The following is a 55,515-nucleotide window of genomic DNA, read 5'->3' on the forward strand; positions in this document are numbered from 1 at the left end:
GTCGTCATCGACCCCAGGCGCGGCCACGCCTACCTCACCGAGGACGCCGCCGGCCCCAACGGCCTCTTCTACCGCTGGACCCCGCCGCAGGGCTTCCACCACGGCCGCGGCCGGCTCCGCACCCTCGCCGACGACGCCGGTGTGCTCCAGGCGTTCAAGTGCTTCGACTCCGGCGGCCGGTTCGTCGACGACCTCTCCCGCGCCACCCGGCCCGGCACCGTCTACGGCGTCGACTGGATCGACGTCTCCGACCGCGACGCCCGGACCACCTCCGTCCGCAAGCAGTTCAAGGACACCGAGATCACCCGCGCCCGCAAGCTGGAGGGCCTGTGGTGGGCGGACGGCGGCGCCTACGTGGTGTCCTCCTACGCCCGTGAGGAGAGCCCGGTCCAGCACGACGGGCAGGTCTGGTTCTACGACCCGCGGCGGCGGACCCTGACCCTGAAGGTGCTGCTCGGCGTCAACCCCGACCCCGGCAAGGACGGCGCGTTCGACGGCCCGGACAACATCACCGTCTCGCCCTACGGCGGCCTGATCATCGCCGAGGACGGCGAGGGCGTCCAGCACCTCTTCGGCGCCACCGAGGACGGCCGCACCTACCCCCTGGCCCGCAACGAACTCAACATCGGCACCGCCGAGGAGCCCGAGTACAGCGAGTTCACCGGCCCGGTCTTCTCCCCGGACGGCCGCACCCTCTTCGCCAACATCCAGGAGCCCGGCATCATGCTGGCCATCACCGGCCCCTGGAAGCGGCAGCCCCGCCGGGGCTAGCCCCGGCTCGCTGGCCCCCGGCCCGGCGGGGAGCGACCGCCGTGAGCAGGTAGTAGTCCAGCAGCCCGGTCTCGTACGCCGTCAGATAGCGGCGCGGCCACCCGTCGGAGAGCTCGGGCTGCTGGGCCATGTACCGGTCGTACCCCTCCCACACCGCGTCGCCGATCGGCCGTACCACGACGTCCCTCAGCCCGGCCGCAGCCAGCGTCCCGGCGAACTCGTCGATCACATGCGGCACGTCCAGCCCGTCGGCGTACGGCGGCAGCAGCCCGGGCAGCTCCCGGGCGGCCTTAGGGGTACGGGCGAAGAACGTGGTCAGCGCCAGCCGGCCGCCGGGCCGCAGCACCCGCGCGGCCTCCAGGGCGAAGGCGGCCGGGAAACGGAAGTGCTGGACGGCCTCGACGGAGTACAGGCAGTCGACGGTGCCCGCGGCCAGCGGCATCCGCTGGGCGGCCCCCAGCACGAATGTCAGCCGCCCGGCGCTGCCCGCGCCCCCGGCGAGCAGTTCGGCGTGCGCCGCCCGGGCCCGGGCGATCTGGTCGGGGTGCGCGTCCAGACCGATGACCGGGTCCAGCCCGAACTCCCGCAGCGCCAGCGCACAGCCCAGCCCGCGCCCGCAGCCGGCCTCCAGGGCGCCGCGGCCGCGCGCCTCACCGAACGTGCCGAGCACCAGGCGGTAGAGGTCCTGCTCGCTGCGCACCCGGTCCGCCTCGGTCAGCACCCGGCCGGTCAGGTCGCCAAGTTCCGCCCAGTAGCCGAAGTTGATGAACCCCCCGGCGAAGGCGGGCACGGTGGCCAGGTCCGACTCGCCGTAGACCGTCGCGACCCGCGGCGGCAGGTCCGGCGCGGCCGCTGGGCCGTCCGGGTGGCCGGCGGCCCCGGCCGGGCCGGTCTGCGGCTGCTGCTGCGCCATCGGAATGGCTCCTTCCGCGGCCGGCGGGCGGGACGGGAATCCTGGGGGCGGCGGGACGTTGAAGCAGGGGTGGGGAACTCGACGACACGGACGACACAATTTTCGGTCCTGGACCGCTCCCGCACCAGGGAAGGGCACCCGGAGGCGGCCGCCCTGCGGGACACGGTGGCGCTGGCCCGCCGCGTCGAGGAACTCGGCTACCACCGCTTCTGGGTCTCCGAGCACCACAGCGTGCCCGGCGTGGCAGGCTCCGCGCCGACCGTGCTCGCCGCCGCGGTGGCCGCCGCGACGTCCCGGATCCGGGTCGGCACCGGCGGGGTGATGCTGCCCAACCACCGGCCGCTGGTGGTCGCCGAGCAGTTCGGGGTGCTGGAGTCGCTCTTCCCCGGCCGGATCGACATGGGGCTCGGCCGGTCGGTCGGCTTCACCGGTGGGATCCGCCGCGCCCTGGGCACGGACAAGGACGCCACCGAGGACTTCGGCGACCGACTCGCCGAGCTGCTCGGCTACTTCACGGGCGAGCAGACCGCCCATCCGCAGGTCCACGCGCGGCCCGCGGAGGGGCTGCAGATCCCGGCGTTCGTCCTGGCGACCGGGGCCGGCGCGCGGATCGCCGCGGCGGCCGGGCTGGCGCTGGTCATCGGCGACGTCCGCGGTCGGCAGAAGATGCTGGACGCCATCGACGGCTACCGCCAGGACTTCCGGCCCTCGCCGCTGTGGGAGCGCCCGTACGTGGTCGTCTCCGGGACGGTGGCGGTCGCGGACACCGAGGCGGCGGCGCGCCGGCTGCTGCTGCCGGAGGCCCGCGCGCTGGCGTACTCGCGCACCCACGGCGTCTTCCCGCCGCTGCGGCCCGCCGAGGACGGCCCGGCGGCCACGGCCGGCATGTCCGACCGTGAGCGCGGCTTCTACGACGACGCCCTGCGCGGGCACGTCCACGGCACGGAGGAGCAGGTCGCCGACGCCCTCGGCACGCTGATCGACCGCAGCGGCGCGGACGAGGTGCTGGTCACCACCAGCACCTACGACCGCGCGGCGCTGACCGAGTCGTACGAGCGGCTGGCGCGGGTCGCCGGTCTCACAGCGCCTGACCGGCGGGTTTGACCATCCCGCGGACCGTGCGGGCGTCGACGAACTCGCCCATGGCGGTCATCTCCCACTCGCCGGAGAACTGGCGGATCAGCTTGGCCATCATCACGCCGGTGCGCGGCTCGCCGTGGGTGAGGTCGAAGCGGACCAGTTCTTCACCGCTTTGGGCGTCCAGCAGGCGGCAGTACGCCTTGGCGACGTCGGAGAACTTCTGGCCGGAGAAGGAGTTCACGACGAAGACCAGGCCGGTCACCTCCGGGGGCACCCCGCCGAGGTGGACGGTGATCGCCTCGTCGTCGCCGGCGCCCTCGCCGGTGAGGTTGTCGCCGGAGTGCTGGACCGCGCCGCCGAGGATCATCAGCTTGCCGAAGAAGCAGTTGTCGATCTTCTTGCGGTCCGGGCCGTAGGCGATGACGGAGGCGTCCAGGTCGATGTTCTTGCCGCGGAAGGCGGGCTCCCAGCCGAGGCCCATCCGGACCGAGCCGAGGAGCGGGCGGCCGCCCTTGACCAGCGAGACGGTCTGGTTCTTCTGCAGGCTGACCCGGCCCTTGTCGAGGTTGACCTTCCCGGAGCCGGCCGCCGGGGCGGACGCGGGTGCGGCGGCGGGCGGTGCGGGGGGTCCCCCCTGGACCGGGGCGCCGGCGGGCGGGCCCCACTGGCCGGCCGGGGCCGGGGGAGCGACCGGTGCCGGCGGCGCGGGCGGCGCGGGCGGGGCCGCCGGGGTGGCCGATGCGGCGGGCTCCTCGACGCTCACGCCGAAGTCGGTGGCGATCCCCGCCAGGCCGTCGGCGTAACCCTGGCCGACCGCACGGACCTTCCAGGCCCCGGCCCGGCGGTAGATCTCGACGACCACCAGCGCGGTCTCCGCGCCCAGCCGCGGCGGGGTGAAGGTGGCGATCACGCTGCCGTCGTCGGCGTTGCGGACGGTGCCGGTCGGCTCGGTGCCCGCGAAGGTCGCGCCGGGGGCGTCCGGGCTCGCGGTGACCACGATCTTCTCGATGGCGTCGGGCACCGCGGCGGTGTCCACCGTGATGGTGTCGCCGCCGGCCGCCGCGGAGTACGTCACACCGGGGCCCGTGGGCTGGTTGTAGAACACGAAGTCGTCGTCGGAGCGCACCTTGCCGTCGGCGCCGAGCAGCAGGCCCGAGACGTCCAGCCGCACGGGGGCGGTGACGTCCACCGCGACCCGTACGGCGGTGAGCGGGAGGTTCGAGCCAGGAGTCATAGCGGTCATGCCGGGACCAACGATCGGTGCGCCTTTGCGGTTCCATTACCTGCGGCCGGTCGGCCGCCGGGCCGCCTCACCGTCGATCGCGGGAGTTGCCGAACAGCAGCCGGTAGGCGATCAGCAGCACCAGCGCACCGGCGACCGAGGCGATCCACATGGACGGTTCGCCGAAGTCCTTCGGTATCGGGCGGTGCAGGAACTTGGTGGACAGCCAGCCGCCGATGAAGGACCCCACGATGCCGATCAGGGTCGTGCCGACGATCCCGCCCGGGTCGCGCCCCGGCAGCAGGACCTTGGCGATGATGCCCGCGATCAGCCCCAGTACGAGCCAGCTGACGATGCCCATGATGCGTTCCTCGTTCCTGCGCGTGTGTGCGTGCCCGGCGGGGTGCCGGTGCACAGACGAGGACGCCGGCCGGGCGGCGCGGGTTCCGTGCCGTGGTCCGTACCACGCGCGCACCGCCCGGGCCGGCGGCCGGCGCTCAGTGGGGCCACTGGGGCGGATCGGTGCAGAAGGCGCCGCCGAGATGGGCGTGTTCCGGATTGCCGGGGTCCAGTTCGCCCTGGGCGGCGAGGAGTTCCGCGGCGTACGGCTCGGAGTCGTCCTGAGGCTCGTACCCGAGGGCGCGGGCGGACGACAGGTCCCACCACAGGCGGGTGTTGGCGGAGGAACCGTAGACGACGGTGTGGCCGACGTCCGGGGCGGTGAGCGCGGCGTGCAGCAGACGGGCCGCGTCGGCCGGGCTCAGCCAGGTCGACAGCATCCGCACCGTGGTCGGTTCCGGGCAGCAGGAGCCGATCCGGACGGACACGGTCTCGATGCCGTGCAGGTCCCAGTAGAGCGAGGCGAGGTCCTCGCCGAACCCCTTGGAGAGGCCGTAGTAGGTGTCCGGGCGGCGGGGGGTGTCCACCCCGATCGCGCCGGAGCCGTCCGCCGGGCGCGGGGTGAAGCCGACCGCGTGGTTGGAGGAGGCGAAGACGATCCGGCGGACGCCCGCCTCGCGCGCCGCCTCGTAGAGGTGGTACGTGCCCTCGATGTTGGCGCGCAGGATCTTCTCGAACGGGGCCTCCAGCGAGATCCCGGCGAAGTGGACGATCGCGTCGACCCCGCGCACCGCCTCGCGCAGCGCCTCCTTGTCGGCCAACTCGGCGGTGATGGCCTCCGGTTCGCCCGCCGTGTTCTCGATATGCTCGATGTTCTTGAGGTTCTCGATCTTCTCGATCTTCTCGATCTCCTCGATGGTTCGCTGGTCGAACAGGCGCAGCCGGTACCCGTAGGGCGGCAGCAGCTCGCGCATCAGGGTGCCGAGCCCGCCGGCGGCGCCGGTGAGCAGGACGGTGCGGGGTGCGGTCATGGGCGGTGGGCTCCTCGGGCGGTGCGGTGGGCGGACGGCTCCCGTGCGGCACGAAGGCGCATTCGACGGCGCATTCATGTCCGTGGACGCCACACGCTAGGAAGGGCGCCATGGTCGGTCAAGACATGTGACGGATCGGGTAAATCCGCTTGTAATCCCGCTGATGTCAGGGAAGTTGGGCTCCCTTGACCGTGGAGGTCGGCTGCTCTAGCGTGAACGCGGTTCAGGGACATGGACACCGATCAGAATCATGCACCCACCGCAGCGTGCAGGCATGTCAGGGAGAGCCCAGTGACCGCACCCCCTCCTCCCGCCGCAGCCGGCCGCCGGCTCGCCGACCGCCTCGACGGACCGCTGTTCTTCCCGGTGACCGCGTACGGCCCCGACGGCACCCTGGACCTGACGGCCTTCCGCGCCCACGTACGGAGCGGCATCGACGCGGGCGCGGCCGCGGTCTTCGCCTGCTGTGGCACCGGTGAGTTCCCTGCGCTCGGCCCCGAGGAGTTCGCCGACTGCGTCGCGGCCGCGGTCGAGGAGGCCGCCGGCCGGGTCCCGGTGATCGCCGGGACCGGCTACGGCACCGCGCTCGCCGTCCACTTCGCCCGCCTCGCCCACCTGGCGGGCGCCGACGGACTGCTCGCCATGCCGCCCTACCTCGTCGTGGCCGGGCAGGACGGCCTGCTGCGGCACTACACCGCCCTCGCCGCCGCCACCGAGCTGCCGGTCATCGTCTACCAGCGCGACAACGCCGTCTTCGCCCCGTCCACCGTCGCCGCCCTGGCCCGCACCCCCGGCATCATCGGCCTCAAGGACGGGCTGGGCGACCTCGATCTGCTGCAGCGCATCATCAGCGCGGTCCGCACCGAAGCCCCCGACGAGGACTTCCTCTACGTCAACGGCCTGCCCACCGCCGAACTCACCGGCCCCGCCTACCGGGGCCTGGGCGTGCACCTCTACTCCTCCGCCGTCTTCGCCTTCGCCCCCGAGATCGCCCTCGCCTTCCACCGGGCGCTCGCCACCGGCGACCACGACACCGTGCAGCGGCTGCTGGACGGCTTCTACCGGCCGCTGGTCGAACTCCGCAACCAGGGCCGCGGCTACGCCGTCTCGCTGGTCAAGGCGGGTGTCCGGCTGCGCGGCCTGGACGTCGGCGAGGTCCGGCCCCCGCTTTCCGAACCGGCCCCCGCGCACCTGAAGCAGCTGGCCGAACTGCTCCACCACGGCCTGGAGCTGGCCGCGGCGGCACCCGGGACCGGCGCCTGATGCGCACCGCCGCCTTCCTCTACCCCTGGGACGTCATCGGCGACCCGGACGCCCCCGCACGCCTCGCCGGCCTCGGCATCGACCAGGTGTCCCTGGCCGCCGCCTACCACTCCGCCCGCGCCCTCACCCCGCGCCACCCGCGCCACCGCATCGTCACCGCCCGGCACTCCGCCGTCCTCTACCCGCCGGACCCCGCCCGCTGGTCCGGCCGGGAGCTCCACCCCTACGCCCAGGACTGGGTGGCCGGCCCCGACCCCTTCGGCACGGCCGCCCGGGCGCTGGCCGACGCGGGCCTGGAGGTGCACACCTGGGTCGTCCTGGCGCACAACTCCCGCCTGGGCAGCGAGCACCCGTCCATCGTGGTCCGCAACGCCTACGGGGACGCCTACCCGTGGGCGCCGTGCATCGCGCGGCCCGAGGTGCGCGGCTACCTCGTCGACCTCGCCGCCGAGGCCGCGGTCCGGCCGGGCGCCCGTGGCACGCAACTGGAGTCCTGCGGCTGGTACGGGCTGGCCCATCTGCACGCCCACGACAAGACCGCCGGAGTACCGCTGTCCGGCGCCGCACAGTACCTGATGTCGGTCTGCTTCTGCACCGTGTGCGCCGAGGGGTACCGCGGACTCGGGGTACCCGCCCGGGAGTTGAGGGCGGCGGTGGTGTCCGCCCTGGAGCCGCTCTGGTCGGCGCAGGCGCCGTCCGGCCCGTCCGCCGCTCCGGTGGACCGGGAGGGCGAGTGGGCCGCCGTCGAGGCGCTGCTCGGCGCGGAGCCGGCGGGTGTGCTGCGCACCTGGCGGGACCGCGCCGCCCGCAGGCTGCGGCACGCGGTGGTGGGCGCCGTACGGGCGGCCGCGCCGGGCGGCTTCCGGGTGCTGCTGCACGCCGATCCCGCCACCCACCGCTGCGGCGCGAACCCCGGCGTGGACCCGGCCCGGGCGCTGGCCGACGCGGACGGTGTGGTCCTGCCCTGCACCGGCGGCGCCGCGGCCCGCGCCGCGGCACTCGGCCCGTTCGCCGGGCCGCGCCCCGCCGCCGCGACGGTCGCCGCCAACCTCACCATCGTCTCCGGCCTGGGCGGCAGCCCCCGGACCCTCGCCGCCGACGCCGCCCACGCGGCCCGCCTGGGCGCCGACGAGCTGCACCTGTACCACGCGGGCCTGGCCGGCGACGACGACCTGGCCGCCGTACGGGAGGCGCTGGCCGAGCTCAGGGACGGGGCGGGGGAGCGGCCGTAGGGCGGACGAACCCGCACTCGTACGCCGTGATGACGGCCTGGGTACGGTCCCGCACGCCGAGTTTGGCCAGCACGCCCGCCACATGGGTCTTCACCGTGGCCGGGCCCACGCCCAGCCGGTCGGCGATCTCGGCGTTGGTGAGGCCCGCGGTCATCAGCCGCAGCACCGCCCGCTCCCGGTCGGACAGCCGCGCCCGGAGCCGCCGCGCGGTGTCCTCCGCGGCCCGCTGCCCGGCGTGCCGGGCGGCCAGCCGGCGCACCGCGGCCGGGAAGAGCAGCGAGTCGCTGCGCGCCACCAGCCGTACGGCCTGCACCAGTTCGTCCGCGCCGGACCGTTTGAGCAGGAAGCCACTGGCGCCGGCCCGCAGCGCGTCGTAGACGTAGGCGTCGTTCTCGAAGGTCGTCACGACGATGATCCGCGGCGGCTCGGGCATGGTGGCGAGCACCTGCTCGGTCGCCCGGATCCCGTCGATCTCCGGCATCCGCACGTCCATCAGCACCACGTCCGGGCGCAGCGACCGGATCAGCGGCACCGCCTCGGCACCGGTGGACGCCTCGCCGACGACCTCCAGGTCGGGCTCGGCGCCCAGGATGGCGCGCAGCGCGGTGCGCACCATGTGCTCGTCGTCGGCGAGGACGATGCGCAGCGGGAGCGGGGGGTGCGGCGGCCCGCCCCGTTCCGCCGACGGCTCCGTGGCCGGTTCCTGTGTCATGGTGCGTCCCCCTCCGGCCCGGCCCGCCGTCGGCCCGGCGTCCCGTTCCCCGTGTCATCCGTGGTGTCGTGCGTCTGCTCCGCCAGCGGCAGCCGGGCGGTCAGCCGCCAGGTGCCGTCCCGCGGCCCGGCGGCCGCCTCCCCGCCGAGCAGCCGGGCGCGCTCCGCGATGCCCCGCAGGCCGCGGCCGCCGCCGGTCCGGGGCGCTCCCTCCGGTGCCGCCCCGGGAAACGGGTTCTCCATCCGAAGTGTCAACTCGCCGTCGTCTGCGGAGAGTTGGAGCCGGACCGGGACCGGTCCGGCGTGCCTCAGGACGTTGCCGAGGCCCTCCTGCACGATGCGGTACGCCTCCCGGGAGACCACCGGCGGCAGTCCGGTGCAGCGGCCCCGCACGGACGCCTCGACCGGTACGCCCGCCGCCCGGGTCCGCTCCAGCAGTTCCTCCAGGGCGTCCAGGGTGGGTGCGGGCAGCGCCGGGTCGGAGTCGTCCTCCTCGCGCAACAGGCCCAGGACGGTGTCCAGTTCGGCGACCGCGGCGCGGGTGGTGTCCTCGATGGCGGCCAGTGCCCGGCGGGCGAACTCGGGGTCCGCGTCCAGCACCCGGCGGGCCGCGCTCGCCTGGAGGGTGACCGCGCTCAGCGCGTGGCCCACGGAGTCGTGCAGTTCGCGGGCCAGCCGGTTGCGGGACGCCAGGTCGGCGGCGCGGCGTTCGGCGGCGGCCAGCCGGTCGGCGGGGGTGGGCCCCAGCAGCGGCGGCGCGCAGCGGGCCAGCAGGGCCCCGGCCGCCCAGGTGGTGCCAAGGACCAGGCCCAGCAACCCGAGCCCGGCGAGCGGGCCGAGGACGCCGGGCAGGTGCTGCGTCCAGGCCGGTACGGAGTCCCGCAGCGGCGCGGAGAACGGCAGTACCAGCAGCACCACCGCGGCGGGCGGGGCGGACAGGGTCATGCCGCTGACGATGCCGCCGGCCGTCAGATGCGCCACGAACCACAGCGCGCTGCGCCGGCGGGCCGCCCACGTGAGCGCCGGTCCGTCGGCCAGCCGCTCCCCGGGCACCCCGCACAGGGACCGTACGGCGGCCACCTCCAGCGGGCGCAGCAGCGGGAAGAGCAGCCCGGCCACCGCCGCGAGCGGCAGCGCGCAGCCGAACGCGGTGAACTGCACGGGCACTTGGCGCAGCGGATCGGCGCCGGACCAGAACAGCGGGAGGACGACCGAGGCCAGCAGGTAGAACGGCATCAGGAGCGCGCCGCCCAGGATCAGGTGGACCCAGCGGCCGCCCCACAGCCGCGGCCGGACGTGTCCTTTCATGCCCGCCAGCCTTCCGCCCGGCCGGGCCCCGCACCTCGGCCCCACCGACGATCCGCCTCCGCCGTGCGGGGGAGGGCCACTCGGCCCGGGTGGCGCCTCACAGCCGCCGGGCCGCCAGGGTCAGCCGGTCGCGGGCGTCGAACAGGGTGTCCTTGATCATCTGCTCATGGGCCGGGGTCAGCCGGGCCACCGGCACCGAGCAGCTGATCGCGTCCCGGGCCGGGGTGCGGTAGGGGATCGCCACACCGAAGCAGCGCAGGCCCAGGGTGTTCTCCTCGCGGTCGACCGCGTAGCCCTGCTCGCGCACCGCGTGCAGTTCCTCGATGAGCTGCTCGCGGTCGGTGATCGTGTGCTCGGTCAGCCGCGCGAGGTCCGGCGGCAGCATCGCCCGTACCTGGTCGTCGGTGTAGGTGGCGAGCAGCGCCTTGCCCAGCGAGGTGGAGTGCGCGGGCAGCCGCCGGCCGACCCGGGTGAACGGGCGCAGGTAGTGCTGCGACTGCCGGGTGGCGAGGTAGACCACGTTGGTGCCGTCGAGGCGGGCGAGGTGGATGGTCTCCGTGGTGTCGTCGGAGAGCCGGTCCAGCGTCGGCCGGGCCACCGCGACCACCTCGTCGCCGTCGATGTACGACGTGCCGACCAGCAGTGCGCGGACGCCGATGCCGTACCGGGTGCCCGTCGCGTCGGTCTCCACCCAGCCGAGGTCGACCAGGGTGCGCAGCAGCATGTAGAGGCTGGACTTCGGGTAGCCGACGGCTTCCTGGACGGAGGCGAGGGAGTGCATACCGGGGCTGCCCGCGAAGTGCTCCAGCAGTTCCACCGTCCGCACCGCGGACTTGACCTGCGATCCTCCGGAATCGGCAGCTGACATCGCCCTTGACCCCTCTGTTCGGACAGCCATAGAGTCCCGTTTGTTCAAGATCTGGGACGACGTTCAGCATATCGAACGGTGTCCGGTCCGCTGCAAGGTCCGGACGGCTTTCGGAAACCGGGCATGACGCCCGGGAACGGACGTCCCGGACACCACGGCGCCGGGCCCGCACCACGCAGGACGATGCGGCACGACGCAGTACGACCTCGGCACGGCATCACCCGGGAGGAATGCACGGTGGCAGCGGCAGCACCAGTCTGGAGTGTCGACCCCCGAACCGGGAAGCGGCGGGAGCAGGTTGCGGTGGAGGCCACAGCGGCCGAGGTGGACGGCGCGGTCCGCGCCGCGCACGCCGCCCGGGACGCGCTGGCCGACCGGGGGGTCCGGGCCGCGCTGCTGCGCCGCGCCGCCGGCCTGCTCGACGAGGCGGGCGAGGCGGTCATCGAGGCCGCCGACGCCGAGACCGCGCTCGGCCCCGGCCGGCTCACCGGCGAACTCGCCCGCACCACCTATCAGTTGCGGTCCTTCGCGGACCTCGTCGAGGAGGGCGCGTTCCTCGACGTACGGATCGACCACGCCGACCCGGGCCTCACCCCGCCCCGGCCCGACCTGCGCCGCTACAAGATCCCGCTGGGCGTGGTCGCGGTCTACTCCGCCAGCAACTTCCCGCTGGCCTTCTCCGTCCCCGGCGGCGACACCGCCAGCGCCCTCGCGGCCGGCTGCCCGGTCGTCGTCAAGGCGCACCCGGACCACCCCGCCACCTCCGAACTGTGCGCCGCGCTGCTGCGCCGCGCCGCCGACGAGACCGGACTGCCGCCCGGCGTGCTGCACCTCGTCCACGGTTTCCAGGCCGGGATCGACCTGGTCCGCCACCCGCTGGTGGCCGCGGCCGGCTTCACCGGCTCAGTGCGCGGCGGCCGCGCCCTGTACGACGCGGCCGCGGCCCGCCCGCACCCGATCCCCTTCCACGGCGAGCTGGGCAGCCTCAACCCGGTCGTGGTCACCGAGGCCGCGGCCGCCGAACGCGCCGAGCAGATCGGCGCCGGGCTGGCCGGCTCGATGACCCTGGGCACCGGCCAGTTCTGCGTCAAGCCGGGCCTGGTGCTGGCGCCCGCCGGCCCGGCCGGGGACCGGCTGCTGACCTCGCTGACCGACGCGGTCAGCGACACCGAGGCCGGGGTGATGCTCGACCGGCGGATGCGCGAGGCGTTCCTCGGCGGCGTCCGCGGCCGCGCCGAACTGCCCGACGTCGAGGCCCCGGTGACCGCGGGGGCCGGCGGCGAGCACACCGTCAGCGCCGGCTTCCTCACCGTGCCCGCCGCCCGCCTCACCGCCGAGGGCCCGCACGACCTGCTGCTGGAGGAGTGCTTCGGCCCGGTCACCGTCGTCGCCCGCTACACCGACGAGGCCGAGATCGGCGCCGTCCTCGCCCGGCTGCCCGGCAACCTCTCCGCGACCCTCCACCTGAGCGACGCGGAGGCCGCCGGCACCGACGGGGACGGCACCGACGGCGGCGGCCTCGGTGCCCGGCTGCTCGCCCGGGTCACCCCGCTCGCCGGCCGGGTGGTCGTCAACGGCTGGCCGACCGGCGTCGCGGTCGCCCCCGCCCAGCACCACGGCGGCCCCTACCCGGCCACCACCTCGACCGCCACCTCCGTCGGCGGCACCGCCGTGGAACGCTGGCTGCGGCCGGTCGCCTACCAGGACACCCCGCCCGCCCTGCTGCCGCCCGAGCTCCGCGACGCCGGTCCCCTCGGGCTGCCGCGCCGGATCGACGGCCGCCCCGAGGGCGGGTGAGGCCCGGCGTGCGCCCCGCCCCGGAGACGGCCGTCCTCCGGGTCCGCGGCGCGACCCGCGGGGACCTGACGGCGATCGCCGCCCTGCACGCCGGCGCCCGCGCCGCGTACCACCGCGCCCGGCACCCCGGCACGCCCTTCGACACCCCGGCCGAACAGGCCCGCTGGCACGACGCCTGGGCCCGGGTCCTGGACCGCCCCGACACCCCCGCGCTCTGCGCGGAACGGCACGGCACGGTCGTCGGCGCCGCCTCCTACCTCCCCCGTGCCTCAACGGCGCCGGGGGAACCCGCTCGCACCGGCACCGCCCGCCCCACCGTCGCGCTCGACCAGCTGCACGTCGCCCCCGCCCACTGGGGCACCGGCGTCGGCGGCGCCCTGCACACCGCCTGTCTGCGCGCCTGGCACACGGCCGGATTCTCCCGCGCCGTCCTCGACGTCCTCTGGCACAACCACCGCGCCCGCGCCTTCTACGACCGGCTCGGCTGGCGCCCCGACCCGGACCGCCGCCCCGCCCCCGACGCCACCCACCTCACTCTGGCGCTGGACCTGACCGGCCCGGCTCCACACGCTCCGCCGCCGGAGCCGCCGTCCTCCGGGCGATGAGCTGCAGCCGCTCGGCCCGCCGCCCGTCCAGCGTCCCCACCGACCCGGACCGCTCCGCCACCACCGAGAAGCCCGCCGCCCGCACCAGCCCCCGCAGCCGCTCCGGGGGATGGTGCCGGAACACCCCGCCGTCGGGCGTCTCGAACACCCCGAACGTCCCGTACCGCTCCGCGAACCGCCGGTACCGCTCCTGGTTGAACGCATCGTCCTGCAGCGGCACATCGCTCACGTACAGCACCCCGCCCGGCCGCACCAGCCGCCCCAGCTCCCCGGCGATCGCCTCCTGGTCCGCGTCCCGGGGCACGCAGGTGAGCACCGCGAACAGCAGCGCCGCGTCGAAGGACCCCGCCCCGAACGGCAGCGGCAGCCCCGGGTGGTGCCGCAGGTCCAGCTCCGGGTGCTCCCGCCGCCCCCGCGCGATCAGCGCCGCCGAGACGTCCACCCCGCACACCCCGCGGTACCCCAGCCCCGCCAGCTCGGCGGTCAGCCGCCCGTAGCCGCAGCCGTAGTCCAGCACCCGCGCCTCCCGCGGCACGTGGGCGTCCAGCAGGGCCGGATCGAGCGGGTGGGTGAAGGTCTTCGCGGAGCCGGTCGTCTCCCAGAAACCGAGGAATCCCTGTGGCGAGGTCATGTCGGGACGGTACCCGCGGAATAGCCCGGCGCCCCGCGCGGTTGCACGCAGGAACACGTCCCCACACATCCCCACACGTCCCGACGAGGAAAGTCAGCACATGCGCGTCGAAATCTGGTCCGACATCGCCTGCCCCTGGTGCTACATCGGCAAGGCCCGCTTCGAGGCCGGGCTCGCCGCGTTCGCGCACCGCGACGAGGTCGAGGTGGTGCACCGCTCCTTCGAGCTGGACCCCAAGGCGCCGCCCGCCTCGGACGTCCCGGTGATCGAGATGCTCGCCGCCAAGTACGGCGTCAGCCGCGCCCAGGCCGAGCAGATGGAGGCCCGGGTCGCCGCCGCGGCCGCCGAGGAGGGCCTGGGCTACCGGTCCGACCGCATCCACGGCAACACCTTCGACCTGCACCGCCTGCTGCACCTGGCCGAGGCGCACGGCCGCCAGGAGGCGCTGCTCGACGCCTTCTACCGCGCCAACTTCGCCGAGGCCCGGCCGCTCGGCGACCCCGCCGTCCTCGCCGAGCTCGCCACCGGCGCCGGGCTGCCCGCCGACGAGGTCGCCCGGGTGCTCGCCGACCCCGACGCGTACGCCCAGGAGGTGCGCGCCGACGAGCGCGCGGCGGCCGAGCTGGGCGCCACCGGCGTCCCGTTCTTCGTCATCGACCGCCGCTACGGCATCTCGGGCGGCCAGCCCGCCGAGGTCTTCCGGCAGGCCCTGGAGCGGGCCCACGCCGACGGCGTGGTGCAGGTCGTGCCGGCCGGTGACGCGGAGGTCTGCGGGCCGGACGGCTGCGCGGTGCCCGGAAGCTGACCGCCGGCCGGCGGCCGACCGGGCACGACCACGGACCGGAACCCCGTGGACGGAGCGTGCCCCGCCGAGGACAGTGGGGGACATGCAGCGACATGAGCCACTCGGCGGGGCCGAATTCGCACCCGAGACGACCTATCTGAACTCCGCCTCCAGCGGACTGCTCCCCCGGCGCAGCGCCGACGCCCTGCGCGCGGCCGTGGAGGAAGCCACCTCGTACGGCACGATGGGCCGCGACTACTTCGCCGCGCCCGCCGCCGCCCGGGCCGCCTTCGCGCGGCTGCTGGGCATCCCCGCCGAGCGCGTCGCCATCGGCAGCTCGGTCGCGGTGCAGTCCGCGGTCGTCGCCGCCTCGTTCCCGCCCGGCAGTGAAGTCCTCGCCCCCGAGGACGACTTCAGCTCCCTGGTCAACCCGCTCGGCACCCACCCGAACCTCACCCTGCGCACCGTGCCGCTGGAGGCCCTGGCCGACGAGGTGCGCCCCGGCACGGCCCTGGTCGCCTTCAGCGCCGTGCAGTCGCTCGACGGCCGGATCGCCGACCTCGCGGCGGTGCGCGAGGCCGCGGCGGCCCACGGCGCGCTGACCTACCTCGACGCCACCCAGGCCGCCGGCTGGCTGCCGCTGCGCGCCACCGACTACGACTTCCTGGTCTGCGGCGCGTTCAAATGGCTGCTCTGCCCGCGCGGCACGACGTTCATGGCCTTCGGCGGCGACCGCGGCGGACCCGGCAGCGGCCCCGACTGGCCGGCGCCGCACGCCGGCTGGGTGGCCGGGGAGGACATCGGCGAGTCCAACTACGGCCTGATCCGGCCGGCCGCCACCGCCCGCCGCTACGACGAACCGCACGCCCACTTCGCGTACATCGGCGCCGCGGCGTCCCTCGGCCTCATCGAGGAACTGGGCGTGGCCGCCGTCCACGCGCACAACACCGCACTCGCCGACCAGTACCGCGCCGGACTGGCCGAACGCGGCCTGACCCCGCACGGCGCGCCCGGCTCGGCGATCGTCTCCGCCCCCGGACCGGCCGACGCCCAGGAGCGGCTGGCCGAGGCCGGCGTACGGATCTCGGTGCGCGGCGGCCTGCTGCGCGCGGCCTTCCACCTCTACAACGGGACGGCCGACGTGGAACGGCTGCTGGAGCTGCTGAAATAGCCGGCCGGTGACGGGAATGCCGGGCGGGGGCCCGGGCGTTGGAAGGTCTCGAACCGCCCCGGGCAATGCCCCTGCCCCGCACCGTAGTTGAGAGGCCCTCAGTGACCACCGCATTCGAGCCCTTCGAGCTCGCCGGCATTCCGCTCGCCAACCGCATCGTGATGGCGCCCATGACGCGGAACCGCGCCACCGAGGAGGGCGTTCCCACCCCGTCGATGGTCCGCTACTACACCCAGCGGGCCTCGGCCGGCCTCATCATCACCGAGGCCGCCCAGACCGAACCGGTCGGCCGCGGCTACCCGTTGACCCCCGGCCTGCACACCCCCGAGCAGATCGCCGGATGGCGCGCGGTCACCGACTCCGTGCACGCCGCGGGCGGCAAGATCTTCGCCCAGCTGTGGCACGGCGGCCGCGTCGGCCACCCGGTGCTGCTGGACGGCCTGGTGCCGGTCGGGCCCTCCGCGGTCGCCGCGGCCGGCCAGGGCTTCACCCAGGAGGGCCCGACGGACTTCGTCACCCCGCGCGAGCTGACCGGCGAGGAGATAGCCGCGACCATCGCCGGATTCGCCGCGGCGGCCCGCAACGCCGTCGAGGCCGGGTTCGACGGCGTGGAGATCCACGGCGCCAACGGCTATCTGATCCACCAGTTCCTGGCGCCCAACGCCAACCTCCGCACCGACGAGTGGGGCGGCTCGGACGAGGCCCGGGCCCGCTTCGCCGTCGAGGTCGTCCGGGCCGTCGCAGACGCCATAGGCGCGCACCGCACCGGACTGCGGATCTCGCCCGGCAACCCCTTCAACGACATCGCCGAGCCCGCCCCCGAGACCACCTACACCACCCTGATCGAGGCGATCGCCCCGCTGGGCCTGGCCTATCTGCACACCTGCGACGTCCGCGACCTGGACCTGCTGGCCCGGCTGCGCAAGCGTTTCGGCGGCACGTTCCTGCTCAACCCGGCCACCGACGGCCGGCCCACCGGCCCCGAGGAGCTCGGCCTGATCGAGGAGGGCGGGGCCGATCTGCTCGCCTACGGCGCGCTGTTCCTCGCCAACCCCGACCTGCCCCGCCGGCTCGCCCGCGGCGGCCCCTTCAACACCCCCGACCGGGCGAGCTTCTACGGCGGCGACGACACCGGCTACCTCGACTACCCGGCGCTTGCGGACTGAGCAGGCCGGGCCGGGCGGCACCCCGGCGACCCGCCCCCGTCCCTGACGGCACAGCGCGGCCGCCGCACAGACCTGCTGTGCGGCGGCCGCGCCACCGGTACTTCCGCCCGTCTACCTCATACGGCTACCTCACCGGGGTGAAGTCCCGCGCCCCGATGTACTCCGGGCGCGGGACCGGGGCCGCGAAGGGCTCCACGGCTGTGTTCTCCACGCTGTTGAAGACGATGAAGACGTTGCTGCGCGGGTACGGCGTGATGTTGTCGCCGGAGCCGTGCATGGCATTGCAGTCGAACCACGTCGCCGAGCCGGCCTTGCCGGTGAAGAGGCGGATGCTGTGCTGGTCCGCCATCTTGGTCAGGACCTCGTCCGAAGGGATGCCCGCGTCCTGCATCTGCAGGGACCGCTTGTAGTTGTCCTTCGGCGTCTCGCCCTCGCACCCCACGAAGTACTGGTGCGAACCGGGCATGATCATCAGGCCGCCGTTGGTGTCGTAGTTCTCCGTCAGCGCGATCGAGACCGACACGGTGCGCATGTTCGGCAGCCCGTCCTCGGCGTGCCAGGTCTCGAAGTCCGAGTGCCAGTAGAAGCCGGAGGCACCGAAGCCGGGCTTCACGTTGATCCGCGACTGGTGGACGTAGACGTCCGAGCCGAGGATCTGCCGGGCACGGCCGACCACACGCGGGTCGGCGACCAGCTTGGCGAACACCTCGCTGATCTTGTGCACCTCGAACACCGACCGGACGCTCTGCGACTTCGGCTCGACGATGGAGCGCGGGTCGGCGCGCATCGCCGGGTCGAGCACCAGCCGGTCCAGTTCGGCGCGGTACACCGCGACTTCCTCCGCGGTGAGCAGTTCCCCGATGGCGAAGAAGCCGTCGCGTTCGAAGTCGCTCAGCTCGGACGGCGCGAACGGGCCGGCCGCTCCGGGCTGCGACCACACCACCGGGTCCTTCCGCGGAGTGATCACCTCAAAGGTGCCGCGGGTCGGGTACAGGTCGGCGGTGCGCTCGGGTGCGGTGGTCATGGTGTTGCCTTCCTCTCCTCTCGTACGGAATCTGGCATACGGGCGCGCGTTGGGTACCTTCCTTGCTCTGCCGGACGGGGCAGGCGGCAGGTCGCCTCAGACCGTCTCGGGCTCGCTGTCCGGTTCGGTGAGAAGCGGGTAGACCCCGTTCTCGTCGTGGTCCTCGCGGCCGGTGACCGGCGGGTTGAAGACGCACAGGCAGCGGAAGTCCTGCTTGATCCGCATGGTGTGCTTCTCGTGCCCGTCGAGCAGGTACATCACGCCGGGCGTGATGAGGTGCTTCTCGCCGGTCTCGTCGTTGGTCAGCTCGGCCTCGCCCTCGACGCAGACGACGGCCTCGATGTGGTTGGCGTACCACATCGACGTCTCGGTGCCGGCGTACAGGACGGTCTCGTGCAGCGAGAACCCGACCCGCTCCTTGGCGAGCACGATGCGCTTGCTCTCCCAGGTGCCGGACTTGGATTTGACGTGGCGGTCGGTGCCTTCGATGTCCTTGAAGGAGCGGACGATCACGGTGCGGGCTGCCTTTCTGTCGTAACGGTGGTGCGGTGCGGTCGGACGGCGCGGTCAGGCGCAGTCGCGGACCGCGCGGCCGAGGATGCGCAGACCCTCGTCCAGTTCCTCGGGGGTGGTGGTCAGGGCCGGCAGCAGCTTGACGACCTCGCTCTCCGGGCCCGAGGTCTCGATCAGCAGACCCAGCTCGAAGGCACGCTTGGCGATCTTTCCGGCGAGCGGCTTGTCGGCGCACTCCAGGCCCCAGACCAGACCGCGGCCGCGGTACTCGGCGAAGGTGCCCGGGTTCTCCTCGACGATCGCCTTCAGGTGTGCTTCGACGATCTCACCGCGGGCCAGGGTCTGCTTCTCCATCTGACCGTCGGCCCAGTAGGTGTCGAGCGCCGCGGCGGCCGTGACGAAGGCCGGGTTGTTGCCGCGGAAGGTGCCGTTGTGCTCGCCCGGCTCCCAGATGTCCAGCTCGGGCTTGAACAGGGTGAGCGCGAGCGGCAGGCCGTAGCCACTGATGGACTTCGAGACGGTGACGATGTCCGGCACGATGCCCGCCTCCTCGAAGGAGAAGAAGGCACCCGTACGGCCGCAGCCCATCTGGATGTCGTCGACGATCAGCAGCATGTCCTGGCGCTCGCACAGGGCGGCCAGCGCGCGCAGCCACTCGGTGCGGGCGACGTTGATGCCGCCCTCGCCCTGCACGGTCTCCACGATCACGGCGGCGGGCTTGTTCAGGCCGGAGCCCTGGTCCTCCAGCAGGCGCTCGAACCACAGGAAGTCCGGGGTCTGGCCGTCGAGGTAGTTGTCGAACGGCATCGGGGTGCCGTGCACCAGCGGGATGCCGGCGCCGGCCCGCTTCATGGAGTTGCCGGTGACCGCGAGGGCGCCCAGCGACATGCCGTGGAAGGCGTTGGTGAAGGACACGATCGACTCGCGGCCCTTGACCTTACGGGCCAGCTTCAGCGCGGCCTCGACCGAGTTGGCGCCCGTCGGGCCCGGGAACATGACCTTGTAGGGCAGGTCGCGCGGCCGCAGGATGATGTTCTGGAACGACTCCAGGAACGCCCGCTTGGCCGTGGTGGACATGTCCAGGCCGTGGGTGATGCCGTCCCGGTCGATGTAGTCGATCAGGGCGCGTTTGAGGACCGGGTTGTTGTGCCCGTAGTTGAGCGACCCGGCGCCGGAGAAGAAGTCGAGGTAGGTGTGGCCGTCCTCGTCGGTGATGCGGCTGCCCTGCGCGCGGTCGAAGACGGTGGGCCAGCCACGGCAGTAGCTGCGCACCTCCGACTCCACGGTCTCGAAGACGCTCAGATCGGGCTGGGTGATGGTCACAGCATGCTCCTGGGAGATGAGTGCGAGAGGCGGAAGAAGTCTTTGGGGGGTGGGGCGGCGCCGGCGGTTCGAGGGGGTGCCGGTGCCGCACGGCCGTCGCGGCGGCGGTGCCGCGCGGCCCTGGGGACTAGGGCGCGGGCCTGGCCGGGGGCGCGAACGGGCCGATGAGGTGCAGCACCTCCGGCTCGTGGCCCTGCTCGGGGAACAGCCCGGCGTCGAAGAGCACCTCGCGCTGGACCGGCACGGAGTGCCGCTCGCCGAAGGACGCGAACAGCCGGTTGGAGGCGGCGTTGTCGGGGGTGATGGTGGTCTCGACGAAACGGATGCCCAGCTCTTCCCGGGCACGGGTGGTCACCCCGTCCAGGAGGGCGGCCGCCAGCCCCCGGCCCCGGTGCGCCGCGTCGACGGCGACCTGCCAGACGACGAGGGTCTCGGGGCGCTCGGGGCGGATGTAGCCGGTCAGGAAGGCGGCCGGCTCGCCCTCCGCGTCGCGGGCGACGACGGAGGTGGCGGCGAAGTCCCGACACCACAGGAGGTAGCTGTACGAGGAGTTCAGGTCCAGCGCCTTGGAGTCGCGGGCGATGCGCCAGATCGCGGCTCCGTCCTCCACTCGGGGGGTGTCGAGCTTGAAGCCCTCCGGAAATTCTCCGATATCGCTACGGGCACCTGCATGGTCTGCTTGTGCGGCGGTCATGGAAATTAAATTTACCCAGGGAAAAAGGAAATTGCATCGCGAGGAGGGGTTACGTCAGGCCGCTCGATGTGTTATCGCGCGGGGGCGCCCGGGCGCGCGACGTGGAGTCGGGTTGCCCCGATTTGACCGGGAAGTACGGGGCGAAACGGGCGGGCTGTGTGGTCGGTCACAGGTCCGTAACGTCCGTGAGATCCGTCCGAATTACGGGCTTCGACACTAGCGGAATCTTGGCGTTTGAGCTGCGGAAAAGCGGGCAGAAGAAGACGGGAAGCTGTACTCGAAGGAATTGGGAATTCGCCACCGGAGACCCTGACGCAAGGCCCGTAAAAAGCTGTGGGACACATCCATGAGAACCGCCGCAAGAACATGCGGCGAGAACGCCCGCGGGGCTTTTTCGGAAACAATGCGGCAATAAACGCCTACACAGCGTCGGCGCCCCCGGGCGGCCGTCCCCACCGCCGTCCCCCGCCCGCCGGCCTTCCCTCCCCGGCCGCCCGGCGACCGCTGTGACCGCCGTCTCCGGCAGGCCCGCCGGGGCGGCCTAGAGTGCCGGTATGACGTCCATGAGTGAAGGTGCGGTGCTGCACCTCAAGGGGAGGGTCCTCGTCGGACCGGACGACGTGCGCGACGAGCTGTGGGTGGTCGGCGGGCGGGTGACCTACGACCGGCCGGCCCTGGCACGCGATGCCACCACCGTGCAGGGCTGGGCGCTGCCCGGGCTGGTCGACGCGCACTGCCACGTGGGCCTGGACGCGCACGGCCCGGTGGACGCCCCCACCAGCGAGAAGCAGGCGCTCACCGACCGTGACGCCGGTACCCTGCTGATCCGGGACGCCGGATCACCCTCCGACACCCGCTGGGTCGACGACCGTGCGGACCTGCCGAAGATCATCCGGGCCGGCCGGCACATCGCCCGCACCAAGCGGTACATCCGCAACTACGCCCATGAGATCGAACCCGAGGACCTGGTCGCCTACGTCGCCCAGGAGGCCCGCCGCGGCGACGGCTGGGTCAAGCTCGTCGGTGACTGGATCGACCGCTCCACGGGGGACCTGGGGGCCTGCTGGCCCAAGGGTGCGGTCGAGGCGGCCATCGCGGAGGCGCACCGCCTGGGCGCCCGGGTGACCGCGCACTGCTTCGCCGAGGAAACCCTCGCCCCGCTCGTCGAGGCCGGCATCGACTGCATCGAGCACGCCACCGGGCTCACCGAGGAGACCATCCCGCTGTTCGCCGAGCGCGGGGTCGCCATCGTCCCCACGCTCGTCAACATCGCCACCTTCCCGCGCCTGGCGGACGCCGGCGCCGGGAAGTTCCCGCGCTGGGCGGACCACATGCGCCGGCTGCACGACCGCCGCTACGACACCGTCCGGGCCGCCTACGACGCCGGGGTGCCGGTCTTCGCCGGCACCGACGCGGGCGGCTCGCTGGCGCACGGCCTGGTCGCCGACGAGGTCGTCGAGCTGACCCGGGCCGGGCTGCCCGCCCGGGCCGCGCTCTCGGCCACCACCTGGGGCGCCCGCGAGTGGCTCGGCCGCCCGGGCCTCACCGAGGGCGCCCCGGCGGACCTGGTGGTCTACGAGAGCGATCCGCGCGAGGACGTCCGGGTGCTGGCGGCGCCGCGCCGGGTCGTGCTGCGCGGCGAGATCGTGGGCTGAGCCACCCCTCGGGGCGGGCCTACCTCCGGCGGGCCATCCAGGCCGCCACCACCGCGCCCGAGACGTTGTGCCACACCGAGAAGACCGCGGCGGGCAGCGCCGCGGCCGGGCTGAAGTGGGCGGTGGCCAGCGAGGCGGCCAGTCCGGAGTTCTGCATACCGACCTCGAAGGCCATCGCCCGGCTCGCCGGCCCGCCCAGCCGGGCCAGGCGGCCCGCGGCGTGCCCCAGCGCCAGCCCGAGGCCGTTGTGCAGCACCACGGCCAGCAGCACCGGCACCGCCGCCTCCTTGATCGCCGGCGCGCTGCCGGAGACCACGACCAGGACGATCACCGCGACGGTCGCCGCGGACAGCCAGGGCAGGGCCCGCAGCAGACGGTCCACGAACCGGCCCGCGACCAGCCGGACCAGCAGGCCCGCCACGACCGGCAGCAGCACCGTCTTCAGGATGTCCGTCACCATGCCCCCGGCGTCCACGGCCAGGAACTGCCCGGCGAGCAGCAGCGTCAGCGCGGGCGTGATCAGCGGCGCGAGCACCGTCGAGACCGTCGCCACCGACACGGACAGCGCGACATCGCCGCGCGCCAGGAACGTCACGACGTTGGACGCGGTCCCGCTGGGCGCGCAGCCGACCAGGATGACCCCGGCCGCGAGCTGCGGTGGCAGGTCCAGCACGGTCGCGATCAGCCAGCCGAGCCCCGGCATGATCACGTAGTGGGCGACCAGGCCCAGCCCCACCGCCCAGGGCCGCCGGGCGACCGCCGCGAAGTCCGGTGGGGTCAGCGTCAGCCCCATCGTGAACATCACCACGCCGAGCAGCCACGGCACCGCGGGCGCCCAGCCGGTGAAGTGCGCCGGCCACAGCAGCCCGACCGCCCCCGCGGCGACCACCAGCAGCGGGAAGATCGTGACCGCACGGCGGGCCGCCCGGTCGGAGGCGGGCAACTCGCCCGGAGGGGCCGCGGCCGGCTGCTCCTGCTGTGCGTCCGGCTGCTGGCTGTTCTGCTCGATCGACACGGCGGCACCCTATCCGGGGTCTTCGTGTACAGGACAACGAGTTCCGGATCCTGGACGCGGGCCCGGATTCGGGCCGGGACCGGGCGAGGTCGGTCAACGGGGATCACCCGAGAGGTGGGGCGGCTGTGACGGGGGAGATGCGGGGTGTCGTAGGAATCGAACCCGCGCGCGGAAACCACCCTTTGGGATGAACTGACCTCACGTGGCTGCCCGTTCACCCTCGGTACGGACACGATGTGCGGGTCGATGTCGCCGGCCCGCGTGATGTCCCCCATTGGCGCGGCCGGCGACTCCATTTCTCTCGTGGGGGTTCCACACACGTGTCCACCAGTCCCGCCCACTCCTCCGGTGCGCCCCGGCGCCTGGCCGCGGCCGTCGTCGCCACCGCGCTCACGGCCGGTCCCGCCGTGCTGCTCGGCGCCGCCCCGGCGCACGCCACCGGAGGGCACGGCCCGGCCCGGGGCAAGGCCGACGCGGTCGTCCTGCGCACCGGCCTGAACGTCGGCCTGCTCGACAAGACGGTCGACGTCCCGCTGAACGCCGTGCTGAACGAGGTGCACGCGCCCGCCTCGGCCGGCAAGACCGCGCTCACCGTGCGGCTCGACGGCATCGACCGGGGCCGCCCGTTCACCGTGCTGCGCGCCGACGCCGCCACCGCCCGCGCCACCACCGGCCGCCGGAAGGCCGAGGGTTACGCCAACCTGCTGCACGCCAAGGTGCAGCTGCCCGGTCTGCCGCTGCTGTCCCTGATCGAGGTCCAGCAGGTCACCGCCAAGGCGGTGTGCGAGGCGGGCCACCGGCCCCGGGCCGAGGCCAACGTCCTCGGCCCCGTCCGTGTCCTCGGCAAGAAGGTCACGCTCACCGCGGGCGGCACGACCGACGTCAAGGTGCCGGGCGTGGGTGACGTACGGCTGGACCTGTCGCGAAAGAGCGTCGCCGGGAAGACCGCCGCGGCCACCGCGCTCCAGCTGAACGTCTCGGTCAACCCGCTCAAGCTCAACGTCGCCGAGGTACACGGCCGGGTCACCCTCGTCCACGCCGGCTGCACCGCCCCGGACGCCACCACCCCGCCCGCACACGGCGGTTCCGGCGGCACGACCGGAGGCAGCACGAGCGGCGGTGGCACCAACGGCGGCGGGGGCGACAAGCCGGCCGGCGGCGGTACCGAGGTCAGCCGGTCCGGTGCCGGGAAGACCGGCCCCGACCTCGCCGAGACCGGCGGCAGTTCGGCCACCCCGTACCTCGCCGGCGGTGCCGCGCTGCTGGTCGCGGCCGGCGCCGGGGCCCTGGTCCTCACCCGCCGGCGCCGCGCCGCCGCCCCGCAGGGCGGCTGACGGCTCCGTACCCCGTGCCGGTGCTGTGGGGGCACCTGCCGCGGGGTACGGCCCGGGGTGTGCCGTACGGACCGGAGGCGGCCCGTACGGCACACCCCACCCCCGCCGGGGTCCGTCGGAAGCGAAGCGTGGTGCGACGGGACCCGGCGGGCCCGCACACCGGCCCGCCGGCCCGGCTAGCCCAGCACCTCGGCCAGCGCCGTCACGAACCGGTCGGTGGTGGCCCGGTCCCGTACCGCCAGCCGCAGCCAGTCGGGCCCCAGACCCGGGAAGGTGTCCCCGCGGCGCACCGCGAAACCCCGCGCCCGCAAGCCCTCCCGCACCCCCGCCGCGCCCGGCAGCCGCAGCAGGACGAACGGACCCGCCGCCGGCCCGGCCACCCGGATCTGCCCGAACTCGCCCAGCCGGGCCAGCAGATGGGCCCGGTCCCGGGCGATCTCCTCGGCCGCCGCGGCCGCCTCCGCCAGCGCCGCCGGCGCACTGCACGCCTCCGCGGCGGCCAGTGCGGGACTCGACACCGGCCACAGCGGCTGGGCCCGCTCCAGGTCCGCCACCATCCCGGGACCGGCCAGGACGTAGCCGATCCGCAGCCCGGCCAGCCCCCACGTCTTGGTCAGCGAGCGCAGCACCACCAGCCCCGGCAGGTCCGTGCGCCCGGCCAGCGACCCCCGCTCACCGGGCACCGCGTCCATGAACGCCTCGTCCACCACCAGCGTCCGCCCGGGCCGCGCCAGCCGGGCCAGCGTGGCCGCCGGGTGCAGCACCGACGTGGGATTGGTGGGATTGCCGACCACGACCAGATCGGCGTCCTCGGGCACCGCGTCCGGATCCAGCCGGAACCCGTCCCGTTCCGAGAGGACCACCCTCTCCACGGCGTGCCCGGCGTCCCGCAACGCCGCCTCCGGTTCGGTGAACTGCGGGTGCACCACCACCGGTCGGCGGGCCCGCACGGTCCGCGCCAGCAGCACGAACGCCTCCGCGGCCCCGGACGTCAGCAGCACCCGCTCCACGGGCAGCCCGTGCCGCACGGCGACCGCCCGGCGTGCCGCCCGGCCGTCCGGATAGGCGGCCAGCGAGTCCAGCGACGCGGTGAGGTGCGCCTTGAGCCACGCCGGGGGAGTGCCGGCCCGGACGTTGACCGCCAGGTCCGTCAACGCCCCGCCGTCGCCCCGCACTTCGGCGTCGCCGTGGTGCCGCAGATCGGGCTCGCCCGCCGGAGCGGGGGAGGGGCCGGCCGGGGCGGGAGCGGGCGCGGCGGGGCCGGAGCCGCGCGGCCGGGCCGCGTCGGTGGGCGCCGGCATGCTCACCGCTCCCCGGCGCCCGCCGCCACCCGCTGCGGGCCGTACGGGTCCCCGTCGTCCGCCGCCCGGCTGCCGGCCGGCAGCGCGCCCCCGGCCACCGCCGCGCGGTAGCGCTCCATGACCACCTCGGCCACCTCGGGCCCGGTGCCGAGCACCTGGGCACCGAACACCTCGATGTCCGGGTGTGCCGCGGCCCAGCCCTCGGTCTGCATCCACAGCCGCTCCACCGGACCGTCGGCGAAGAAGGCGTAGGGCAGGACCACGACCCGGGCCGGACCGGCCGCGCCCGGGACCGGCCCGGCCAGCGCCCGGCAGCGGTCCAGCCCGGCCGGTACGTCCGGCGCGGTCTGCCCCACGAACGCGGTCTCCACGCCCGCGAATCCGCGGCCCTCCCAGAGCAGCCGCGCGGCCCGCGCCACCTCGGCGTTGGCGTGCGGATCGCTCGCCCCGCGCCCCACCAGCAGCACCGTGGTCCGGGCCCGGTCCTGCGGCGTACGGGCGCCGGCGCCCAGCGCCTCCTCCAGCCGCCGCTCCAGCACGTCCAGCAGCCGCGGGTCCGGGCCGGGTGCGGCGGCGCAGACAGGACGCAGGCCCGGGTGCCCGGCGGTCGCGCGCTCCAGCGCCGCGGGCAGGGTCTCGGTCCCCGTACCGGTCGGCGCCAGCAGCAGCGGTACCGCGACGAGTTCGGTCACCCCCCGCCCGGCCAGCCCGTCCACGGCGTCGGCCAGCGGCGCCGGCGAACCCGGGGCGCCGTAGAACCCGCCGGCGACCGGGACCTCGGGGTGCCGCTCGCCGAGCGCGCGCACCAGCGCGCGCAGGGCATCGGCCGCGCCGTCGTCACGGGCGCCGTGACCGGCGATGAGCAGTGCGGGAGGGGTGGTCACGGGGTCTCCTTGCTACCGGTGTCTTCGCCGTCGGGCGCCTTGTCGTCGATGACCGGCCGCCGCCGCTCGGTGCCACGGTGGGGTGGGTCGGGGGAGGTGATGACGATATCGGCACCGGGCGAGGGGGCGGCGGCCGCTCCCTCCCTACCAGCGGTAAGGGCACCGTGGGGCGTTACTGCCGCCAGGGCGAGCGCACAGGTCGCCCGGCCCGCCGGCGACTTCCGCTTGCCGGCGAGCAGTTCGGCACCCGGCCCGGCGGCCAGCAGCGCGGCCGCCTCGGCCACGCTCGCCGTCCCCGCGGCGGCCGCCACCACCGCGGACGGATCCGGCACCGGTACGGCCGCCAGCGCCGCCGCCGGGAACGACCGCAACGGCACCCCCAGCCGCCGCGCCGCCTCCGCCAGTCCGGGCTCGTCCGCCCTCGCCGCCACCGTCGCCAGCGCCAGCACCGGATCCCCGGCACACCCCGCCGCGGTGCGGGCCGCCCCGATCAGCTCCAGGACCTCGGACGCCGGCACCCCGCGGCGCGCCCCCACACCCACCACCAGGGCCGCCGGCCCGCCCCGGACACCGGCCGTCCGGCGGCTCATACCGCGCCGGCCCCCCGCCCGAACTCCACCCGGCCGTACCGCCCTTCCACGACCGCGGTCAGCCGCACGTCCGGCCCGGCGGAGAGTTCACCCGGCCACCGGACGCCGAGCGCCGCCCACTCGGCCCGGGCCGCCGCCGGGTCGGGATGCACCGCCCGCAGCGCGACCAGCGGCACCACCGGGAGCCCGGCGGACGGATGCGGGGTGCTGCCCCAGTCCAGCAGGAACGGCGCCAGCCCGGCGCCGGCCCCCGGCGGCGTCAACTGCCAGGCGAGCCGGCCGCCCTCCGGTGTCCGCCGGGACATCGCCACCGCCTCGCCCGGGTCGTGGCCGCGCGCCCGTGCCGCGGCCACCCGGGCCGCGATACCGGTGACCCGGACCGCCCAGGTGACCAGCCGCGGCCCGGTCAGCGCGTCGATGCCGAACCACCGCGGCCGGTCGGGCGCGGGCTGCTCCGGATCGGGCCCGATGATCTCCAGGTACGCCCCGCCGCCCAGCCCCAGTAGATGGTTGCGGGTCCCGCGGCCCGGATGGCTGCCGCCCGGCACCGGCCGTACGCCGGTCAGCGCGGCCACCTCGGCGACGGTCGCCGCCGGCTCGGGGGTGGCGAGGACGAGATGGTCGAGGACGGCCGGCGGCCCGTCCGCACCGGACCCGCCGGTCACGGGGCGGCCACCGGCGCCCGGCGCGCCGCGCCGGCCACCAGCCGCGCCGCCAGCGACGGTTCCGCCGCCCAGTGCACATGCAGGTACGAGGCGTGCACCCCGCCCGTCACGAAGCCCTCCACCCGCCGCTCCGGATGCGTCAGCCCCCAGGCCGGCCGGTCGCCCGCGCCCGGCTCCAGCACCGTGCGGTGGAACTCGTGGCCGCGCACCCGGGTACCGGCCGCGGCCAGCGCGTTGTCCGCCAGCGCCACCGCCTCCCGGTAGCCCAGCGTGAGGCGTTCGGTCATCCGGGCCTCGGCGGGCAGCACCCCGCACATCGGCTTCCCGTCGATCGCCCGGGACAGGTACAGCAGCCCGGCGCACTCGGCGGACACCGGCGCCCCCGAGGCGGCCAGGTGGGCCACCGCGGCGCGCAGCGGTGCGTTCGCCGACAGGTCCGGCGCGTACACCTCCGGGAAGCCGCCACCGATCACCAGCCCCCGCGTACCGGGCGGCAGTTGCTCGTCCCGCAGTGGATCGAACGGCACCACCTCGGCGCCCGCCGCGGCCAGCAGCTCGGCGTGCTCGGCGTACGAGAACGTGAACGCGGCGCCGCCCGCGACGGCGATCACCGGCCGGTCCCCGGACGCGTCCGCCCGGATCTCCGCCGCCGGGTCCCAGGGCGCGTCCGGCAGCTCAGGCACCGTCCGCGCCAGCGCCAGCAGCGCCGTCAGGTCACAGCCCTCGCGCACCCGCGCGGCCAGCTCCCGCACCGACGCGAGGGCCTCGGCCCGGCGTTCGGCCACCGGCACCAGCCCCAGGTGCCGGGACGGCGTACCGGCCCGGCCGTCCCGCCGCAGCGCACCCAGCACCGGCACGCCGGAGGACTCCATCGCCTCCCGCAGCAGCGCCTCGTGCCGGTCCGAACCGACCTTGTTGAGGATCACCCCGGCCAGCCGCACCTCCGGGTCCCACGACGCGAAGCCGTGCACCAGCGCGGCCACCGACCGGGACTGCGAGGAGGCGTCCACCACCAGCACCACCGGCGCCCGCAGCACCTTCGCCACCTGCGCCGTCGACGACAGCTCGCCCATGCCGGACGCCCCGTCGAACAGCCCCATCACGCCCTCGACGACCGCCAGGTCCGCGCCCGCCGCACCGTGCAGGAACAGCGGCGCGATCCGGTCCGGACCGCACAGGTACGCGTCCAGATTGCGGCCCGGCCGGCCGGTCGCCAGGGAGTGGTAGCCCGGATCGATGTAGTCCGGGCCCACCTTGTGCGGCGAGACCGCGAGCCCCGCCTCGGCGAACGCCGCCATCAGACCGGTGGCCACGGTGGTCTTCCCGGCCCCGGACGACGGTGCGGCGATCACCAGCCGGGGAACGGCGCCCGGGCCGCTCATGCTGCACCCACCTTGCTCACCACTCGATGCCCCGCTGGCCCTTCTGGCCCGCGTCCATCGGGTGCTTGACCTTCGTCATGTCGGTGACCAGGTCGGCCACGTCGCACAGCGCCTGCGGGGCGTTCCGGCCGGTGATCACCACGTGCTGGGTGCCGGGCCGGTCGCGCAGCACCGAGACCACCTCGTCGGTGTCCACCCAGCCCCAGTGCAGCGGGTAGGCGAACTCGTCGAGGACGTACAGCTTGTAGGTCTCCGCGGCCAGGTCCCGCTTGACCTGCTCCCAGCCCTCGCGGGCCGCCTCCTCGTTGCTGAACTGCGAGTCGCGCTGCACCCACGACCAGCCCTCGCCCATCTTGTGCCAGGCGACCGTGCCGCCCTCACCGGAGTCGCCGAGCACCCGCAGCGCCCGCTCCTCGCCGACCTTCCACTTCGCCGACTTCACGAACTGGAACACCCCGACCGGCCAGCCCTGGTTCCAGGCCCGCATCGCCAGCCCGAAGGCGGCGGTCGACTTGCCCTTGCCCAGACCCGTGTGGACCAGCACCAGCGGCCGGTTGCGGCGCTGGCGGGTGGTCAGCCCGTCATTCGGTACGACGGACGGTTGTCCCTGAGGCATTACGCGGCCTTCCTGTTGCCGTGAACGGTCCTTGTGCCCTGAACGGTCCGTACGAGCGCGGAGACGCTGTCCGCGCGCAGTGCGTCGAGGGTGACGGCGGTGCCGGCGAGGTCCCGGGCCAGCTCACCGGCCAGGCCCAGCCGTACCACCCCGGCCTCGCAGTCCACGACGACCGAGGCGGTGCCGTCGGCGGCCAGCAGCCGCGCCGCGCGGGCGGCCCGGATGCGCGGCTCGGGGCCGCCGGTGGCCCGCCCGTCGGTGACGACGACCAGCAGCGGGCGGCGCGCGGGGTCCCGCATCCGCTCGACCCGCAGCACGTCGTGCGCCGCGAGCAGCCCCTCGGCCAGCGGGGTGCGGCCCCCGGTGGGCAGCGACGCGAGCCGCGCCGCACCGGCCTCGACCGACGACGTCGGGGGCAGCGCGACCTCGGCGCCGGCGCCCCGGAACGTGATCATGCCGATCTTGTCGCGCCGCTGGTAGGCGTCGAGCAGCAGCGAGAGCACCGCGCCCTTGACCGCGCTCATCCGCTTGCGCGCCGCCATCGAGCCGGAGGCGTCCACGACGAACAGGACCAGATTGCCCTCCCGCCCCTCGCGCACCGCCTCGCGCAGATCGTCCCGGCGCACCAGCAGACCGGTGCCGTGCCGACCGCGCGCCTTCTGGTGGGGCGCCGCGGCCTGCACCGTGGCCGCCAGATGCAGCTTGCCCAGCGTGCCCTGAGGACGGCGGGCCCCGGTCGTCCGGCCGTGTGCGGTACGGGCCCGGGAGCGGCGGCCGTCGGCGCCCTCGCCCAGCCCCGGCACGTCCAGCCGCCGGGCCTTGAACGGCTCGTCGGCCGCCACCGCCGGCTTCTCCGCGGCCGCACCGCCCTGCGGCTGCGGCCGGGCCCCGGCCTCGTCCCCGGACGTCCCGGGCGCGGATTCGGGCGCCTGCGGGGTCTCCTGCTCACGCTGCTGCGGCAGTCCGTCCCCCGGCGGCACCGACGTCTCCTCGGGGCCGCCCTCCTGCGGGCCGCCCTCCTGCGGCGGCAGCCCGCCGCCCGGACCTCCGCCGTCCGGACCGTCCGGCTCCGGATCGTCCCCGCCGTCCGCCGGGTCGTCCTGCCTGGCGAACTCCTCCAGCGTCCGGTCGAGCTTGTCCTCGTCCAGGCCGGGGGCGTCGAAGGGCGCCCGGCGCCGGCGGTGCGGCAGGGCCAGCAGCGCCGCCTGCCGCACGTCCTCCTCCGCGACCTCCGTCCGCCCGGCCCACGCGGCCAGCGCGGTGGCGGTCCGCGCCATCACGATGTCCGCGCGCATGCCGTCCACCTCGAACGCGGCACAGGTCGCCGCGATCTGCCGCAGCGCCGCGTCGCCCAGCGTCACCTTTGGCAGCAACTCCCGTGCCACGGCGATCCGTTGCCGCAGCGCATCCTCCTCGGCCGCCCAGCGCGCCACGAACCCGGCCGGATCGGCGTCGTACGCGAGCCGCCGCCGGACCACCTCCACCCGCTGCGCCGGCTCCCGGGAGGCCGCGACCTCGACCGTCAGCCCGAACCGGTCCAGCAACTGCGGCCGCAGCTCGCCCTCTTCGGGGTTCATGGTCCCGACGAGCAGGAAACGGGAGGCGTGCCGGACGGAGACGCCCTCGCGCTCCACGTAGGAGGCGCCCATGGCCGCGGCGTCCAACAAGAGGTCGACCAGGTGGTCATGGAGCAGGTTCACCTCGTCCACGTACAGGATGCCGCGGTGCGCGTCCGCCAGCAGGCCCGGCTCGAAGGCCTTCACGCCCTCCGACAGGGCCCGTTCGATGTCCAGGGCGCCCACGAGGCGGTCCTCGGAGGCGCCGACCGGCAGCTCCACCATCCGCGTCGGACGGCTCTCGGCGGCACCGGACCCGTGCGGCCCGTCGGGACAGCCGGGGTCGGGCGCGGTGGGGGCGCAGGCGAAGCGGCAACCGGCCACCACGTCCACGGCCGGCATCAGCGCCGACAGGGCGCGTACCGCGGTGGACTTCGCGGTGCCCTTCTCGCCGCGGACCAGTACCCCGCCCACCGCCGGGCTCACCGCGTTCAGCAGCAGCGCCAGCCGCAGGTCGTCCATGCCGACGACCGCGGTGAAGGGGTACTGCGGGGTGGTGTTGTGCGCGCTCGTCATGCTGTGTCGTCCTCCACGTCGCCGGCCGGCCCGGATCCCGTCCCTTGCGTACCCCTCATGGCGCCCCCGGAGGCACGAACGGCAGCCCCTCCGGCACCCCCTTCTCGATCAGCCGCAGCAGCGCCCCGGTGTCCGCGTGCTCCTCGATCAGATCGCCCAGCCGGTCCAGCTGCTCCTCGCGCAGCGCGCCGAAGCGGGTGTCCGGGGCCGGTACGAACGCCCGCCCGGCGTCCGTCGCCACCCGCCGCAGGAAGGCCCGGCGGAAGGCGTCGCTCTCCAGCGAACCGTGCCAGTGCGTGCCCCATACGGAGCCGACCCGGCAGCCGTCGAGAGCCTTCCCCCGGCCGTCGGTCATGAACGCCTCGTCCCCGCCCGTCACTTCGGCGACGCCGTGGTGGATCTCGTAGCCCTCCACCGGCTCGCCGAGCGCCTCGCCCAGCGGCCGGGCGAGCGTCTTCTCCACCGCGAAACGGACCCGTACGGGCAGCAGCCCGAGGCCCTCGACGGCGCCCGCCTTCGACTCGACCTCGTCGTCGATGTGCTCGCCGAGCAGCTGGTAGCCGCCGCAGATGCCCAGCACCGGGCGGCCCTCGGCGGCCCGCCGGGCGACCGCGTCCGCCAGCCCGCGCTCGCGCAGCCAGGCCAGGGCGCGCACCGTGCCGCGGGTGCCCGGCAGCACCACCAGGTCCGCGTCGGCCAGTTCCTCCGGCCGGTCCACGAACCGCACCACCACGCCCGGTTCGGCGGCCAGCGCGTCCACGTCGGTGAAGTTCGACATCAACGGGACGGCGCAGACCGCCACCCGCAGCACGTCTGCGCCGTGCGGCGGGGCCACCACGCTCTCCCGTACCGCGCCGCGCAGCGACACCCGGAGGCCGTCCTCCTCGTCGATGCCCAGGCCGTGCGCGTACGGCAGCACGCCCAGCGTCGGCCGCCCGGTCAGCTGCCGCAGCATGTCCAGGCCGGGCTCCAGCAGCGTCACATCGCCCCGGAACTTGTTGACGAGGTACCCCGCGACCAGCGCCTGGTCCTCCTTCGACAGCAGCGCCGTGGTGCCGAAGAAGGACGCGAAGACCCCGCCGCGGTCGATGTCACCGACCACCACGACCGGTATCCGGGCGGCCCGGGCGATGCCCATGTTCACGATGTCCGTGCGCCGCAGATTGATCTCGGCGGGGCTGCCCGCGCCCTCGCAGATGACGGCGTCGTGCGTACGGCGCAGTTCGGCGAGGCAGTCGGTGACCGTCCCCAGCAACTGCTCCCGCCCGCCCGCGTACTGCGTCTCCCCGGGGGACGACCCCCCGGGCCCCCCGAAATACCCGCGCGCGCTCAGCTCACCCACCGGCTTGCCCAGCAGCACCACCTGGCTGCTGCGGTCGCCGCCGGGCTTGAGCAGCACGGGGTTCATCAGCGCGGTCGGTTCGACCCGGGCCGCGGCGGCCTGCATCGCCTGCGCCCGGCCGATCTCCGCGCCCTCCCGGGTGACGAACGAATTGAGCGACATGTTCTGCGCCTTGAAGGGCGCCACCTTCACGCCCTGCCGGACCAGCCAGCGGCAGATCCCCGCCGTCACCACGCTCTTGCCCGCGTCGGACGTCGTACCGGCCACCAGCAGCCCGCCGCCGAGCCCCCCGGCCCTCCCGCCTTGCCCGTTCACCGGCGCTTCCTCCCGTTCGTGCCCCTGCCGCCTGCGATCCCGTGCCGCACCGCGCCCACCGTCAGCCGTCCCGCCACCGTCGCCACCAGCGCCAGCGCGCTCACCCGCCGCGACAGCCGCACCGCCCGCTCGATGTCCGCCACCTCGGGCGGCCGCCCCGCGCCGTTGAGCACCGGACGGTGCTCCACCCGTCCGCCGTACGCCAGCGTGCCGCCCAGCCGCACGCCCAGCGCGCCCGCGAACGACGCCTCCACCGGGCCGGCGTTGGGGCTCGGGTGCGCCCCGCCGTCCGCCCGCCAGGCCGCGAGCGCACCGCGCCGGCCGGGGCCCGCGAGCACGGTCAGCGCGGCGGTCAGCCGGGAGCCCGGCCAGCCGGCGACGTCGTCGAGCCGGGCCGCGGCCCAGCCGAACCGCCGGTAGCGCGCGGACTTGTGACCCACCATCGCGTCCAGGGTGTTCACCGCCCGGAACGCCACCAGACCGGGCACCCCGCCGAACGCGCCCCACACCAGGGCGCCCACCACCGCGTCCGAGGTGTTCTCGGCCACCGACTCCACCACCGCGCGGGCCATCTGCGGTCCGTCCAGCGCCTCGGGATCGCGGCCGCACAGATGCGGCAGCCGCTCCCGCGCCACGTCCAGATCGCCCGCTTCCAGCGCACCGCCGACAGCCCGCGCCTCCCGGCCCAGCGAGGTGCCGCCCAGCACCGCCCAGACGGTGGCCGCGGTCAGCGCCACCCGTGCGCCGCGGCGGTGCCGTACGGCCCGCTCCAGCAGCGCCGCGCCGGCCGCCGCACCGCCCGCGCACAGCACGGCGTGGGCCGCGCCGCGGCCCCGGTGGTCGCGCCACAGCCGGCGCTCGACGGCGGCGGCGGCCCGGCCGAACGCGGCCACCGGATGGCCGCGCCGCGGGTCCGCCGCGATCAGGTCGCCGAGAAAGCCGAGAGCCGCGCCGCACGCATATCCCGCGTGTTCGCCGCGCATCGGATCAGGCCGCCGTCGGTCCTCGAAGGGGCCCTGCGGCAGCGGGCAGTGGGGGTCGGGGCGGGCGGCCGGGCATGGCGGTATGTCCTCACTCAGGGTCCTCGCCCTGGCTCGACGTGACGGCGACCAGAGTCTCCTGGCTCCCGGATCGGCGTGTCCCCCGGCCTTCCCGCCCGTACGTCGGTACGGACCGTGGCCCTCGTCGGAGGAACGCTCCCCGGTGACAGTGGCGGGACCGCGCCGGATTCTCACCGGACTTCCTCATCTGTCGCCGATTGGCCCCGGCAGTCCACCACGGTCCGCGAGGCCCGTCAACTCGCCCTTGACCTGCGACGCTGCCCCACGGCAGGCCTTGTGGCGCACGCCACAGGGTGGTGGTGGCGTCACGGACGGTTGCCCCCGTCCCTGATTCCACGTCACTATCTGGTGCACGGTGGCGAAGGGGCCGCCGGAAGGGGGCTGGGGGATGCCGGAGCATGTCGACCATCACGAGGACCGTCAGGAGATCCGCCTCAGGGTCACCGGGACGGACAATCCGCAGCAGGACCTCGACGACCTCCGGGCCTGGCTGGAGCACGAACCCTGGCTGAGCCGCCGGGAACACACCTGGGAACACCGGCCGCAGCCCCCGCACCTCACGGACGACGGGGACGAACCGGGCCCCGCCGACATGGCCGTGGGCGTGGACGACCTGATCCTGGTCATCGTCGGCGCGATCGCCACCGAGGTCACCAAGGGAATGAGCATCGCGGTGCGGGAATGGCTGCGGCGCCGCAGGGAGGAGCGCGCCGCCGGCGAGGAACCCGCCGTCGAGGTCGTCGGCGACGGCGGCCCCGCACGCCCCGATCCCGGCAACCCGGCGCACGAGAGTGGCAGCACCGGCGAGGACTGACCCGGATGTCCGAATACGACGCGCGGGGAAAGCTCAACCGGGCGCTGCTGATCGGTGTCCACGACTACGCGACGCTCACGCGCCTGCCCGCGGTGGAGGACAACATCGCCGAGCTGAGCCGCGCGCTGACCGCCACGGACCTGTTCACCGCCGACGAGATCAAGCCCTGCCGGCCGACCGAACCCGAGGAGCTGAGCCAGGCGCTCAAGACCGCCGCCGGCGAGGCCCGCGGACTGCTGCTGGTGTACTTCTCCGGCCACGGCTGGGTCGGCAGCGACGGCGGCGACCTGCAGCTGATGGTCGGCGGCTCGGTGCCCCGGCAGAGCCACACCACCGTCTCCTGGCAGGACGCGGTGCTCTCCTGCCTCGACAGCGCCCGCGCCGAACGCGTCGTCATCGTCCTGGAGTGCTGCTACGCGGGCAACGCCGGCGGCGCCTTCCACTCCCACCGCAAGCCCATGTCGCTGCTGATGGCCGCCCAGCCCAACCGCCGGATCTTCAGCGGCGAGGAACCGGCCGGCGGCACCCTCTTCACCCGCGCCCTGGTGCAGATCGTCGAAAATGGCATCCCCGGCCGCCGGTTCGTCACCTTCGAGGACCTCGTACGGGAGCTGCGGGTCCGGCTCGCCGGGGAGCGGACGCCGATGGGCGACGTGTGGGAGCCCCGGTCGGCGAAGCAGAACACCGTCGACGACGTCGTGCTGTCCTTCGCCACCCCCGAGGCGCGGCTGCCGACCCCGCCGCGGGTCCGCTTACGCCGCCTGTTCAACCAGCACGTCCGGCCCCGCCTGAAGCTGCTGCTCGCCCTCGTCACCGCCCTCGCGCTGATCGCCACCGGACTCGTCGTCCGCCAGCTGCTGCAGCCGCTGCCCAACTGCCCGCCCGCCCTCGAACTGCGGCTGCTCACCGCGCCGGAGGCCGAACCGACCCTGCGCCAGGCCGCGTTCGACTACGAGATGTCCGAGGCCAACACCCGCCCGCTGCAGGGCGAGGGCGACCTCCCGGCGGGCTGCCGGCGCGCCCAGATCACCGTCTACTCCGCCGCCAAGGACCAGATCGACCAGGGCTTCGCCGCCGCCGTCCGCTGGCAGGGCGAGGCCCTGGGCACCGGCCAGGGACAGCAGGACGACAAGGGCACCGACCCGCTCTACCGGCCCGGCCCGCAACCCGACCTGTGGATCCCCGAATCCACCGCCGACTACGAGGAGGCCCGCCGCGGCATGCCCCCCGCGGGCTCCCCGGCGACCCTGCACAACACCGGCCCGGTCGCCTACAGCCCGCTGGTCGTCGGCATCCCCGCCGGCAAGCGGCCGGCCGACGTCGAGAGGGTGGGCGCCTCCTGGCAGGACCTGCTCACCGGCACCGACAGCGGCCACCAGGACCTCAAACTGCTGCGTCCCAGCCCGGTGCTGTCCGGCACCGGCCTGCTGCACACCATCGGCCTCTACCTCGCCAACGACGGCTCGCACATCGGCTCCGCCGGCTCCCCGGACCCGGCCCTCGCCGAGGGCGCCGAGCAGCGGCTGTCCGCCCCGGGCAGCCAGTACGCGGACAGCACCGAGCTGCTGTGCTCCCTGCGCCCGGCCACCGGTCCCGACACCGTCGCCACCGCCACCGGCCAGGCCCCCGCCGGCCGGGACGACCGCTCGGCGCCGCTGGTCTCCGAGAAGTCCCTGGCCGACTACAACCTCGGCCGGGCGATCGGCAGTTGCCCCGCCCTGGGCGGCCCGCTCGCCCCGGACGACCGCTACGTCGCGTACTACCCCAAGAACGTCCCGGCGCTCGACCACCCGCTGATCCGCGTCGACTGGCGCGGCGCCACGGACGCCACCGCACGGCAGGCCGCGGTCGACCGCTTCGCCGACTGGCTGCGCGCCCCGGACGGCGGCCGGCCGGTCCTCACCGCGCAGGGCTACCGCCCGGTCCCCGGCAAGGACGGCACGGACCCCGCGCCGCCGCCGGGCTCCCCGCTGCGCAGCAGCCGCGCCAACGCCGACCTCGACGCCCCCGTCATCCCCTTCACGGCCGGCACCGACCAGGTCGCCCGGGTGCTCGACGGCTACGACAGGGCGCAGAAGCCCAGCCGGCTGCTCCTCCTCATGGACACCTCCACCTCGATGGCCGACGACGGCAAGCTCCCGGTCGCCCTCGGCGCTGCGGGCCGCGCCCTGGAGATGGTCGGCGCCCGCCACACCTACGGCCTGTGGACCTTCCCCGACCGCGCGCACCCCGGCGATCCGGACGCGGTGCGCCGGGTCGTCCGCCTGGGCACGGTCGATCCGGCGCCCGGCAAGGCCGCCCTGGACCGGATCGCCAAGGGCGACCTCGTCGACCACGGCGCCGCGATGGAGGAGGCGCTGACCGCCGCCGTACGGGAGATGAAGAAGTCGTCCGGCAGCAACCAGGCCATCGTGCTGATCATGGACGAGGACGACGGCAGGCTGCGGCGCGCGGCGGGCGTCGAGCAGCGGCTGACCGCGCTGCTGAAGGAGAAGCCCGCGGTGCCGGTGCTGACGCTGGTGCTGGGCAAGGCCGGCTGCGACACCTTCGTCCTCCAGGGACTGGCCGGTGCGTCCCGGGGACAGTGCGTGCCCGGCGGCCCGCAGGCGCCCGATCTGCTCGCCGGTCTGATCGCGTCCATCGGTACCGCGGGCAAGGAGGACCGGTGAGGAGCCCCCGTACCACCTGGCCGGCCGCCGCGCTCGCCCTGACGCTGACCGCGGCGGTCTCCGGTTGCACCGCTGGCCCCGGGCCCGGCCCCGAGAAGGGCCCGATCGTCCTGGCCACCGGCAGCGACCTCAGCAGCACCGGCGTCCGCCAGGCCCTCATCCGGGCCTTCGAGCGGCGCACCGGCCGTTCGGTGCGGATCGTCAAGCTGCCGGACACCGCCGACGGCCAGCGCAGCCAGCTGCTGGCCGCCGGCCAGTCCGGCAGCGGCGCCTACGACGTGCTCAATCTCGACGTGGCCTGGACCGCCGAGTTCGCCGAGGCGGGCGTCATCCGCCCCTGGGGCACGAGCCTGGACGGCGACTTCCTCGACAGCGTGGTCAAGACCGTCGAGTACGACGACAAGGTCTGGGCCGTCCCCTTCAACACCGACGCCGGCCTGCTCTACTACCGCAAGGACATCCTCGCCAAGTACGGCCACCATCCTCAACCACCCAGCAACTGGGGTCAGTTGAAGGATCTCGCCACCGCGGTCACCGCTGCGTACAACCGCGAGCTCGCCCGCACGGCCGAGGACGGCAAGGTCCCCGAGGACAAGAAGATGTACGGCATGGTCGCCCAGCTGCGGCCCTACGAGGGCCTGACCGTCAACACCCTGGAGTCCGCCTGGGCCAACGGCGGCGACCCGGACGCCGCCAGCTTCACCAAGGGCGAGCAGGTCGGCGCCCTCCAGCTGGGCGTCGCGGACCTCAAGGACCGGCTGGACACGATCATGCCGCACGCGGCCGTGACGATGGACGAGACGGAGAGCCGCCGCTGGTTCGCCGACGGCCGGGCGCTGTTCATGCGCAACTGGCCGGTGGAGTACGCCTCGGTCGCCGAGAAGCTCACCCCCGGCGTGAAGTTCGACGTCGCCGAGCTGCCGGCCCGGCCCGCCGACGGCAAGCGGATGTCCGTCCTGGGCGGGCAGAACCTGGCGATCTCCGCCGGCAGCAAGCGGCCGGAGGGGGCCCGCGCGCTGATCGAGGCGCTCACCGGCCCGGCAAGTGAACGCTGTCTGCTGGAACGGGGGTTCGCGGCCACCCGCGACTCGGCGTACCGGGAGGCGGGCAAGGCGCCGGTCTGCCCGCTGCCGCCCGAGCACGGCGAGCACGGCGAGCACGGTGCCACCGGGCAGCCCTGGCCCGGTCAGCAGCCGCCGTACACCAGGACGCTGTACGCGGCGCTGCTGGCGGCCGAACCGCGCCCGCGCAGCGCCCACTACCAGACCTTCAGCAAGGTCGTGCAGATCCGGGTCTCGGAGTACCTGGGCAGCCCCGGCGGTACCGCCATCGCCGACGAGCTGGCCCGCGAGGCCGACGAGGCGCTCAGCGGGCGGGGCGCGCAACGGACGAGGCGCCCGGCCGAGGACGGCTGATGCCGCCTTCCGCCGGGCGCCTCGCGCCGTCGGTCCGGTCGTCGTGTGCCTTGCCCGCCGCCGTCGGCGGGGTCAGGCGGCGACGATCAGGTAGATGCCGCAGGCCACGGCCGCCGCGCACAGGGCGAAGGCGACCAGCGCGCCGGTCCGCGCGCCCGCCCCGGGCGCGGTCGCGGCAGCTGCCTCGCCCTCCCGGACCGGCTTGCGGGAGGTGCCGACGATGCCGACGGTGAAGAGGCCCACCAGGCCGACCGTCACCACGAGGGTGACGCCGAAGACCTGGCCGAGAGCTGCCCAGTCGATGGTCATGGGGTTCCTTGGGTGAGAGCCGTTAGCGGGTGACCGTCGCGGCCTGGGCGCGCGGGGCGGGGGTGGTCGGGGTGTCGGTGGCGACGGACCGGTCCGGCACCACGGCGTCGGCCGGGGCGTCGACCGGCGGGACCGGGTGGCCGGCCGGGGGAGGGGAGACGGCGCGCAGCGCGGCGGTCACCACGCCCACCGGTTCGGCGGCCGGGCCCTCGTTGACGTTGGTGTGGTCGATCGGCTTGCGCCGGGAGGCGGCCCAGATGGCACCGCAGACGCCCAGTGCGAGGACCGCCACCGCGCCCACGCCCCAGGTGCCCTGACCGGCCAGGAACGCGGCGCCCGCGGCGACCGCACCGGCGGCCGGCAGCGTCAGGGCCCAGGCGGCGACCATCCGGCCGGCCGTGGACCAGCGCACCACGCCGCCCTTGCGGCCCAGGCCGGAGCCCATCACGGAGCCGGAGCAGACCTGGGTGGTGGAGAGCGCGAAGCCGAGGTGGGAGGAGGCCAGGATGGTGGCCGCGGCGCCGGTCTGGGCGGCGAAGCCCTGCGGCGGCTGGATGTCGGTGATGCCCTTGCCCATCGTGCGGATGATCCGCCAGCCGCCCAGGTACGTGCCGAGCGCGATGGCCAGGCCGGCCGAGGCGATGACCCACAGCGGCGGGTCGGCGTGCGGGGCGACGACCCCGCCGGTGATCAGCGCGAGGGTGATCACGCCCATGGTCTTCTGGGCGTCGTTGGTGCCGTGGGCGAGGGAGACCAGGGCGGCCGAGGCGATCTGCCCGGCGCGGTAGCCCTTGGCGGTGTCGGCCTCGTCGCGGCCGCGGGTCAGGCGGTAGGTGAGCCGGGTCGCCGCCATCGAGGCCAGGCCCGCGACGAACGGGGCGGCCACCGCCGGGATCAGGACCTTCATCACCACGGCCTCGCCGTGCACACCGTGGGTGCCGACGGACACCAGGGTGGCGCCGATGAGGCCGCCGAAGAGTGCGTGGGAGGAACTGGAGGGCAGGCCCGCGAGCCAGGTGACCAGGTTCCAGACGATCGCGCCGACCAGGCCGGCGAAGATCACCTCCGGTCTGATGCCGGAGGCTTCGTCGATGATGCCGCCGGAGATGGTCTTGGCCACCTCGACGGAGAGGAACGCGCCGACAAGATTGAGCACTGCCGACATCGCCACCGCGGTCTTGGGTCGCAATGCCCCGGTGGAAATGGTGGTGGCCATTGCGTTGGCCGTGTCGTGGAAGCCGTTCGTAAAGTCGAACACCAAGGCCGTGACGATCACGATCCCGATGAGAAGCGTGATGTGTTCCATTCACCCAGGCAATCAGTTCGAAGGTCAGTGTCGCTCGGAACGTACGGAGGGTGGGTGAACGGAAGGTGAACTGGGCCGGGCGCGATGATGACGCCCCCGCACTGTTCACGCGTAGGCGCCTCCCCTGTCACTTTCGTCTCACCCATCGGTGAACTTCCTGGGCTACGCCGGTCCGCAGCCGGTCGTGACGTGCATGACAAGGCGAACGTAACGGATCGGTCGCCCAAGACGGTCGATCCCCGGCCAAACCACCTCGATCCCGCAGGTATCCCCATATGGCGGATACCGCTCCGGCGGGCCCCCGCCGTACCCTTCCCCGGCCTGCTCGTACGGTGGCGCGCACTGAATCCGCACTCGCCGCACCGCGCCGGAGGACCCCATGAAGGACCGTCCCGACCCGCTCGCCGCCGCCTGGAGCGACCTGGTCGACACCGCCCGCAGAACCGTCGCCGACGGCCTGGTCGTCGGCACCTCGGGCAACGTCTCGTGCCGCCTGAAGGACCTGATCCTGGTCACCCCCAGCGGCGTCCCCTACGACCGGCTCGGCCCCCGCGACACCACCGCCGTCGACCTCGAAGGACGGCAGATCATCGGCAGCCTCCGGCCGACCAGCGAGCTCCCGATGCACCTGGCGGTCTACCGCAGCACCCCGGCCGCCGCCGTCGTCCACACCCACGCCCCGCACGCCACCGCCGTCTCCACCCTCGTCCCCGAACTCCCACCGGTCCACTACATGGCCGCGGCGCTCGGCGGCCCCGTCCGCGTCGCCCCCTACGCGCTCTACGGCAGCGACGAGCTCGCCGGCCACATGCTGGAGGCGCTCCGCGACCGCACCGGCTGCCTGCTGCAGAACCACGGCACCCTCACCTACGGCGACAGCCTCGACCAGGCCCTGGACCGCACCGCCCAGCTGGAGTGGATGTCCCGGGTCTGGCTGCTCGCCCACTCCGTGCCCGGCCGGACGCCGGCCGTGCTGTCCCCCGGCCAGCTCGACGCGGCCGGCACCCGCCTGAGCGGCTACGGCCAGCCCAACGGCGCCCGCGGCTGACCGCACCCGGAAGACCGACCGCACCGGGGACGGCGGCCCGCACGGCCGGGCGGCCGCCGTCCCGCCGGTCACCCCGGCGACGTGGCCGAGTGGCCGCACCCGGCGCCGCCGCCCACACTGAGGGGGTGCGTCCGGGTACCGCGGCGGCCGTTGCCGTCCTCACCGTGGCCGGTGCCGGGGCGGCCGCCGTGGCGGTCGGCCGGTACGCCGGCGACATTGCCCTGAAACCATCGCCCGACCACCCCCTCCCGGGGGACTCCCGGCTCACCGTGCACTCCGCCGGCGCGGAGCGGATCGCCCTCACCCGCAGCTTCGCGTCCCTGCGGCCGGGAACCTACGGCCTGACCGGCGCCGGCTGCCACGCGGAGGTCGGCTCGGTCGTCCAGGGTGCCCCGCACCCCGCCGACGCCGTCGTCCGCCGCCTGGAGCGGGTCACCCACGGCACCCTGCGGCCCGGCATGCGGATGCGGCTCACCCCGCAGGTGCACAGCGGCAACCCCCGCGACGCCCTCGGCCTGGACTGCGCCGACGTCGACGTCCCCGGCGAACTCGGGCCGCTCCCCGCCTGGTTCGTCCCCGGCGTACGCGACACCTGGGTCATCACCGCGCACGGCCTGGGCACCACCCGCGAACACCCCATGGTGGTCATGCCGTTCCTGCACCGCCACCGGCTGCCCGTCCTCGACCTGGCCTACCGCAACGACCCGGGCGCCCCGCGCACCACCGACGGCATCAATCACCTCGGCGACAGCGAATGGCGCGACCTGGACGCGGCGATCCGCTACGCCGTCCGCTACGGCGCCCGCGACGTCGTCCTCCACGGCTGGTCCGTCGGCGCCACCATGGCGCTGCGCGCCGCCACCCACTCCGCGCTGCGCGACCGGATCAGCGGACTGATCCTGGACTCGCCGGTCCTGGACCGGCACACCACCGTCCGCGCGCTGGCCGCCGCCCGGGGGGTCCCGCGCGCCCTGCTGCCGCTCGTCGTCCGGGCCGCCGAGGGCGTCACCGGGATGCCCGTCCACCGGCCCGCCGACGCCGCGGACCCGGCCGCGCTCAACGCGCCCACGCTGATCTTCCACGGCCCCGACGACCGGATCGCCCCCTGGGCGGCCTCCCGCGCCTTCGCCGCCCGCCGCCCCGACCTGGTCACCCTGCACGCCGTCCCGCACGCCCCGCACGCCGCGATGTGGAACGCCGACCCGGCCGGCTACGAGGAGGCGCTGCGCCGCTTCCTCACCCCCCTCATGTGACGCCCCGGCATACGCAGGGACAACTCCCCCCATCCCGGATGGGGCGGCGCGATGACGGCGCCCCACCGGATCGCAAGCCGGGTTCCGATTGGGCTTTCGGGCCGTCAGCGGCAACACTGCTCCTGTGACGTCCCGTACTCCGCGCGACTCCCGGCTCCGACTCGTCCCCCGTCAACCGGTTGCGGCCGCCCGCCGGGCGGTGACAACCCGGGCCAAGCGTCCGGCGCCCCGCCCGCCCGAGGGCACCCCGCCGCCCGCGGAACTGGCCCGCCAGGCCCGCGCCGTGCTGGCCGGCGCGGCCCGGCTCGCCCGCTGGGCCGACGGCTCCGGCGCGGCCGGCGGCACCGGCGGCGGTCTGCGGGCCGGCCCTGACGGCGCACTGCCGGCGGCGGCGGTGGAACGCGCCGCGGACGCGCTGGCCCTGACGCCGCAGCAGGTGCGCACCGACTGGGACCTGGCCCGGCTCGCCGGACTCATCGAACTGCACGACGGCCTGGTCCGCCCCGGCTGGCGGCTGCGTGCCTGGGACCGCGACGACACCGCCGTGCTGCGCGGCTGGGTCGCGCTCTTCGACGCCTGGTCGCTGGCCCGCCCCGCCCCGGCCGGTGCACCTCCCGCGATCGTCGCCGAGGTCGTCGAGGCGCTGCCGCAACTGCTCTCCCTGCTGCACCTGTCCGCCGGCCCGGTACGCCTGCCGGTCCTGCTGGACATGCTCGAACAGCGGGTCACCGAACTCCGCACGGAACGCTGCGAGGTCCCCTACGGTCAGGACGCCCCGCACGCCCCCGGCACCCCGCACCCGGCGCCCGACCCGGCCGACGACTCCGCGGGGGCGTCGCTGGCCGAACTCCTGGGCTGGGCGCTGGACGCCCTGCTGACCGTCGGCGCACTGGTGCCTCACGGGGCCCGGGACGGCGTCCACCGGGGCGCGCAGGACGCGGCCGAGGCGCAGCTCACCCCGCTGGGCAACTGGTCGGTGTGGGTCAAGCTGGAGCAGATCTGCGTCGCCGCGCAGAGCCCGGCCGGCAACATCGAGCAGTCCGCGGAGGCGATGCTGCGCGGCTGCGCCCGGCTGACCCCGGGACCGGCCCGCGCCGAGTACCGCGCCTGGCTCGCCGCCCGCTCCGTCGGCGCGGCCGTCGAGGAACTGCTGACCGTGGCCCGCGGCGAGGACGCGCTGCTGCGCGGCCTGGCCTTCGAGGCGCTGCGGGCCGTCGGCGCCCCCGCCGAGCAGGCCGTACGCGCCGCCGCCGAGGAGCCCGTGCTGCGTCCGTACGCCCTGCTGTGGCTCGTCGAGCACGAGGGCGGCGACCCGGAGACCGCGCCGGACGTGCTCACCCGCGAGGAGTCGACCTGGCTGTGGGTGGACACCGCGGCAGCGGTCGCCGACCACGGGGAGACCCAGCTGCTGGTGCGCCACCTCGACTCGGCGGTCCAGGGCTCGGTGCCCCGCCTCCTCGAAGAGGTCCGCGCCGTCGGCCACCCCCGCACCGTCCAGGTGCTGGTCGCGCTCGCCGCGGCCCACCCCGACCCGGCCCTCGCCAAGGCCGTGCGCCGGGCGGCGTTCCAGGTGCACACCGGCGGGGCCTGACCTCCCGGCCGGTGCCGGCCCGGGCCGGGAGGTCAGGGCCCGGCACCGGCGGCGGCCACGGCCGGCGTGTAGGTGCCGAAGCTCCAGACGTTGCCCTCGGCGTCCCGGGCGAGGTACTCCCGCGAGCCGTACTCCATGTCGGTGGGCGGCAGCAGGATCTCCACGTCCGACCGCTCGGCCCGGCGGTAGTGGGCGTCGGTGTCCTCGACGCGGACGTAGACGCCGACCGGCCCGGCCTCCTCCATCGCCTCGGCGAAGACCCCGCCGCGCCCTTTCGAACCCAGCATCACCGTGCCGTTGCCGTAGGAGAGTTCGGCATGCAGCACCAGGCCGTCCTCGGTCTCGTACTTCGCGCCGACGGTGAAGCCGAACGCCTTCGTCAGCTGGGCGATGGCGGCCTGAGCGTCCTGGTAGAGCACCGTCGGGTACATCGTCGGGGTCCCTGACATCGTGATCACGGTCCTTTCCTCAGCGGCTCCATGTGTCCCGGATCACAGTCTTTCACCGGGGGCCGACAACGCCCGCCCGCGCTCCGCGCACGGTGTCGCAGCGCACGGCGTGGCCTGCGTCCACGGGCCGGCGGCCGGGCCCCGCGCCCCCGCCGGCGGCCGGGAAAACTACTTGCACCGGCCCGTTAGACTGCCTCCCATGGCAGTTCTCCTCTGGGTTCATTAGACGGCGCAGCCCGCTCTCGGACCGTCCGTCCAATCCGCCGTCTTCCTGCCCTGGAGTTTTCCCGTGATCACCGCTTCCGGCATCGAGCTGCGCGCCGGCGCCCGCGTCCTCATCGAGTCCGCCTCCTTCCGTGTCGCCAAGGGCGACCGGATCGGCCTGGTCGGCCGTAACGGCGCCGGCAAGACCACCCTCACCAAGGTGCTGGCGGGCGAGGGCATCCCCGCCGCCGGCACGGTCACCCGCTCCGGCGAGGTCGGCTATCTGCCGCAGGACCCGCGCACCGGCGACCTGGACGTCCTCGCCCGCGACCGCATCCTGTCCGCCCGCGATCTGGACACCGTGCTGCGCAAGATGCGCGAGAACGAGGACCGGATGGCCAACGGCAAGGGCGCCACCCGCGAAAAGGCGATGAAGAAGTACGAGCGCCTGGAGACCGAGTTCCTCACCAAGGGCGGGTACGCCGCCGAGGCGGAGGCCGCGACCATCGCCGCCAGCCTCGGCCTGCCCGACCGCATCCTCGCCCAGCCGCTGCACACCCTCTCCGGCGGCCAGCGGCGCCGCGTCGAGCTGGCCCGGATCCTCTTCTCGGACTCCGACACCCTGCTCCTCGACGAGCCGACCAACCACCTCGACGCCGACTCGATCGTCTGGCTGCGCGACTACCTCAAGACCTACCGCGGCGGCTTCATCGTCATCTCGCACGACGTCGACCTGGTCGAGACCGTCGTGAACAAGGTGTTCTACCTGGACGCCAACCGGTCCCAGATCGACGTCTACAACATGGGCTGGAAGCTCTACCAGCAGCAGCGCGAGGCCGACGAGAAGCGCCGCAAGCGCGAGCGGGCGAACGCCGAGAAGAAGGCCGCGGCGCTCAACTCCCAGGCCGACAAGATGCGGGCCAAGGCCACCAAGACCGTCGCCGCGCAGAACATGGCCCGGCGCGCCGAGAAGCTGCTCTCGGGCCTGGACGAGGTGCGGATCTCCGACAAGGTCGCCAAGCTGCGCTTCCCGGACCCGGCGCCGTGCGGCAAGACCCCGCTCACCGCCGAGGGCCTGTCGAAGTCCTACGGCTCCCTGGAGATCTTCACCGACGTCGACCTCGCCATCGACAAGGGCTCCCGGGTCGTCATCCTGGGCCTGAACGGCGCGGGCAAGACCACCCTGCTGCGGCTGCTGGCCGGCGTCGAGCAGCCCGACACCGGTGAGGTCCGCCCGGGCCACGGCCTCAAGCTCGGCTACTACGCCCAGGAGCACGAGACCCTGGACCCGGACCGCACGGTCCTGGAGAACATGCGCTCGGCCGCCCCGGACATGGACCTGGTCGCCATCCGCAAGACGCTGGGCTCCTTCCTCTTCTCCGGCGACGACGTCGACAAGCCCGCCGGGGTGCTCTCCGGCGGGGAGAAGACCCGGCTGGCGCTGGCCACGCTGGTGGTCTCGTCCGCCAACGTGCTGCTGCTCGACGAGCCCACCAACAACCTCGACCCGGCCAGCCGCGAGGAGATCCTCGGCGCGCTGCACACCTACGCGGGCGCGGTGGTCCTGGTGACGCACGACGAGGGCGCGGTGGACGCGCTCCAGCCGGAGCGGATCATCCTGCTGCCCGACGGCGTCGAGGACCTGTGGGGCCAGGACTACGCGGATCTGGTCGCGCTGGCCTGATCCGGGCGCCCGGCCCGGGGGCTTTGGGCCGGGGCGTAGCGGCGTCCCGCGGTGCGTTCACGGCGCGGGGATCATGCCGTATGGATCATTCGGCCGACGTGTGATCCATCATCTGAGTGAGAACGGCTCGTACACCGGCGTGCCTGCGCGCGGTGTCCCGTCCGCTCCGGCCCGGAGCGCCCCTTTTCGGCCGTACGCCACCTGACCTGCTACTTCTCGTCCCGAGCGGCGGCCGCTCGGCCCGCGGGATGAGCGGAATGACAGATTCCGCCCGCTCGGAGCGCGCCCGCGCCGGCAAAGGATGTCGGAGAGACCTTGCGGAATGGGTGGCCAGGAAGCCGGGGAGGGGTGATCATGAGAGTCCAGAGCGCACTTCCCACGAGGAGGCACGGGTGGCCGAGACTCTGAAGAAGGGCAGCCGGGTGACCGGCGCCGCGCGCGAGAAGCTCGCGGCAGACCTGAAGAAGAAGTACGACTCCGGTGCGAGCATCCGGGCGCTGGCCGAGGAAACCGGTCGCTCCTACGGATTCGTGCACCGGATGCTCACCGAATCCGGCGTGGTGCTGCGCGGTCGCGGCGGAGCCACAAGGGGCAAGAAGGCCGCCACGGTCTGACAGCCGCGTCTCCGGAACAGCGGTGTCCCCCCGGTCGGCCGATCAGTCGGCCGGGAGGTTACCGTTCAGTCACTTACGCACGCAGGTGCGGCTGGCTGACTCGGAGGCGCTCATGACTCTGCTCGACAAGGACGGTGTGCGGCTCACCGTGGACGGCGACATCGCCACGGTGACCCTCGCCAACGCGGCCAAGCGCAATGCACAGTCGCCGGCCATGTGGCGGGCGCTGGCCGCGGCGGGCTCGCTGCTGCCGGGCAACGTCCGGATCGCGGTGCTGCGCGGTGAGGGCCGGTCCTTCTCCGCGGGCCTCGACCGGCAGGCGTTCACGCCCGAAGGCTTCGACGGCGAGCCGTCGTTCATCGATCTGGCGCGCGGTTCGGACGACGCCCTGGACGACACGATCGCCGAGTACCAGGAAGCGTTCACCTGGTGGCGGCGGAACGACCTGGTGTCCATCGCCGCCGTCCAGGGGCACGCCATCGGTGCCGGCTTCCAGCTGGCGCTCGCCTGCGATCTGCGGGTGGCCGCGCAGGACGCCCAGTTCGCCATGCGGGAGACCAGCCTCGGGCTGGTCCCGGACCTGACCGGAACCCACCCCCTGGTCGGGCTGGTGGGCTACGCCCGGGCCCTGGAGATCTGCGCCACCGGACGGTTCGTGCACGCCGATGAGGCCGCCCGGATCGGTCTGGCCAACGTCGTCGTGCCCGGCGAGGAACTCGACGCCGCCGTGTCCGACCTGGCGGCCGCACTGCTCGCCGCGCCGCGCGACGCCGTCGTCGAGACCAAGGCCCTGCTGGCCGGCGCCGCGGGCCGTACCTACGAGGAGCAGCGCCGCGCCGAACGTGCCGCCCAGGCCCGCCGGCTGCGCGACCTCGCGGGCATCGGCGACTAGCGCACCGAGGCCGACGCGTACCTCCTGACGTGGCCCGGCCGGCCGCCGTACGGCAGCCGGCCGGGCCGCGTGCTGCCTGGCGGCGGCCGTCGCCGGGTCAGTCCCGCTCCACCGCGGTGACCAGCACCGCGACCGTCTCCGGTGCGTCCGGCCGGGCCGCCACCGCCTGCCGCACCGCGACGGCGACGTCCAGCGGGCGGTAGCCGGCCGCCACGGCCAGCTGCACCAGCACATGCCCGTCGGTGCGCCGCACCGCCCGGGTCCGGCCGCCGAGCGCCGGCGCCAGCCGGGCCACCCCGGACACCGCCAGCGCCGCGGCGGCGATCCCCTCCGGACCCTCCGGGACCGCCCCGGCCGGCTCGGCCGTCACGGGCGGCTTCTCCGGACGGACGGTGGTGAGCGCCGGCCCCGCCCGGCCCGCGCCGGCCTCCTCCAGCAGGCCGGTCACCCGCAGGTCCACCGCGGCCACCACCAGCCCCAGCCCTTGCACCGACGCCTCCAGCAGCGCCGCCCGCACCTCGTCGGCGACGGCGGGCAGCGGCCGGTCGGCCACCGCGGCGAACTCGGCGCTGATCCGCAGCGGGCCCGGCGGCAGGGCGCTCGGCGGCGCCGGCACCGCCGGGCCGGGGGCGTGCACCGGGTCGGCGACGGACAGCCGCAGGGTGCCGAGCCGCACCCCGGACCGCGTGCCGAGTGCCGCCCGCAGTGCCCCGGCGGCGGCCTGCTCGGTGATCCAGGAACCGTTCGCGGGCCCGCCCAGCGGCAGCACCCGGCCGATCCCCAGCTGTTGTCGTACCGTCTGCGCCACCTGTTCAGCGGCCACCGTGTCACCCCTTTCGGTCCCCCGCCCCCAGCCTGCCGCAGACCGGACCGCACGGCAGGGCGGTGCGCCGAACGGCGTCGGGAGGAGCACTCCGCTGCCACATCCCCCAAGCGCCCGGGGGCGACCCCACCTACTGTGGGAACGAAAACCTCCGAAAAGGGAGCGAATGCGGACAGAAATCCCCTTCTTCCCGGAAAGGGACGTACGGTGATGACCGAGAGCCAGCAAGAGGACGGACCCAGGACGCCGGTCAAGCGCGGCGGCGGTGACCCCGCGACCCGTGGGCGGACCACCATCGCCGACGGCGTGGTGGAGAAGATCGCCGGCCTCGCGGCCCGGGACGTCGTCGGCGTGCACGCCATGGGCAGCGGCTTGGCCCGCACGCTCGGCGCGGTACGCGAGCGGGTGCCCGGCGGCGGCCGGGCGGCGACCGCGAGCCGCGGGGTGAAGGCCGAGGTCGGCGAGGTGCAGACCGCGCTGGACCTGGAGATCGTGGTCGACTACGGCGTCGCCATCGCCGACGTCGCGCGCAGCGTCCGGGAGAACGTCATCGCCGCGGTGGAACGGATGACGGGCCTGGAGGTCGTCGAGGTCAACATCGCGGTCAGCGACGTCAAGCTCCCCGACGAATCGGACGAAGAAGAGGAAGCGGAGCCGAGACTCCAGTGAGCGGGCCCGTCCGGAGTAGGCAGCGAAGGAGCGCACGATGAGCATGGCCGTGGCCGGTCTTCTGGCCGGAATGGCGCTGGGCTTCGCCGGATACTTCGGCGGCTTCGGCGCGTTCGTACTGGTGGCGGCGCTGGGCGCGGTCGGGTTCGTGGCGGGCCGGATCCTCGACGGGGACGTGGAGGCCCGCGAGTTCTTCCGCGCGCGCACCGGTGACCGCGACGAACGGCGGCGGTGAGCCGGGGTGACGACGGCGTCCCCGCCCACCGCTGCCGCTGACGTACCGGCGGGCGAGCGGGGCGCGACCCGGATCGCGGACCGGGTGGTGGCGAAGATCGCCGCCCGGGCCGCCCGCGAGGCACTGCGCGCGAAGTCCCCGCAGGACCACACGGACGCGCACGCCACGGTGAGCGTCCACCGGCGCGAGGACCCGGCCCACCTCGGCGAGGCGCGGGTACGGATCGCGGTGGAACTGGGCTACCCCTCGGACATCGGCGCGCAAGTCCGGGTGGTGCGCCGGCGAGTGACCGAGCGCGTGGGGGAGTTGGCGAACATGACGGTTCCCGAGGTCACGGTGGAGGTCGAGCGGCTGCACTCCGCGCTGCTGGAGGGCAGGGGCCGGGAGAGGGTGCGATGAGCGACGACGACGCGGAGCCGGCGGAGACCCGGCGGCTGCCCACCCTGGAGAAACAGCCCGGCGGATCGCCCCGTTCCGCCACCGGTGCCACCGCCACCGGCGCCGCGGACGACGGCCGCACCGGCCGCTTCTGGTCGTCCCGCCGGGTGCCGGCCGCGCTGGTCGCGCTGGTGCTGCTGGCCGCCGCGGGACTGCTGCTCTACGACGTGGCCGCGGTGCGCGCGCACCGGCCCGCGATGGCCTGGCGCCGGCGGCTGGCCGGCGAACTGGCCACCCGTCACCTCGACGACACCTGGGTGCTGGCCGGTGCGGCGCTGGCCGCAGCGGTGGGCCTCTGGCTGATCGTGCTCGCCGTCACCCCCGGACTGCGCCGGATGCTGCCGATGCGGCCGGTGGCCCCCGACGTCCGGGCCGGCCTCGACCGGCCGGCCGCCGCGCTGGTGCTGCGCGACCGCGCCATGGAGGTCGCCGGTGTGCAGTCCGTCCGGATGACCGTCGGCCGGCACAAGGCCAAGGCGCGGGCGGTCTCCCACTTCCGCGAGCTCGACGAGGTCCGCGCCGACCTCGACGCCGCGCTCGGCGCCGGCCTCGACCAGCTGGGCCTGGCCCACCGGATGCGGCTGACCGTGCACGTCCGCCGTCCGAAGAAGGGGTGAGTGCGATGCGCCGGACCCGCAGAAGAGCCAACCGGGTGCTGCTCGGCCTGACCGGCGTGGTGCTGTTCGGCGCCGGCGGACTGGTGCTGCTGGGCGGGCTGGACCTGCCCGCGGCCTGGCACCTCGGGCTGCCGGCCGGCTGGCCCTGGTCCCATCCTGGCGACGTCCTGCTCACCGCGCGGCAGCGCACCCGCTGGACGGACCAGGGCTGGTGGTGGCCGGTGGTCATCGCCGCGCTGGCCGTCCTCGTGTTGCTCCTGCTGTGGTGGCTGCTGGCGCAGTTCCGGCGCCACCGGCTCGGCGAGATCCTCGTCGACAGCGGCGACGGCGAGGGTGCCGTGCTGCGCGGGCGGGCGCTGGAGGCGGTGCTCACCGCCGAGACGGAGGCCCTGGACGGCGTCGACCATGCCGCCCTGCGGCTCACCGGCCGCCGCACCGAACCCCGGGTCCGGGCGGTCCTCGCGCTCGCCCCGCACGCCGACCCCGGCCATGTCCTCGGCCGGCTGTCCGGCGAGGCGATGACGCACGCCCGGCGCTCGGCGGGGCTCGACCGGTTGCCGGCCGAGGTCCGGCTGCGCGAGGTCAAGCACCGCCCCGAACGCGTCACTTGAGGGCCGCGGGGCGGGCCGTCGCCCGCCCCGCGGGCCCCTCAGAAGCCGTGCCGGGCCCCGCCGTCGACCGGCACCATCACTCCGGTCACGTACGACGCGGCCGGCGACAGCAGGAACGCCGCGACCCGGCCGAACTCCGCGGGCGTGCCGTACCGGCCCAGCGGGATCGCCGCGGAGTTACGGGCCCGGCTGCCCTCCGGGTCGCCGGAGAGCGCGTCGAGCTGGGTCATCCGGTCGGTGGCGATCCGGCCGGGCAGCACACCGAGGACCCGGATGCCGCGCGGCCCCACCTCATTGGCGAGCGACTTCGCAAAACCGGCCAGACCGGGCCGCAGCCCGTTGGAGACGGTCAGGCCGGCGATCGGCTCGTGCACCGAACCGGACAGCACGAAGCCGATCACGCCGCCCTCGTCCAGCTCGGCGGCGGCCGTCCGGGCCAGCCGCACCGCGCCGAGGAAGACCGATTCGAACGCCGCCTGCCACTGCTCGTCGGTGTTGTCCGCGGCCGTCCCCGGGGGCGGACCGCCCACGCTGATCAGCACGCCGTCCAGCCGCCCGAAGCGCTCACGGGCGGCCGCCACCAGGCGGGCCGGGGTGTCCGCGGCGGCGTTGTCGGCCGCCACGCCCAGGGCGCGTTCGCCCAGCGAGGCGGCGGCCTTCGTGGCGCTCTCCTCGGTGCGGCCGCTGATCACGACGTTCGCGCCGTCGTCGACGAGTGCGCGGGCGGTGGCGAAACCCAGGCCACGGGTGGCCCCGGTGACGAGGTACGTCCGGTCGGTGAGTCCAAGATCCATGTCCCTAGTCTGCCTCCGCCCCGTCCAGCAGCCCGAAGGCGGTCCCCACCAGCCCGATGTGGCTGAACGCCTGCGGATAGTTCCCCAGCTGGCGGCCGGCCGCCGGGTCGTACTCCTCCGCGAGCAGCCCCACGTCGTTGCGGAGCGACAGCAGCCGCTCGAAGAGCTGCGCCGCCTCGTCCCGCCGGCCGCTCATCCGCAGCGCGTCGGCGAGCCAGAACGAGCAGACCAGGAAGGTGCCCTCACCGCCCGGCAGCCCGTCGATCGAGCCCCCGTCGGTGGTGTAGCGGCGCACCAGGCCCTCGTGCGTCAGCTCCCGGCGCACCGCCTCGATGGTGCCCCGCACCCGCGGGTCGTCACCGGGCAGGAAACCCACCCGGGGGATCAGCAGGGTCGCCGCGTCCAGGTCCCGGGACCCGTAGGACTGGGTGAAGGTGCCGCGTTCGTCGTCGTAGCCCCGCTCGCACACCTCCCGGTGGACCTCGTCCCGTATCGCCCGCCAGCGGTCGAGCCCGCCACCCAGCTTCGGGTTCGCCTCCAGGGCCTGGACCGCCCGGTCGGCCGCCACCCACGCCATGACCTTGGAGTGCACGAAGTGCCGGCGCGGCCCGCGGATCTCCCACAGCCCCTCGTCGGGGTCGCGCCAATTCGACTCCAGGTACTCCATCAGCGACCGCTGGATGCTCCAGGCGTGCGGTTCGGCCGGCAGCCCGGCGGTGCGGGCGAGGTGGAAGGAGTCCAGCACCTCCCCGTAGACGTCCAGCTGGCGCTGGTCGACCGCGCCGTTGCCGATCCGCACCGGCGCGGAGTCGCAGTACCCGGTCAGCCACGGCACCTCGTACTCCGGCAGCCGCCGCTCCCCGGCCAGCCCGTACATGATCTGCAGGTCGTCCGGGGCGCCGGCCACCGCCCGCAGCAGCCAGTCCCGCCAGGCGCTCGCCTCGTCCAGATACCCGGCGGACAGCAGGGAGTTCAGGGTGAGGCTGGCGTCGCGCAGCCAGCAGTAGCGGTAGTCCCAGTTGCGCACCCCGCCGAGCTTCTCGGGCAGCGAGGTGGTGGGCGCGGCGACGATGCCGCCGGTGGGCGCGTAGGTGAGGGCCTTGAGGGTGATCAGCGAGCGGACCACCGCCTCCCGGTACGGCCCGTCGTAGCGGCACCGCGCCGACCAGGCCTGCCAGTCCTCCAGCGTGTCCTCCAGCGCGCCGAACGGCTCGATCTGGTCCGGCCGCGGCTCGTGCGAGGGGTGCCAGGTCAGGACGAACGCGGTGCGCTCGCCCTCGGCGACGGTGAAGTCCGAGCGGGTGCTGAAGTCCTTGCCGTAGGTGTGGCCCTGCTCCGGGGTGCGCAGCCATACGGAGTCCGGGCCGGCGATCGCGACCCGGCAGCCCTCGGCGGCCCGCACCCAGGGCACCACCCGTCCGTAGTCGAACCGCAGCCGCAGCACCCCGCGCATCTCGACCCGGCCCGCAAGGCCCTCCACGATCCGTACGACATCGGGCTGGACGTCGCGCTGCGGCATGAAGTCGGTGACCTTCACGCGGCCGGTCGGGGTCTCCCAGACGGTGTCGAGGATCAGTGACTCGCCGCGGTACGAGCGGTGGGCGCGGGCCTCGGATGATTGCGGGGCCAGCCGCCAGTGGCCGTTGTCCTTGCTGCCGAGGAGGGCCGCGAAGCAGGCGGGTGAGTCGAAGCGGGGCAGGCACAGCCAGTCGATCGAACCGTCGCGGCCGACGAGCGCGGCGGACTGCAGGTCCCCGATGAGCGCGTAGTCCTCGATATGTGGGTGCACGCAGCTCGCCTTCCCGCGGTGCGGGTGCCCTACTCGGTGCCGGCGGCCGACCGGGCTACGTCGGCAGAACCGCCGTTCTCCCGCCCCGTTTCTGCGACTTCAGGTGCATTGTCTGCTTCGTCCGCACCCGCTGCGGCCTCCTCGGCCGCCTTCGCCCGGTCGCGGCGCTCCCGGCGCACCAGCACCACCCAGCCGACCGGAACCGCCGCCGCGAACAGCCACCACTGGATCGCGTACGCCATGTGCGGGCCGATGGAGTCGTGGTCCGGCTCGGGGACCATCTCCGGTGTGCCGCCCGGCGCCTCGGGCCCGGTCTGCTCGATGTAGCCGCCGAGCATCGGCCGGCCGGTCCGCTTCGCCTGCTCCTTGCTGTTGATCAGCATGACCTGGCGGGGCGGCAGGCCCTTGGTGTCCTTGATGCCGCTGACCGCGGTGGTCTCGTCGGCCATCATCCGGCCGGTGACGGTGACCGTGCCCTTGGGGGCGGGCGGGACGTCGGGGAACTTGGTGAGGTCGTCGCCCGCCGAGATCCAGCCGCGGTTGACCAGGACGT

General features: G+C 74.6%; 54 protein-coding genes and 1 riboswitch (2 of these 55 cut by a window edge). Of the genes, 25 read left to right on the forward strand and 29 right to left on the reverse strand.

Annotated elements, in window-relative coordinates; genetic code table 11:
• Positions 1-771 carry the 3' portion of an alkaline phosphatase PhoX gene (locus IG62_RS0108195; RefSeq protein WP_030799224.1) on the forward strand. 684 nt of this gene lie to the left of the window's left edge, so 771 of the gene's 1,455 nt are visible here — the last part of the coding sequence; its start codon lies off the left edge, out of view; its stop codon occupies positions 769-771.
• On the opposite strand, the gene IG62_RS0108200 is transcribed toward IG62_RS0108195, so the two are convergent.
• Entirely contained in the window at positions 734-1,684 is a 951-nt protein-coding gene (locus IG62_RS0108200; protein WP_051797745.1) for a class I SAM-dependent methyltransferase, read from the reverse strand. The genes IG62_RS0108195 and IG62_RS0108200 overlap by 38 nt on opposite strands.
• A gap of 69 nt (positions 1,685-1,753) precedes the next feature.
• Between IG62_RS0108200 and IG62_RS0108205 the strand changes: the two genes are divergently transcribed.
• Positions 1,754-2,788, forward strand: a complete 1,035-nt coding sequence (locus IG62_RS0108205) for an MsnO8 family LLM class oxidoreductase (protein ID WP_030799228.1) — start codon at positions 1,754-1,756, stop codon at positions 2,786-2,788.
• Here the strand turns inward: IG62_RS0108205 and IG62_RS0108210 are convergent.
• From IG62_RS0108210 to IG62_RS0108220, 3 genes are all read right to left on the reverse strand, one after another.
• Entirely contained in the window at positions 2,763-3,998 is a 1,236-nt protein-coding gene (locus IG62_RS0108210; RefSeq protein WP_030799230.1) for a TerD family protein, read from the reverse strand. The genes IG62_RS0108205 and IG62_RS0108210 overlap by 26 nt on opposite strands.
• Before the next feature lie 76 nt (positions 3,999-4,074).
• Positions 4,075-4,347: a GlsB/YeaQ/YmgE family stress response membrane protein gene (locus IG62_RS0108215; protein WP_030799231.1), complete on the reverse strand. Its 273-nt coding sequence runs from the start codon at positions 4,345-4,347 to the stop codon at positions 4,075-4,077.
• Between the two features lie 136 nt (positions 4,348-4,483).
• The gene (locus tag IG62_RS0108220) at positions 4,484-5,356 is read right to left on the reverse strand and encodes an NAD-dependent epimerase/dehydratase family protein (RefSeq protein ID WP_030799235.1); all 873 of its coding nucleotides are present in this window, start codon (positions 5,354-5,356) and stop codon (positions 4,484-4,486) included.
• Between the two features lie 291 nt (positions 5,357-5,647).
• Here IG62_RS0108220 and IG62_RS0108225 point away from each other — a divergent pair, with 291 nt between their 5' ends.
• Positions 5,648-6,619 carry a 5-dehydro-4-deoxyglucarate dehydratase gene (locus tag IG62_RS0108225; RefSeq protein WP_051797747.1) on the forward strand — a complete coding sequence of 324 codons (972 nt, stop codon included), beginning with the start codon at positions 5,648-5,650 and terminating at the stop codon, positions 6,617-6,619.
• A complete protein-coding gene (locus tag IG62_RS0108230) occupies positions 6,619-7,851 on the forward strand; it encodes a hypothetical protein (RefSeq protein WP_030799239.1) in 1,233 nt (410 codons plus the stop codon). The genes IG62_RS0108225 and IG62_RS0108230 overlap by 1 nt, the downstream gene beginning before the upstream one ends.
• Here the strand turns inward: IG62_RS0108230 and IG62_RS0108235 are convergent.
• From IG62_RS0108235 to IG62_RS0108245, 3 genes are all read right to left on the reverse strand, one after another.
• On the reverse strand, positions 7,823-8,563 hold the full coding sequence (locus tag IG62_RS0108235) for a response regulator transcription factor (RefSeq protein WP_030799241.1): 741 nt from the start codon (positions 8,561-8,563) through the stop codon (positions 7,823-7,825). The two genes, IG62_RS0108230 and IG62_RS0108235, sit on opposite strands and share 29 nt — an antisense overlap.
• A complete protein-coding gene (locus IG62_RS0108240; RefSeq protein WP_078871880.1) occupies positions 8,560-9,870 on the reverse strand; it encodes a sensor histidine kinase in 1,311 nt (436 codons plus the stop codon). Before IG62_RS0108240 ends, IG62_RS0108235 begins: the two co-directional genes overlap by 4 nt.
• A 97-nt stretch (positions 9,871-9,967) precedes the next feature.
• Entirely contained in the window at positions 9,968-10,738 is a 771-nt protein-coding gene (locus IG62_RS0108245) for an IclR family transcriptional regulator (protein ID WP_030799245.1), read from the reverse strand.
• A gap of 183 nt (positions 10,739-10,921) precedes the next feature.
• On the opposite strand from IG62_RS0108245, the gene IG62_RS0108250 reads away from it, so the two are divergent.
• Entirely contained in the window at positions 10,922-12,535 is a 1,614-nt protein-coding gene (locus IG62_RS0108250; protein WP_051797748.1) for an aldehyde dehydrogenase (NADP(+)), read from the forward strand.
• 8 nt (positions 12,536-12,543) lie between these two features.
• Positions 12,544-13,140 carry a GNAT family N-acetyltransferase gene (locus IG62_RS0108255; RefSeq protein WP_037837976.1) on the forward strand — a complete coding sequence of 199 codons (597 nt, stop codon included), beginning with the start codon at positions 12,544-12,546 and terminating at the stop codon, positions 13,138-13,140.
• Here the strand turns inward: IG62_RS0108255 and IG62_RS0108260 are convergent.
• Positions 13,067-13,771, reverse strand: coding sequence for a class I SAM-dependent methyltransferase (locus IG62_RS0108260; protein WP_030799251.1), 705 nt, complete (start codon positions 13,769-13,771; stop codon positions 13,067-13,069). The genes IG62_RS0108255 and IG62_RS0108260 overlap by 74 nt on opposite strands.
• 100 nt (positions 13,772-13,871) lie before the next feature.
• Here IG62_RS0108260 and IG62_RS0108265 point away from each other — a divergent pair, with 100 nt between their 5' ends.
• The 3 genes from IG62_RS0108265 (at position 13,872) to IG62_RS0108275 (ending at position 16,892) form a co-directional block, all read left to right on the forward strand.
• Complete coding sequence (locus tag IG62_RS0108265; RefSeq protein ID WP_030799253.1) at positions 13,872-14,576, forward strand: DsbA family oxidoreductase; 705 nt, start codon at positions 13,872-13,874, stop codon at positions 14,574-14,576.
• A gap of 82 nt (positions 14,577-14,658) precedes the next feature.
• Positions 14,659-15,726: an aminotransferase class V-fold PLP-dependent enzyme gene (locus tag IG62_RS0108270; RefSeq protein WP_030799254.1), complete on the forward strand. Its 1,068-nt coding sequence runs from the start codon at positions 14,659-14,661 to the stop codon at positions 15,724-15,726.
• Between the two features lie 101 nt (positions 15,727-15,827).
• Positions 15,828-16,892 (forward strand): alkene reductase, encoded by a 1,065-nt coding sequence (locus IG62_RS0108275; RefSeq protein WP_030799256.1) that lies wholly within the window; start codon positions 15,828-15,830, stop codon positions 16,890-16,892.
• A 124-nt stretch (positions 16,893-17,016) separates the two neighbouring features.
• Here IG62_RS0108275 and thpD read toward each other — a convergent pair whose 3' ends face one another.
• The 4 genes from thpD to ectA form a co-directional block, all read right to left on the reverse strand.
• The gene (gene thpD / locus IG62_RS0108280; RefSeq protein ID WP_030799258.1) at positions 17,017-17,916 is read right to left on the reverse strand and encodes an ectoine hydroxylase; all 900 of its coding nucleotides are present in this window, start codon (positions 17,914-17,916) and stop codon (positions 17,017-17,019) included.
• Positions 17,917-18,012: 96 nt separating this feature from the next.
• Entirely contained in the window at positions 18,013-18,429 is a 417-nt protein-coding gene (locus IG62_RS0108285) for an ectoine synthase (RefSeq protein WP_030799260.1), read from the reverse strand.
• 54 nt (positions 18,430-18,483) lie between these two features.
• Entirely contained in the window at positions 18,484-19,752 is a 1,269-nt protein-coding gene (gene ectB, locus IG62_RS0108290) for a diaminobutyrate--2-oxoglutarate transaminase (protein ID WP_030799262.1), read from the reverse strand.
• A gap of 127 nt (positions 19,753-19,879) precedes the next feature.
• Complete coding sequence (ectA, locus tag IG62_RS0108295) at positions 19,880-20,446, reverse strand: diaminobutyrate acetyltransferase (RefSeq protein ID WP_030799264.1); 567 nt, start codon at positions 20,444-20,446, stop codon at positions 19,880-19,882.
• Positions 20,447-21,009: 563 nt separating this feature from the next.
• Here ectA and IG62_RS0108300 point away from each other — a divergent pair.
• Positions 21,010-22,101: an amidohydrolase family protein gene (locus IG62_RS0108300; protein ID WP_030411732.1), complete on the forward strand. Its 1,092-nt coding sequence runs from the start codon at positions 21,010-21,012 to the stop codon at positions 22,099-22,101.
• A 19-nt stretch (positions 22,102-22,120) separates the two neighbouring features.
• Here the strand turns inward: IG62_RS0108300 and IG62_RS0108305 are convergent, their stop codons facing one another.
• On the reverse strand, positions 22,121-23,044 hold the full coding sequence (locus IG62_RS0108305) for a bile acid:sodium symporter family protein (RefSeq protein ID WP_051797757.1): 924 nt from the start codon (positions 23,042-23,044) through the stop codon (positions 22,121-22,123).
• A gap of 392 nt (positions 23,045-23,436) precedes the next feature.
• On the opposite strand from IG62_RS0108305, the gene IG62_RS0108310 reads away from it, so the two are divergent.
• Positions 23,437-24,450, forward strand: a complete 1,014-nt coding sequence (locus IG62_RS0108310; protein WP_051797750.1) for an SCO1860 family LAETG-anchored protein — start codon at positions 23,437-23,439, stop codon at positions 24,448-24,450.
• 176 nt (positions 24,451-24,626) lie between these two features.
• Here the strand turns inward: IG62_RS0108310 and cobC are convergent, their stop codons facing one another.
• Genes cobC through IG62_RS0108355 form a run of 9 tightly spaced genes read right to left on the reverse strand, consistent with a single transcriptional unit; the run spans position 24,627 to position 34,660 of the window.
• Positions 24,627-25,751 (reverse strand): Rv2231c family pyridoxal phosphate-dependent protein CobC, encoded by a 1,125-nt coding sequence (gene cobC / locus IG62_RS0108315; protein ID WP_078871881.1) that lies wholly within the window; start codon positions 25,749-25,751, stop codon positions 24,627-24,629.
• A gap of 2 nt (positions 25,752-25,753) precedes the next feature.
• Positions 25,754-26,635 (reverse strand): sirohydrochlorin chelatase, encoded by an 882-nt coding sequence (locus IG62_RS0108320; RefSeq protein ID WP_030799274.1) that lies wholly within the window; start codon positions 26,633-26,635, stop codon positions 25,754-25,756.
• Positions 26,632-27,225 carry a cobalamin biosynthesis protein gene (locus IG62_RS0108325; protein ID WP_063755339.1) on the reverse strand — a complete coding sequence of 198 codons (594 nt, stop codon included), beginning with the start codon at positions 27,223-27,225 and terminating at the stop codon, positions 26,632-26,634. The genes IG62_RS0108320 and IG62_RS0108325 overlap by 4 nt, the downstream gene beginning before the upstream one ends.
• Positions 27,222-27,890 carry a VOC family protein gene (locus IG62_RS0108330; protein ID WP_030799277.1) on the reverse strand — a complete coding sequence of 223 codons (669 nt, stop codon included), beginning with the start codon at positions 27,888-27,890 and terminating at the stop codon, positions 27,222-27,224. The genes IG62_RS0108325 and IG62_RS0108330 overlap by 4 nt, the downstream gene beginning before the upstream one ends.
• Entirely contained in the window at positions 27,887-29,272 is a 1,386-nt protein-coding gene (locus tag IG62_RS0108335) for a cobyrinate a,c-diamide synthase (RefSeq protein WP_030799279.1), read from the reverse strand. The genes IG62_RS0108330 and IG62_RS0108335 overlap by 4 nt, the downstream gene beginning before the upstream one ends.
• Before the next feature lie 16 nt (positions 29,273-29,288).
• Complete coding sequence (cobO, locus tag IG62_RS0108340) at positions 29,289-29,888, reverse strand: cob(I)yrinic acid a,c-diamide adenosyltransferase (RefSeq protein ID WP_030411724.1); 600 nt, start codon at positions 29,886-29,888, stop codon at positions 29,289-29,291.
• Positions 29,888-32,020, reverse strand: coding sequence for a putative cobaltochelatase (locus IG62_RS0108345; RefSeq protein WP_030799282.1), 2,133 nt, complete (start codon positions 32,018-32,020; stop codon positions 29,888-29,890). The genes cobO and IG62_RS0108345 overlap by 1 nt, the downstream gene beginning before the upstream one ends.
• Before the next feature lie 55 nt (positions 32,021-32,075).
• On the reverse strand, positions 32,076-33,677 hold the full coding sequence (locus tag IG62_RS0108350) for a cobyric acid synthase (RefSeq protein WP_030799284.1): 1,602 nt from the start codon (positions 33,675-33,677) through the stop codon (positions 32,076-32,078).
• The gene (locus IG62_RS0108355) at positions 33,674-34,660 is read right to left on the reverse strand and encodes a cobalamin biosynthesis protein (RefSeq protein ID WP_030799287.1); all 987 of its coding nucleotides are present in this window, start codon (positions 34,658-34,660) and stop codon (positions 33,674-33,676) included. The genes IG62_RS0108350 and IG62_RS0108355 overlap by 4 nt, the downstream gene beginning before the upstream one ends.
• 129 nt (positions 34,661-34,789) lie before the next feature.
• Positions 34,790-34,925, reverse strand: a riboswitch (cobalamin riboswitch).
• Between the two features lie 201 nt (positions 34,926-35,126).
• Between IG62_RS0108355 and IG62_RS0108360 the strand changes: the two genes are divergently transcribed.
• The 3 genes from IG62_RS0108360 to IG62_RS0108370 are packed head-to-tail and all read left to right on the forward strand — an operon-like array spanning position 35,127 to position 39,636.
• Complete coding sequence (locus tag IG62_RS0108360; RefSeq protein WP_030799288.1) at positions 35,127-35,552, forward strand: hypothetical protein; 426 nt, start codon at positions 35,127-35,129, stop codon at positions 35,550-35,552.
• A gap of 5 nt (positions 35,553-35,557) precedes the next feature.
• Entirely contained in the window at positions 35,558-38,221 is a 2,664-nt protein-coding gene (locus IG62_RS0108365) for a VWA domain-containing protein (RefSeq protein ID WP_030799290.1), read from the forward strand.
• The gene (locus IG62_RS0108370; protein ID WP_030799292.1) at positions 38,218-39,636 is read left to right on the forward strand and encodes an extracellular solute-binding protein; all 1,419 of its coding nucleotides are present in this window, start codon (positions 38,218-38,220) and stop codon (positions 39,634-39,636) included. Before IG62_RS0108365 ends, IG62_RS0108370 begins: the two co-directional genes overlap by 4 nt.
• Before the next feature lie 72 nt (positions 39,637-39,708).
• On the opposite strand, the gene IG62_RS0108375 is transcribed toward IG62_RS0108370, so the two are convergent.
• Positions 39,709-39,945 (reverse strand): hypothetical protein, encoded by a 237-nt coding sequence (locus IG62_RS0108375; protein ID WP_030799294.1) that lies wholly within the window; start codon positions 39,943-39,945, stop codon positions 39,709-39,711.
• Positions 39,946-39,967: 22 nt separating this feature from the next.
• Complete coding sequence (locus IG62_RS0108380; RefSeq protein WP_030799296.1) at positions 39,968-41,251, reverse strand: inorganic phosphate transporter; 1,284 nt, start codon at positions 41,249-41,251, stop codon at positions 39,968-39,970.
• A 379-nt stretch (positions 41,252-41,630) separates the two neighbouring features.
• Between IG62_RS0108380 and IG62_RS0108385 the strand changes: the two genes are divergently transcribed.
• From IG62_RS0108385 to IG62_RS0108395, 3 genes are all read left to right on the forward strand, one after another.
• Positions 41,631-42,299 carry a class II aldolase/adducin family protein gene (locus tag IG62_RS0108385; protein ID WP_030799299.1) on the forward strand — a complete coding sequence of 223 codons (669 nt, stop codon included), beginning with the start codon at positions 41,631-41,633 and terminating at the stop codon, positions 42,297-42,299.
• 125 nt (positions 42,300-42,424) lie between these two features.
• Complete coding sequence (locus IG62_RS0108390; protein ID WP_030799300.1) at positions 42,425-43,552, forward strand: alpha/beta hydrolase; 1,128 nt, start codon at positions 42,425-42,427, stop codon at positions 43,550-43,552.
• 124 nt (positions 43,553-43,676) lie between these two features.
• Positions 43,677-45,143 (forward strand): hypothetical protein, encoded by a 1,467-nt coding sequence (locus IG62_RS0108395; RefSeq protein WP_078871882.1) that lies wholly within the window; start codon positions 43,677-43,679, stop codon positions 45,141-45,143.
• Positions 45,144-45,175: 32 nt separating this feature from the next.
• Here IG62_RS0108395 and IG62_RS0108400 read toward each other — a convergent pair whose 3' ends face one another.
• Positions 45,176-45,592 carry a VOC family protein gene (locus IG62_RS0108400; RefSeq protein ID WP_030799304.1) on the reverse strand — a complete coding sequence of 139 codons (417 nt, stop codon included), beginning with the start codon at positions 45,590-45,592 and terminating at the stop codon, positions 45,176-45,178.
• Positions 45,593-45,881: 289 nt separating this feature from the next.
• On the opposite strand from IG62_RS0108400, the gene IG62_RS0108405 reads away from it, so the two are divergent.
• The 3 genes from IG62_RS0108405 (at position 45,882) to IG62_RS0108415 (ending at position 48,986) form a co-directional block, all read left to right on the forward strand.
• On the forward strand, positions 45,882-47,480 hold the full coding sequence (locus IG62_RS0108405) for an ABC-F family ATP-binding cassette domain-containing protein (protein WP_030799306.1): 1,599 nt from the start codon (positions 45,882-45,884) through the stop codon (positions 47,478-47,480).
• Positions 47,481-47,872: 392 nt separating this feature from the next.
• Positions 47,873-48,094 carry a helix-turn-helix domain-containing protein gene (locus IG62_RS0108410; protein WP_030411710.1) on the forward strand — a complete coding sequence of 74 codons (222 nt, stop codon included), beginning with the start codon at positions 47,873-47,875 and terminating at the stop codon, positions 48,092-48,094.
• A gap of 112 nt (positions 48,095-48,206) precedes the next feature.
• Positions 48,207-48,986, forward strand: a complete 780-nt coding sequence (locus IG62_RS0108415; RefSeq protein WP_030799308.1) for an enoyl-CoA hydratase/isomerase family protein — start codon at positions 48,207-48,209, stop codon at positions 48,984-48,986.
• Positions 48,987-49,083: 97 nt separating this feature from the next.
• Here IG62_RS0108415 and IG62_RS0108420 read toward each other — a convergent pair whose 3' ends face one another.
• Positions 49,084-49,809, reverse strand: coding sequence for a hypothetical protein (locus tag IG62_RS0108420; protein WP_030799310.1), 726 nt, complete (start codon positions 49,807-49,809; stop codon positions 49,084-49,086).
• 210 nt (positions 49,810-50,019) lie between these two features.
• Here IG62_RS0108420 and IG62_RS0108425 point away from each other — a divergent pair, with 210 nt between their 5' ends.
• From IG62_RS0108425 to amaP, 5 genes are read left to right on the forward strand one after another with little or no spacing between them, the layout of a single operon-like run.
• Positions 50,020-50,478 (forward strand): Asp23/Gls24 family envelope stress response protein, encoded by a 459-nt coding sequence (locus IG62_RS0108425; RefSeq protein WP_030411707.1) that lies wholly within the window; start codon positions 50,020-50,022, stop codon positions 50,476-50,478.
• A 37-nt stretch (positions 50,479-50,515) separates the two neighbouring features.
• Positions 50,516-50,713, forward strand: a complete 198-nt coding sequence (locus tag IG62_RS0108430) for a hypothetical protein (protein WP_030799312.1) — start codon at positions 50,516-50,518, stop codon at positions 50,711-50,713.
• A gap of 6 nt (positions 50,714-50,719) precedes the next feature.
• Positions 50,720-51,112: a hypothetical protein gene (locus IG62_RS0108435; RefSeq protein ID WP_030799317.1), complete on the forward strand. Its 393-nt coding sequence runs from the start codon at positions 50,720-50,722 to the stop codon at positions 51,110-51,112.
• Entirely contained in the window at positions 51,109-51,768 is a 660-nt protein-coding gene (locus IG62_RS0108440; RefSeq protein WP_030799319.1) for a DUF6286 domain-containing protein, read from the forward strand. Before IG62_RS0108435 ends, IG62_RS0108440 begins: the two co-directional genes overlap by 4 nt.
• A 5-nt stretch (positions 51,769-51,773) precedes the next feature.
• Complete coding sequence (gene amaP / locus IG62_RS0108445) at positions 51,774-52,379, forward strand: alkaline shock response membrane anchor protein AmaP (RefSeq protein WP_030799321.1); 606 nt, start codon at positions 51,774-51,776, stop codon at positions 52,377-52,379.
• A gap of 38 nt (positions 52,380-52,417) precedes the next feature.
• Here amaP and IG62_RS0108450 read toward each other — a convergent pair whose 3' ends face one another.
• The 3 genes in view from IG62_RS0108450 to IG62_RS0108460 are tightly spaced (at most 29 nt apart) and all read right to left on the reverse strand, a layout consistent with a single transcriptional unit that may run on beyond the window.
• Complete coding sequence (locus tag IG62_RS0108450) at positions 52,418-53,173, reverse strand: SDR family oxidoreductase (RefSeq protein WP_030799322.1); 756 nt, start codon at positions 53,171-53,173, stop codon at positions 52,418-52,420.
• Positions 53,174-53,177: 4 nt separating this feature from the next.
• Positions 53,178-54,962 carry a glycoside hydrolase family 15 protein gene (locus tag IG62_RS0108455; protein ID WP_030799324.1) on the reverse strand — a complete coding sequence of 595 codons (1,785 nt, stop codon included), beginning with the start codon at positions 54,960-54,962 and terminating at the stop codon, positions 53,178-53,180.
• A 29-nt stretch (positions 54,963-54,991) separates the two neighbouring features.
• Positions 54,992-55,515: the 3' portion of an SURF1 family protein gene (locus IG62_RS0108460; RefSeq protein ID WP_030799325.1), read on the reverse strand. It continues 343 nt past the right edge of the window; only the last 524 of its 867 coding nucleotides appear in the window; the start codon falls outside the window, past its right edge; it ends in the stop codon at positions 54,992-54,994.

The sequence above is a fragment of the Streptomyces sp. NRRL S-337 genome (assembly GCF_000720175.1).
GTDB classification, from domain to species: Bacteria; Actinomycetota; Actinomycetes; order Streptomycetales; family Streptomycetaceae; genus Streptomyces; species Streptomyces siderophoricus.

What these genes read in the sequence shown, in the direction of transcription:
- IG62_RS0108385 (WP_030799299.1), top strand. Translation starts at nt 41,631, where the DNA reads ATGAAGGACCGTCCCGACCCGCTCGCCGCCGCCTGGAGCGACCTGGTC.
- IG62_RS0108380 (WP_030799296.1), bottom strand. Translation starts at nt 41,251, where the DNA reads ATGGAACACATCACGCTTCTCATCGGGATCGTGATCGTCACGGCCTTG.
- IG62_RS0108250 (WP_051797748.1), top strand. Translation starts at nt 10,922, where the DNA reads ATGCGGCACGACGCAGTACGACCTCGGCACGGCATCACCCGGGAGGAA.
- IG62_RS0108400 (WP_030799304.1), bottom strand. Translation starts at nt 45,592, where the DNA reads ATGTCAGGGACCCCGACGATGTACCCGACGGTGCTCTACCAGGACGCT.
- IG62_RS0108345 (WP_030799282.1), bottom strand. Translation starts at nt 32,020, where the DNA reads ATGACGAGCGCGCACAACACCACCCCGCAGTACCCCTTCACCGCGGTC.
- IG62_RS0108325 (WP_063755339.1), bottom strand. Translation starts at nt 27,225, where the DNA reads ATGAGCCGCCGGACGGCCGGTGTCCGGGGCGGGCCGGCGGCCCTGGTG.
- IG62_RS0108450 (WP_030799322.1), bottom strand. Translation starts at nt 53,173, where the DNA reads ATGGATCTTGGACTCACCGACCGGACGTACCTCGTCACCGGGGCCACC.
- amaP (WP_030799321.1), top strand. Translation starts at nt 51,774, where the DNA reads ATGCGCCGGACCCGCAGAAGAGCCAACCGGGTGCTGCTCGGCCTGACC.
- IG62_RS0108335 (WP_030799279.1), bottom strand. Translation starts at nt 29,272, where the DNA reads ATGAGCGGCCCGGGCGCCGTTCCCCGGCTGGTGATCGCCGCACCGTCG.
- IG62_RS0108425 (WP_030411707.1), top strand. Translation starts at nt 50,020, where the DNA reads ATGACCGAGAGCCAGCAAGAGGACGGACCCAGGACGCCGGTCAAGCGC.
- IG62_RS0108270 (WP_030799254.1), top strand. Translation starts at nt 14,659, where the DNA reads ATGCAGCGACATGAGCCACTCGGCGGGGCCGAATTCGCACCCGAGACG.
- IG62_RS0108355 (WP_030799287.1), bottom strand. Translation starts at nt 34,660, where the DNA reads ATGCGCGGCGAACACGCGGGATATGCGTGCGGCGCGGCTCTCGGCTTT.
- IG62_RS0108430 (WP_030799312.1), top strand. Translation starts at nt 50,516, where the DNA reads ATGAGCATGGCCGTGGCCGGTCTTCTGGCCGGAATGGCGCTGGGCTTC.
- IG62_RS0108260 (WP_030799251.1), bottom strand. Translation starts at nt 13,771, where the DNA reads ATGACCTCGCCACAGGGATTCCTCGGTTTCTGGGAGACGACCGGCTCC.
- IG62_RS0108245 (WP_030799245.1), bottom strand. Translation starts at nt 10,738, where the DNA reads ATGTCAGCTGCCGATTCCGGAGGATCGCAGGTCAAGTCCGCGGTGCGG.
- IG62_RS0108230 (WP_030799239.1), top strand. Translation starts at nt 6,619, where the DNA reads ATGCGCACCGCCGCCTTCCTCTACCCCTGGGACGTCATCGGCGACCCG.
- thpD (WP_030799258.1), bottom strand. Translation starts at nt 17,916, where the DNA reads ATGACCACCGCACCCGAGCGCACCGCCGACCTGTACCCGACCCGCGGC.
- cobC (WP_078871881.1), bottom strand. Translation starts at nt 25,751, where the DNA reads ATGCCGGCGCCCACCGACGCGGCCCGGCCGCGCGGCTCCGGCCCCGCC.
- IG62_RS0108215 (WP_030799231.1), bottom strand. Translation starts at nt 4,347, where the DNA reads ATGGGCATCGTCAGCTGGCTCGTACTGGGGCTGATCGCGGGCATCATC.
- cobO (WP_030411724.1), bottom strand. Translation starts at nt 29,888, where the DNA reads ATGCCTCAGGGACAACCGTCCGTCGTACCGAATGACGGGCTGACCACC.
- IG62_RS0108235 (WP_030799241.1), bottom strand. Translation starts at nt 8,563, where the DNA reads ATGACACAGGAACCGGCCACGGAGCCGTCGGCGGAACGGGGCGGGCCG.
- IG62_RS0108220 (WP_030799235.1), bottom strand. Translation starts at nt 5,356, where the DNA reads ATGACCGCACCCCGCACCGTCCTGCTCACCGGCGCCGCCGGCGGGCTC.
- IG62_RS0108240 (WP_078871880.1), bottom strand. Translation starts at nt 9,870, where the DNA reads ATGAAAGGACACGTCCGGCCGCGGCTGTGGGGCGGCCGCTGGGTCCAC.
- IG62_RS0108210 (WP_030799230.1), bottom strand. Translation starts at nt 3,998, where the DNA reads ATGACTCCTGGCTCGAACCTCCCGCTCACCGCCGTACGGGTCGCGGTG.
- IG62_RS0108200 (WP_051797745.1), bottom strand. Translation starts at nt 1,684, where the DNA reads ATGGCGCAGCAGCAGCCGCAGACCGGCCCGGCCGGGGCCGCCGGCCAC.
- IG62_RS0108265 (WP_030799253.1), top strand. Translation starts at nt 13,872, where the DNA reads ATGCGCGTCGAAATCTGGTCCGACATCGCCTGCCCCTGGTGCTACATC.
- IG62_RS0108375 (WP_030799294.1), bottom strand. Translation starts at nt 39,945, where the DNA reads ATGACCATCGACTGGGCAGCTCTCGGCCAGGTCTTCGGCGTCACCCTC.
- ectA (WP_030799264.1), bottom strand. Translation starts at nt 20,446, where the DNA reads ATGACCGCCGCACAAGCAGACCATGCAGGTGCCCGTAGCGATATCGGA.
- IG62_RS0108360 (WP_030799288.1), top strand. Translation starts at nt 35,127, where the DNA reads ATGCCGGAGCATGTCGACCATCACGAGGACCGTCAGGAGATCCGCCTC.
- IG62_RS0108365 (WP_030799290.1), top strand. Translation starts at nt 35,558, where the DNA reads ATGTCCGAATACGACGCGCGGGGAAAGCTCAACCGGGCGCTGCTGATC.
- IG62_RS0108415 (WP_030799308.1), top strand. Translation starts at nt 48,207, where the DNA reads ATGACTCTGCTCGACAAGGACGGTGTGCGGCTCACCGTGGACGGCGAC.
- IG62_RS0108440 (WP_030799319.1), top strand. Translation starts at nt 51,109, where the DNA reads ATGAGCGACGACGACGCGGAGCCGGCGGAGACCCGGCGGCTGCCCACC.
- IG62_RS0108300 (WP_030411732.1), top strand. Translation starts at nt 21,010, where the DNA reads ATGAGTGAAGGTGCGGTGCTGCACCTCAAGGGGAGGGTCCTCGTCGGA.